The sequence below is a fragment of the Vibrio sp. A2-1 genome (assembly GCF_021728355.1).
GTDB lineage: Bacteria > Pseudomonadota > Gammaproteobacteria > Enterobacterales > Vibrionaceae > Vibrio > Vibrio splendidus_K.
In genome coordinates, this window is the sequence record NZ_JAKKCO010000007.1 from 1 (window position 1) to 57,671 (window position 57,671).

Genomic DNA, 57,671 nt, shown 5'->3' on the forward strand with positions numbered 1-57,671 from the left:
TTTGCTTGGCGACCATAGCATTGTGGACCCACCTGATTCCATGCCGAACTCAGAAGTGAAACACAATAGCGCCGATGGTAGTGTGGGGTTTCCCCATGTGAGAGTAGGACATCGCCAGGCTTTAAATTAAATCTTTAGGTTGACCGACCTGGAGATATGGACGCTCACTTAGTGAGTTGACCACTGCGGAGTGGTAGTTCAGTTGGTTAGAATACCGGCCTGTCACGCCGGGGGTCGCGGGTTCGAGTCCCGTCCACTCCGCCACTTATTAAAAAAGCCCTGCTAGAAATAGCAGGGCTTTTTTACATTTCAAGAAAAGTGTTTTGCCCTTCGGTCGAATGGGTCCCACAAAGGGGTTGCCTGAAGTCCGCAACCCCGTCCATTCCGCTACTTATTAGAAAGCCTAGTCTGACGACTAGGCTTTCGTCGTTTCTCGGGTATGAATTTTTGGATTTTGGTTACAGACCTTATCGCTATATATTGAGGTGTCTCTCTAGATAGAGGGAGGCTCGTGCTGTTTTACATTTAAACCTGACGAATTGAGATGGTTACTTCTAATTCTTTTTGCTACACCCTCTAAAGATAACGGAGCATCAAATTAGACCAGTATAAATACAAGTGAATATCAGGGGGCTGTCACGCTAGTTCTCGCTGTAAGGAGTGGCGATCAGGATATAGAAAGTAATTGTCGATTGAGTTGGTATCTTACGTGGTTGTTATTTGTATCTGATAGCCGCATCTTAATTATTAGGCTGACTAAGAAAGGTAGATACTTGGAGATTTAAGCGTTGGCACTAGTCTTGAGTAAATAGCGAAATTACAACAAACAAACTTATCTCACAGATACAAAAACGCCTAGCGTTTGCTAGGCGTTGATAAATAATGTTTCTAATAACATCGACTACAATATTTGTTTAAGGACTCTATCGGCTTTGACACGAGTGATCTTACGAATCAACTTCTGAACCTCCATCGGATAGCTCTCAATCTTGTCCAATTGCTTATAAGTGCAGATTAGCTGTGTGTGTTGAACAATATTATCAACCTCAGCTTGGAATTTATCCGTTAGATGATGATAGTTATCTTGGATGAATATGCCATTTTCTAAGTCCAACTTCCATGCGCGTGGGTTTAGGTTATTACCTGTGAGTAGCATGTAGCGTTTATCAACCCAAATGCCCTTCAAATGGAAGCTGTTGGAATCGTGTTGCCAAAGTCGGATAGACAGGTTACGACTTGCTATATTCGCTTCATTTGCCTTCGCAAATCGACGCAGGTTCAATTCGTATAAGTAAGGCAAGCCACCAATCGTTTTAAACTCTTCCTCTGGGGAGATAAAGAAGTCATTGGCTGTCTTATCGCCGACAACAATCGTGACCTTTACGCCACGTTTAAGTGCTCTCTTCACTTCCTTCGCTAGGCTAGGCGGAAAATTGAAATATGGCGTACAAATGAAAATTTCATCTTTAGCTTGAGCAACCAGTTGGTTAATTCCCTGATTTAGGCGGTTACGTCTCTTACCTATACCAACTAAAGGAGTTACGGCCACTTGTTCTGCGGAGACATCTTGAGAGTCGAACTTGTATTGAGAGCGTGCTAACGATGCTCTGAATTGGCGGATTGCTGGCTTTAACTCTTTAGTTAGCGGTTTGTTCTTATCAGCCAAATCATAAACAGCGATGTCTGAGATCATTTGTTCTTGGACATAGGAGAACATTGAGTCAGCAAGTGTTGCGTTGTTTAAAACATGGTAGCGATCGAAACGGTAACGATCATGATAACTTAAATAGATATTGTTAAGGCTTGCACCGCTGTATATAACGCTGTCATCGACGATAAAGCCTTTTAAGTGCAATACGCCAAAGACTTCTTTGCCGCGAACTGGAATGCCATAGACGGGTACAGAGTGCTGATATTTTTCCGCAAACTCTTTATACATGGCTGCATTGCCTTCAGAAGATTCCGCGCCAATCAACCCACGTTGAGCTCTGTGCCAATCGACACACACACTCACATCTAATTCTGGATTCTTTTGCTTTGCTTCATATAAGGCAGTTAGGATCTCACGGCCAGCCTCATCATCTTCAAGATACAAAGCGACTAAACTAATACGAGTTGTTGCGCGAGATATCTCATCAAGTAAGCGAGCTCTAAACTCTTGCGCTGATAGTAGTACTTCAAACTTGTCAGGATTCTGCGCTATGGTTGGCAACTGTATGAATGGATTCCTACTGGCAATCATATTGACTGTTTTACCTTAAAAATATGCAAAATTGCGAACCTTTAATTTTACCAAAGGGATAGCATCAAATACTAGATAATCGAGGCATTCTCTAACAATTTTGCTGATAATGCATAGGAATGAGATCTTTTCCGCTATTCGAATAGCGCTCGTACAAAACTCTTAGACCATTAGGAAGATCTTTTGGGTCTACTTGCATGAACTTGTGTCGAGAGTAAAAGTTGGTGAGATGAGCATAAGCAAAGCAATAATCGCTTTCTGTTAGCGTATGTTTCGCACAATAGTCCATAAGCAGAGAACCTAATTGCTTACCACGATGTTGTTTTGATATCGCCATACCAGTAAGTAAGCGATTATCTTCAATGGTGCGAAAACGCACGACACCACAAAGCTCGTTATCTAGTAATAACGAATAGATCAGTTCACTCTTGTTCGCTTTCCCTGTTGGATAATGTTCTTTATAGAAACGTTTAACTAGGGGAACCTTTACTGGGTCTAATTGAGTAATGATGACATTGTTCATTCAGTCACTGCGCCATTGGTTTATCTGCTGTAGAATGATGGCAGTGTAAGTTAATTGAATATCGCCATGCAATTCCATCTCAATGCTAGTTTAAAAAATGTTCATACTTTTTCTATCGATCAGACCTGTGATGCGTTGGTTGAAGTAACCACGATCGATGAACTGATTTCGGTTTATAGAAATCCTAAATGGTCAACTTCACCTAAGTTAATTCTGGGTAAGGGCAGCAATATGCTTTTTACCAAGCATTTCGCTGGTTTGATCATTGTGAATAAATTAGCTGGGATTGAGCTGACCGAGACGGACCATCATCACCTTTTGCATGTGAGTGGTGGTGAGGATTGGCCAAGCTTGGTTGAGTGGAGTGTTGATAAAGGTCTGGGTGGTCTAGAAAACCTCGCAATGATACCTGGTTGTTCAGGTTCAGCTCCGATTCAGAATATTGGTGCGTATGGTGTTGAACTGCAAGACGTATGCGAATATGTTGATATTCTGTATCTGGATACTTATACAGTTAAGCGATTGAGCAAAGATGAATGTCTTTTTGGTTATCGAGATTCTATTTTTAAGCACGCTCTCTACGGCAAAGCGATTGTTGTCGCAATTGGCTTAACACTAGCTAAAGAGTGGAAGCCATGTAACCACTACGGCCCGCTTAAAAGCTTACCTTTAGAGACACTTTCTCCTCGTTCTATATTTGATGAAGTGTGTGCTATACGCTCAAGCAAGCTACCAGACCCTTCCGTGCAGGGTAATGCGGGAAGTTTCTTCAAAAACCCTGTGATCACCAAAGATCATTTTGATCGGCTGTCTGCGTTATACCCAAACATTGTCGGTTATGAGAGTAACGACATGATCAAAGTCGCCGCTGGGTGGCTCATTGATCAATGCCAGTTTAAAGGTGTGATTGAAGGTGGTGCTCAAATTCATCCAAATCAAGCTTTGGTTATCATCAATTATGATGAAGCGTCTGCTACGGATATCCTCAGACTTGCAGCGCGAGTACGTCAAGCTGTCTTAGACAAGTTCGACATATTATTGGAACACGAAGTTCGCTTCATGGGTCAAGACAGTGAGACAAACTTAGACAAGGCTTTGGAGGCCATGGCATGAGAGAACACAGTACCAAGCTCACATTGCTAAAATGTCTTGCTGATGGTGAGTTTCACTCTGGTGAAGATCTGGGTGAAGTGATGGGTGTGTCGAGAGCCGCTATCAGCAAACATATTAAAGGTATTCAAGAGTGGGGTTTGGATATCTATCGAGTGCAAGGTAAGGGATATAAGTTAGCCAGTCGTTTGGATATGCTCGATCAGGAGAGATTGTCCGCTGTCAGTCGTGATGCTTCTCTTGAACTCATTCCAATCATAGGTTCAACAAACCAACACCTGTTAGAGCGTACTAATACCCTCGAATCGGGGTCGGTCTGTATTGCTGAATATCAAGCTGCAGGTCGTGGACGTCGTGGAAGAGAGTGGGTATCGCCATTTGGTGCAAATCTTTACCTTTCAATGTATTGGAGGCTTGATGCCGGTATGGCTGCGGCTATGGGGTTAAGCCTCGTGGTTGGCGTTGCTGTTGTTGAAGCCTTGGAAGAGATGGGTGTTGAAGGCGTTAAACTGAAATGGCCGAATGATCTTTACCATAATGACAAGAAACTCGCGGGTATTTTAGTCGAGTTGTCAGGACAGTCTGGTGGCGCTGCTCATATTGTTATTGGTTTGGGACTAAACCTGTCCATGGACCCGACAACATCAGGTATTGGTCAGCCGTGGACGTCTCTCAAAGAGGTCTGTGATGGAAAAGTGCCCGACCGTAACCAGTTAGCACAGGCTCTGATCAATGCTTGGGACAAGTCACTCGTCGACTATGAGTTGAAAGGGATGTCGAATTTTGTCGAACGCTGGAATCGTTTAGATAACTTCTTAGGTCGCAACGTTAGACTGATCATTGGACCTAGAGAAATAGAAGGTGTTGTACAGGGTATCGATGAACAAGGTGCCGTGCTGCTTAAAACTGAGAACGGTGTTGAGAGTTATATCGGTGGAGAGATATCCCTAAGAAAAGGGGACTAAGAGGTTACTACTTTCTTAGTAACACTTCCTCAACCATATGATCAGCGCCTTTGCGTAAAATCAGGTGAGCTCTTTCTCTGGTCGGAAGGATATTTTGCTCTAGGTTTAAACCATTGATTGATTGCCAAATACCTTCTGCTTTTTCCTTAGCGGCTAGATCTGATAATTTAGTGTAGTGCCCGAAGTATGACCCCGGTTTAGCGAAGGCACCTTCACGAAACTTCATAAAACGATTTACATACCATTGTTGAATTTGAGCGCTTTCAGCATCGACATATAACGAGAAGTCGAGGAAGTCTGAAATAAAGACTCTATGAGGCTCATGTGGGTAATTCATACCGCTTTGTAGAACGTTGAGTCCTTCAATAATAAGCACATCTGGTAAGTCGACCTCTTTTACTTCATTGGTAATGTTGTAGGTGAGGTGAGAGTACACAGGTGCTGTCACATTACGCTTGCATGCCTTCACGTCTGATACAAAATTGACTAGCGCTTTAATATCATAAGACTCAGGGAACCCTTTCTTACTCATTAGGCCTTTTTCTTGAAGCACTTCATTGGGATACAAAAAGCCATCTGTCGTAACCAGTTCAACTTTAGGGTGGTTGTCCCAACGAGATAACAGAGCTTTGAGTAGACGAGCGGTTGTACTTTTACCTACCGCCACACTGCCAGCGATACCAATGATAAATGGCGGCGCAGTCTCTTTCTTATCCAGAAATTGATGAAGTACTGAGTTTCTATTTTGTCGAGCGGCCACATAGAGATTCAACAGACGAGATAACGGTAGGTAAATTTCTACAGCTTCTTCCATTGTCAGCTTTTCATTGATACCTTGAAGCTCTTTCAAATCGCTCTCAGAAAGTGTCATTGGAACTAAATTCCTTAGTTCAGACCACTGCGCGCGGTCAAATGACATAAATGGGCTCATACAAAACTCTATAGTGGATAACAAAACAAGTGCATGGAAAATACATCAAGCGATAGATAAATTAAATATCTTCCTTTACTAGATGCGGATTAAAGGCAGAAACCTTGAGCTAAATAACCGTATATGGGAATTTGATAAGAGAATTTTACACTTTTTTGCAATTTACTATTGCAAGGTGGAAAATCATTCAATAAAATGCGCCCCACTTGTGCCGACTTAGCTCAGTAGGTAGAGCAACTGACTTGTAATCAGTAGGTCACCAGTTCGACTCCGGTAGTCGGCACCACTTTCTCCCTTCTATTTATAGAGAGCGAGAGAAAGATCAAAATTTGGAGGGGTTCCCGAGTGGCCAAAGGGAGCAGACTGTAAATCTGCCGGCACTGCCTTCGATGGTTCGAATCCGTCTCCCTCCACCATATTCTAAAGGTTAAATAGCTCAAAAGAGTTACGTGTTGCGTGCATCGTATAATGGCTATTACCTCAGCCTTCCAAGCTGATGATGCGGGTTCGATTCCCGCTGCACGCTCCAACTCATTTTTGTGTGCTGATATAGCTCAGTCGGTAGAGCGCACCCTTGGTAAGGGTGAGGCCCCCAGTTCGACTCTGGGTATTAGCACCAGTCTAAAGCTTCTTCTCCTTTAATAAAGAAAACCATTTTTTTTGGTTGCGTGGTCTTATTTTAAGCCACCTAATCCGTACCTAGAGGGACACCCCATGTCTAAAGAAAAATTTGAACGTACGAAACCGCACGTAAACGTTGGTACTATCGGCCACGTTGACCACGGTAAAACAACTCTAACTGCTGCTATCTGTACTACACTTGCAAAAGTGTACGGTGGTGTTGCTAAAGATTTCGCATCTATCGATAACGCTCCAGAAGAGCGCGAGCGCGGTATCACAATCGCAACTTCTCACGTTGAGTACGATACTCCTGAACGTCACTACGCACACGTAGACTGTCCTGGACACGCCGATTATGTTAAAAACATGATCACTGGTGCTGCTCAAATGGACGGCGGTATCCTAGTTGTTGCTGCTACAGATGGCCCTATGCCACAAACACGTGAGCACATCCTACTTGGTCGTCAAGTTGGTATCCCTTACATCATCGTATTCATGAACAAATGTGACATGGTTGATGACGAAGAGCTACTTGAGCTAGTAGAAATGGAAGTACGTGAACTTCTTTCTGAGTACGAGTACCCAGGAGACGACCTTCCAGTAATTCAAGGTTCTGCACTTGGCGCTCTAAACGGCGAAAAGCAGTGGGAAGACAAGATTGTTGAGCTTGCAGAAGCACTAGATTCTTACATTCCACTTCCAGAGCGTGCTGTTGACCTACCGTTCCTACTTCCTATTGAAGATGTATTCTCAATCCAAGGTCGTGGTACTGTAGTTACTGGTCGTATCGAGCGCGGTATCCTACGTGTAGGTGACGAAGTAGAAATCGTTGGTATCAAAGAAACTACTCTTACTACTTGTACTGGTGTTGAAATGTTCCGTAAGCTGCTTGACGAAGGTCGTGCAGGTGAGAACGTTGGTGCACTTCTACGTGGTACTAAGCGTGATGACGTTGAACGTGGCCAAGTACTTTCTGCTAAAGGTTCAATCAACCCACACACTAAGTTTGAGTCTGAAGTATACGTACTTTCTAAAGACGAAGGCGGCCGTCACACTCCTTTCTTCAAGGGTTACCGTCCACAGTTCTACTTCCGTACAACTGACGTAACAGGCGATATCACTCTACCAGAAGGCGTAGAAATGGTAATGCCAGGTGACAACGTTCAAATGACTGTTGAGCTAATCGCTCCAATCGCAATGGACGAAGGTCTACGTTTCGCAATCCGCGAAGGTGGCCGTACAGTTGGTGCTGGTGTTGTAGCTAAAATCTTTGCATAAGATTTGACGAACCACTAGTAAAAAGGGCATCATTTGATGCCCTTTTTCTTCGCTGAAAAAAGAGTTGGATGTTTTGGCATCAATTTTAGCTCTTAGCAAAGAATTAAACGGTCTTTTTGACTAAAATGACTGTTAGATGTGTTGTTTTGCAACGCAAAGGAATGTGCCCTGCAACAGCGGGGTTATTGTCGTCTATATTTAAGACTTATCACAGGTTGGTTTTATGAAAGCAAACGCTGAAACTCCTGATAGCTCAGGTGCAGCAGATACAATGAAGTGGGTAGTCGCTTTTGTACTGTTGGCTGCTGCTGTTGTGGGTAATTACCTGTATGGTGAATTGTCTGTTGTAATTCGCGCTGCAGGTGTAGTTGTGCTGATTGCTGCCGCACTAGGCGTTGCAGCAACAACAGTTAAAGGTAAAGCTGCGATCGATTTTGCAAAAGAATCTCGTATGGAGATTCGTAAAGTTGTTTGGCCTACTCGCCAAGAAACTATGCAAACTACATTGATCGTTTTAGCTGTATGTATTGTTATGTCTCTAGTGCTTTGGGGAATTGACGGCATTATGGTCCGTTTAGTTTCTCTAGCGACTGGGGTGTAGAGGGTTCTGATTCATGAGTGAAGCTCCAAAAAAACGTTGGTATGTAGTTCAAGCCTTTTCTGGCTATGAAGGTCGTGTATCTCAATCGCTACGCGAACATATTAAAATGCACGACATGGAAGAGTTCTTTGGTGACGTTTTAGTACCTACTGAAGAAGTAGTGGAAATGCGTGCAGGTCAACGCCGTAAAAGCGAACGTAAGTTCTTCCCTGGCTACGTATTAGTGCAAATGATCATGAATGATGAATCATGGCACTTAGTGCGCAGTATTCCTCGTGTTATGGGCTTCATTGGTGGTACCTCTGATCGTCCTGCACCAATCACTGACAAAGAAGCTGATGCTATCTTGAACCGTCTAGAGAAAGCGAGCGAGTCTCCACGTCCTAAGACAATGTTCGAAGCGGGTGAAGTGGTTCGTGTGAACGATGGTCCGTTTGCTGATTTCAACGGTACAGTTGAAGAAGTAGATTACGAGAAAAGCCGCATTAAGGTATCTGTATCGATCTTTGGTCGTGCAACACCGGTTGAGCTTGAATTTGGTCAGGTTGAAAAGCTAGACTAAAACTCTAACTTTTGAACAAGCTGTGGATAAATGCTTCATAAGTTGTTCAAAATAAAAGAGTATAAAAAACCACCTTTTTAGGGTTGTTAAAGGCGCGAATTATGATTATAATTTCGCGCCTTTTTGCTTCTATCGAAGTAAGAAAGAGTTAATTGAAATTAAGGGGAGCTTGCCTTAGGGCTAGCGCATGTACCCAAAAATTAGGAAATATCATGGCTAAGAAAGTTGAAGCTTATATCAAACTGCAAGTTGCAGCTGGTATGGCAAACCCAAGTCCACCGGTTGGTCCTGCTCTAGGTCAACACGGCGTGAACATCATGGAATTCTGTAAAGCGTTCAACGCAAAAACAGAATCTGTTGAGAAAGGTCTACCTACTCCAGTAGTTATTACTGTTTACAACGACCGTTCTTTCACGTTCGTAACTAAGACTCCACCTGCTGCTGTTCTTCTTAAGAAAGCTGCTGGCGTTAAGTCTGGTTCAGGTCGTCCAAACACTGAGAAAGTTGGTACTGTAACTGACGCTCAAGTTCAGGAAATCGCAGAAACTAAAGCTGCTGATATGACTGGTGCTGACATCGAAGCAATGAAGCGTTCTATTGCTGGTACTGCTCGTTCAATGGGCCTAGTGGTAGAGGGATAAGATCATGGCAAAACTTACTAAGCGTATGCGCGTAATCCGCGACAAAGTTGAAGTAACTAAAGAATACGAAATCAACGAAGCTGTTGCTCTTCTTAAAGAACTAGCGACTGCTAAATTCGTTGAGTCTGTAGATGTTGCTGTTAACCTAGGCATCGATGCTCGTAAATCTGACCAAAACGTACGTGGCGCAACTGTGCTACCTCACGGTACTGGCCGTGAAATCCGCGTTGCTGTGTTCACTCAAGGTGCAAACGCAGAAGCAGCTAAAGCAGCTGGCGCAGATATCGTTGGTATGGAAGATCTTGCTGAGCAAGTGAAAAAAGGTGTAATGGACTTTGACGTTGTTGTTGCTTCTCCTGATGCAATGCGCGTTGTTGGTCAACTAGGTACAATCCTAGGTCCACGCGGTCTAATGCCAAACCCTAAAGTTGGTACTGTAACTCCTAACGTTGCTGAAGCGGTTAAGAACGCTAAAGCTGGTCAGGTTCGTTACCGTAACGACAAGAACGGTATCATCCACACTACTATCGGCAAAGCGTCTTTCGAAGCTAACCAGCTTCAAGAGAACCTAGAAGCACTTCTAGTTGCTCTTAAGAAAGCTAAGCCTTCTTCAGCGAAAGGTACTTTCCTGAAGAAAGTAAGCATCTCTACTACGATGGGTGCTGGTGTTACTGTTGATCAAGCTAGTCTTGACACTCAAGCAAACTAATTTGCTTTGGCGCAGATTTAGTGTATACTTCTGCGCCTAATATTTGTGGTTGGGTGGTTTTTGAAGCAATTCATAACTGTCTATCCCAAGACCGTAGGCGCTGAACCTTTTAAGGTGAAGCTTAATAAAACCTACGTAGGCGATGTTGTCGTTTGAAATGAATTTATTCATTTTTGAATAACATCGTAAACGCTCAATGTATTTTATATTGAGTGCTGTAATCACAACCAGAGGTTAATCCAAATGGCTTTAAATCTTCAAGACAAAAAAGCAATTGTTGCTGAAGTCAACGAAGCAGCCAGTGGTGCACTTTCTGCAGTTGTAGCTGACTCTCGTGGCGTTACTGTTGGCGCGATGACTTCTCTACGTAAACAAGCTCGCGAAGCGGGTGTTTACATGAGAGTTGTTCGTAACACACTAGCACGCCGTGCAGTAGAAGGTACTGAGTATGAGTGTCTACAAGACACATTTACTGGTCCTAGCCTACTTGCGTTCTCTAACGAGCACCCTGGTGCTGCAGCGCGTCTTTTCAAAGACTTCGCTAAAGAGAACAAAACATTCGAGATCAAAGCTGCTGCATTTGAAGGCGCAGTTACTGATGCTGATGTACTAGCGACACTACCAACTTACGACGAAGCTATCGCACGCCTAATGATGTGCATGAAAGAAGCTTCTGCTGGCAAGCTGGTTCGTACTATCGCTGCTGTTCGCGACCAAAAAGAAGAAGCTGCGGCATAAGCCTTGCTTTTCACTGGTTGCTATTTAAACTTATTGTTGACTTAAAAGAGAATTGTTATGTCTATTACTAACGAGCAAATCCTAGACGCAGTTGCAGAAATGTCTGTAATGCAAGTTGTTGAGCTTATCGAAGCTATGGAAGAAAAATTCGGTGTTACTGCTGCTGCTGCAGTTGTAGCTGGTGGTGCTTCTGCTGAAGCTGCTGCTGAGCAAACTGAATTCGACGTTATCCTTACTGCTGCTGGCGCTAACAAAGTACAAGTTATCAAAGCTGTACGTGGCGCAACTGGCCTAGGTCTTAAAGAAGCTAAAGGTCTTGTAGACTCAGCTCCTGCAGCGCTTAAAGAAGGCGTTGACAAAGCTGAAGCTGAAGCTCTTAAAGCACAGCTAGAAGAAGTTGGCGCTTCTGTTGAAATCAAGTAATTATTACTTAATTTCCTAGCCGCAAGGCTATTGGCTGGTGGTTTATTAACCACCGGCCTTTTTGCGCTGTAGGGCTATGACGAATTTCCCGCTGTTTAACCGTCATAATCCGAGCAAAAAAACAGTCATTTTTTCGAAATGATTGTTCAACTACAGTAAACAGCTGTTTGTCACCGCCCCCTCTGAAGAGTGTTTTGGGTGGTTTGGGTCACTTATCAGCGAGCTGAGGAACCCCATGGTTTACTCTTATACCGAGAAAAAGCGCATCCGTAAGGATTTTGGTACTCGTCCACAAGTTTTGGACATTCCATACCTGTTATCGATCCAGCTTGATTCTTTCGATAAATTCATCGAACAGGATCCAGAAGGTCAATACGGTCTTGAAGCTGCTTTCCGTTCTGTATTTCCAATTCAGAGCTACAACGGCAATTCTGAGCTGCAATACGTTAGCTACCGTCTTGGTGAGCCAGTTTTTGACGTTAAAGAATGTCAAATCCGCGGTGTAACTTACTCAAAGCCACTACGCGTAAAACTACGTCTAGTTATCTTTGATCGAGACGCACCAGCAGGCACTGTAAAAGACATTAAAGAGCAAGAAGTCTACATGGGCGAAATTCCGCTTATGACAGACAATGGTACTTTCGTAATTAATGGTACCGAGAGGGTTATCGTATCCCAGCTGCACCGAAGCCCAGGCGTGTTCTTCGACAGTGATAAGGGTAAGACCCACTCATCAGGTAAAGTTCTTTATAACGCACGTGTAATTCCTTACCGTGGCTCATGGTTAGACTTTGAGTTCGATCCTAAGGATAACTTATTCGTACGTATCGACCGTCGTCGTAAGCTACCTGCATCGATTATTCTTCGTGCACTTGGTAAATCGACTGAAGAGATCCTAGATCTGTTCTTCGACAAGGTGAACTTCGAAGTTAAAGACCAAACTCTACTTATGGAGTTGGTTCCTGATCGTCTACGTGGTGAAACTGCGTCATTCGACATCGAATCAAACGGTAAAACTTACGTTGAGACTGGTCGTCGTGTTACTGCTCGCCATATCCGTCAACTTGAAAAAGATGGCGTTGAGCACATCGAAGTACCAGTAGAGTACATCGTTGAAAAGATTGCTGCGAAAGATTACATCAACGAAGCAACTGGCGAGATCATCGTTGGCGCAAACCAAGAGATTAGCCTAGAAGCACTTGCTAACCTGTCTCAAGCAGGTCACAAGACTCTAGAAGTGCTGTTCACGAATGACCTAGACCATGGTCCATTCATGTCAGACACTCTACGTGCGGATAGCACAGTAGATCGCATCTCTGCATTGGTAGAAATCTACCGCATGATGCGCCCTGGCGAGCCACCAACGAAAGAAGCTGCAGAATCATTGTTCGAAAGCCTATTCTTCTCTGAAGATCGTTACGACCTATCAACTGTAGGCCGTATGAAATTCAACAGCTCTATCGAGCGTGAAGAAGAAGAAGAGCGCGGTACTCTGGATGAATCAGACATCATCGAAGTGATGAAGAAACTGATCGGCATCCGTAACGGTATTGGTGAAGTGGACGATATCGACCACCTTGGCAACCGTCGTATCCGTTCTGTAGGTGAAATGGCAGAAAACCAATTCCGTGTTGGTCTAGTTCGTGTAGAACGTGCCGTTAAAGAGCGCCTAAGCCTTGGTGACCTTGATGCAATCATGCCTCAAGATCTTATCAACGCTAAGCCGATCTCTGCTGCAGTTAAAGAATTCTTTGGCTCTTCACAGCTTTCACAGTTTATGGACCAAAACAACCCATTGTCAGAAGTTACGCACAAACGTCGTATCTCTGCTTTAGGTCCTGGTGGTCTTACTCGTGAGCGCGCAGGCTTCGAAGTACGTGACGTTCACGTAACTCACTACGGTCGTCTATGTCCGATCGAAACGCCTGAAGGTCCAAACATCGGTCTAATTAACTCGCTATCTGCGTTTGCACGTTGTAACGATTACGGTTTCCTAGAAACTCCGTACCGTCGTGTAGTAGATGGTGTAGTAACAGAAGAAGTTGATTACCTGTCTGCAATCCAGGAAGGTCAATTCGTAATCGCGCAAGCAAACACTATTCTTACAGAAGAAGGTACGTTTGCAGATGAGCTAATCACAGCTCGTCAGAAAGGTGAATCTGGTCTTCACCCACGCGAGCACGTTGACTACATGGACGTTGCGACAAACCAAGTAGTATCTATCGCTGCTTCGCTTATCCCGTTCCTAGAACACGATGATGCGAACCGTGCATTGATGGGTGCCAACATGCAACGTCAAGCGGTACCAACACTTAGAGCTGATAAGCCTCTAGTAGGTACTGGTATTGAACGTAACATCGCAGTTGACTCTGGTGTTACAGCGGTTGCTAAACGTGGTGGTCAGGTTCAGTCTGTAGACGCTTCTCGTATCGTAGTTAAGGTTAACGAAGATGAATTGGTACCTGGCGAAGCTGGTATCGATATCTACAACCTAACTAAGTACACGCGTTCGAACCAAAACACATGTATTAACCAACGTCCAACTGTACTTCCTGGTGAACCAGTTGCACGCGGTGATGTTCTTGCTGATGGTCCTTCAACTGACCTTGGTGAACTTGCTCTTGGCCAAAACATGCGTATCGCATTCATGCCTTGGAACGGTTACAACTTCGAAGACTCGATCTTAGTATCTGAGCGCGTAGTTCAAGAAGACCGTTTCACGACAATCCACATTCAAGAACTATCTTGTGTGGCTCGTGATACTAAGCTGGGTTCTGAAGAGATCACAGCTGATATTCCAAACGTAGGTGAGTCTGCTCTGTCTAAACTAGACGAGTCAGGTATCGTTTACATTGGTGCTGAAGTTAAGGGTGGCGACATCCTAGTTGGTAAAGTAACCCCTAAAGGTGAAACTCAACTGACTCCTGAAGAGAAGCTACTACGTGCTATCTTCGGTGAGAAAGCGTCTGATGTTAAAGATACTTCTCTACGTGTACCAAACTCTGTTTCGGGTACTATCATCGATGTACAAGTCTTCACTCGCGATGGCGTAGAGAAAGACAAACGTGCACTTGAAATCGAACAGATGCAGCTTAAAGAAGCTAAGAAAGACCTAACTGAAGAGTTCCAAATTCTTGAGGGTGGCCTTCTTAACCGTGTTAAAGCTGTACTTCTGTCTGGTGGTTACTCTGAAGCTAAGCTTGATACTATCGGTCGTAAGCAATGGCTAGAGCAAGTTCTAGAAGACGATGCGCTACAAACACAGCTTGAGCAACTTGCTGAGCAGTGGGATGAGCTAAAAGCAGACTTCGATAAGAAGTTTGAAACTAAGCGTCGTAAAATCACTCAAGGTGATGATCTAGCGCCTGGCGTTCTTAAGATTGTTAAAGTTTACCTAGCGGTTAAACGTCGTATCCAGCCTGGTGATAAGATGGCCGGTCGTCACGGTAACAAAGGTGTAATCTCTAAGATTAACCCTGTTGAAGACATGCCATACGATGAGAAAGGTCAGCCTGTAGACATCGTACTTAACCCGCTGGGTGTACCATCGCGTATGAACATCGGTCAGATCCTAGAAGTTCACTTAGGTTTGGCTGCGAAAGGTATCGGTGACAAGATCAACCAAATGGTTAAGGAACAACAAGAACTGCATAAGTTCCGTGAGTTCCTACAGAAGGTTTATGATCTTGGTGATACTCGTCAGAAAGTTGATATTGCTGAACTGTCTGATGATCAAGTTCGTACACTGATTAAGAACCTACGTGGCGGTCTACCGATTGCTACTCCTGTGTTCGACGGTGCTTCTGAGTCTCTAATCAAAGAACTACTTAAACTGGGTGATCTGCCAGAATCTGGTCAGCTTAAACTGTTTGATGGTCGTACTGGTGATTCGTTTGAGCGTCCTGTAACTGTTGGTTACATGTACATGCTGAAACTGAACCACTTGGTTGATGACAAGATGCATGCTCGTTCAACTGGTTCTTACAGCCTAGTAACTCAGCAACCACTTGGTGGTAAAGCTCAGTTCGGTGGTCAGCGTTTCGGTGAGATGGAAGTATGGGCACTAGAAGCATACGGTGCTGCATATACTCTACAAGAAATGCTAACAGTTAAGTCGGATGACGTTAACGGCCGTACTAAGATGTATAAGAACATCGTAGATGGCAACCATAGCATGGAACCTGGCATGCCAGAGTCGTTCAACGTACTGTTGAAAGAGATTCGCTCGCTAGGTATCAACATCGAGCTAGAAGACGAAGAGTAATCCCTCTTTTTTATAAAGAAGATTGGATTACTTGGTAAAGGGGGCTCACTTTAGTCGGTGAGCTCCTTTAACTCCTTACAGGAGCTGAACGTGAAAGACTTATTAAACTTTCTAAAAGCACAGCATAAGACCGAAGAATTTGATGCAATCAAAATCGGTCTATCTTCACCAGACACGATCCGTTCGTGGTCTTTTGGTGAAGTTAAAAAGCCAGAAACAATTAACTATCGTACGTTCAAACCTGAACGTGATGGTCTGTTCTGTGCACGTATTTTTGGTCCAGTTAAAGACTACGAATGTCTTTGTGGCAAATACAAGCGCCTGAAGCACCGTGGTGTTATCTGTGAGAAGTGTGGCGTTGAAGTTACACAAACTAAAGTTCGTCGTGACCGTATGGGCCACATCGAGCTTGCTTCACCAGTTGCTCACATCTGGTTCCTAAAATCACTACCGTCTCGTATCGGTCTACTAATGGATATCCCTCTGCGTGATATCGAACGTGTTCTTTACTTCGAAATGTACGTAGTAACTGAACCGGGTATGACTGATCTAGAAAAATCTCAGATGCTTACTGAAGAAGAGTACCTGGATCGTCTAGAAGAGTGGGGTGACGAATTCACTGCTAAGATGGGTGCTGAAGCGATCAAAGATCTGCTTTCAACAATGGACCTTCATCAAGAAGTGGAAGAAATGCGCGAAGAGTTGGAAACAACTAACTCTGAAACTAAGCGTAAGAAAGTTACTAAGCGTTTGAAGCTAGTTGAAGCGTTCATCTCGTCAGGCAACAAGCCTGAGTGGATGATCCTAACTGTACTTCCAGTGCTACCGCCAGATCTTCGTCCTCTAGTACCTCTAGATGGCGGTCGTTTTGCGACTTCAGATCTGAACGACCTTTACCGTCGTGTGATCAACCGTAACAACCGTTTGAAGCGTCTTCTAGAGCTAGCGGCTCCAGACATCATCGTACGTAACGAAAAGCGTATGTTGCAAGAGTCTGTTGATGCCCTTCTAGATAACGGTCGTCGCGGTCGTGCGATCACGGGTTCTAACAAGCGTCCTCTGAAATCTCTTGCTGATATGATCAAGGGTAAACAAGGTCGTTTCCGTCAGAACCTTCTAGGTAAACGTGTAGACTACTCTGGCCGTTCTGTAATCACAGTAGGTCCATACCTTCGTCTACATCAGTGTGGTCTTCCTAAGAAGATGGCACTTGAGCTATTTAAGCCGTTCATCTACAGCAAGCTAGAGACTCGTGGCATGGCTACGACAATCAAAGCTGCTAAGAAAATGGTAGAGCGCGAAGAAGCGATCGTTTGGGATATCCTAGACGAAGTTATCCGTGAACACCCAGTACTGCTTAACCGTGCACCTACACTTCACCGTCTAGGTATCCAAGCGTTTGAACCAGTACTAATCGAAGGTAAAGCGATTCAGCTTCACCCACTAGTGTGTGCGGCATACAACGCCGACTTCGATGGTGACCAAATGGCTGTACACGTGCCTCTAACTTTAGAAGCACAGCTTGAAGCTCGTACCCTAATGATGTCGACGAATAACATTCTGTCGCCAGCATCAGGTGATCCGATCATCGTACCTTCTCAGGACGTTGTATTGGGTCTTTACTACATGACACGTGACAAGATCAACGTGAAAGGTGAAGGTATGTACCTTGCTGGCCCTGCTGAGGCTGAAAAGGCATACCGTACTAAGACTGCTGAGCTACATGCTCGCGTTAAAGTACGTATCACTGAAACAGTAGTAGACGAAGACGGCAATAGCACAACGAATACTGGCCTAGTAGATACGACTGTAGGTCGTGCAATGCTATGGCAGATCGTTCCTAAAGGCCTTCCGTACAGCATCGTTAACCAAAAGTTAGGTAAGAAGCAGATCTCTACTCTTCTTAACGAGTGTTACCGTAAGCTTGGTCTAAAAGATACAGTAGTATTTGCTGACCAAATCATGTACGCAGGTTTCGCATACGCGGCTCTTTCTGGTGTTTCTGTAGGTATCAACGATATGGTTGTTCCTCAAGCGAAATACGACGAGATTGAATCTGCTGAAGAAGAAGTTCGCGAAATCCAAGAACAATTCCAATCTGGTCTTGTTACTGCGGGTGAGCGTTACAACAAAGTTATCGATATCTGGGCATCTACGAATGACCGCGTTGCGAAAGCAATGATGGATAACCTATCTTCTGAAACAGTTATTAACCGTGACGGCGAAGAAGAACAGCAAGAATCGTTCAACAGCATCTACATGATGGCCGACTCGGGCGCACGTGGTTCTGCAGCTCAGATTCGTCAGCTAGCAGGTATGCGTGGTCTGATGGCGCGTCCAGATGGTTCAATCATCGAAACGCCGATCACTGCGAACTTTAAAGAAGGTCTAAACGTCCTTCAGTACTTTATCTCAACGCACGGTGCTCGTAAGGGTCTTGCGGATACAGCACTGAAAACAGCAAACTCGGGTTACCTAACTCGTCGTCTAGTAGACGTTGCTCAAGACGTTGTAGTACACGAACATGACTGTGGCACGCATGAAGGTATCGACATGATGCCTCACATCGAAGGTGGTGACGTTAAAGTTGCACTTTCTGAGCTTGCTCTTGGTCGTGTTGTTGCTGAAGATGTTCTTAAGCCTGGTACTGAAGATGTACTGATTCCACGTAATACTCTGATTGATGAGAAGTGGTGTCAAATCATGGAAGACAACTCAGTAGATAGCATGAAAGTGCGCTCTGTTGTTACCTGTGATGCAGACTTCGGTTGTTGTGCACAGTGTTACGGTCGTGACCTAGCACGTGGTCACCTAGTAAACCAAGGTGAAGCAGTTGGTGTTATCGCTGCACAATCTATCGGTGAACCGGGTACACAGCTAACGATGCGTACGTTCCACATCGGTGGTGCGGCATCTACTGCAGCAGCAGAGAACAGCATCCAAGCTAAGACAACTGGTACTGTGAAGCTTCACAATGCTAAGTTCGTAATTAACAAAGATAAGAAACTGGTTATCACTTCTCGTGCATCTGAGATGACGATTATTGATGAATTCGGCCGTACGAAAGAGAAGCACAAACTTCCTTACGGTTCGATGCTAACCAAAGGCGACAACGCAGCAGTTACTGCTGGTGAAGTTGTAGCTAACTGGGAAGCGCATACCATGCCAATCATCACTGAAGTGGCAGGTCGTATCCAATTCGTAGATATGATCGATGGTATTACAGTTTCTCGTAACACTGACGATCTAACGGGTCTTTCTTCAAGTGAAGTTACAGACGCAGAAGCTCGCCCAGCAGCAGGTAAAGATATGCGTCCAGCTATCAAACTTGTTGATGAGCAAGGTAACGACGTAATGATCCCTGGTACTGATATGCCAGCTCACTACTTCCTACCTGGCAAAGCGATTGTAAACATCGAAGATGGCGCTGAAGTTGGCATTGGTGACACACTATCTCGTATCCCTCAAAAATCGAGCGGAAACAAAGATATCACCGGTGGTCTACCTCGCGTAGCTGACCTATTCGAAGCTCGTAAGCCTAAAGAGCCTGCGATCCTTGCTGAGCACACAGGTACTGTGTCTTTCGGTAAAGAAACGAAAGGTAAGCGTCGTCTAGTAATCACTCGTGAAGGCGGTGACGCTTACGAAGAGATGATTCCTAAGCATCGTCAATTGAACGTGTTCGAAGGTGAGAAGATTGAACGTGGTGATGTAATCGCCGACGGTCCTGAAACTCCACACGATATCCTGCGTCTACGTGGTATCCACGCAGTAACTCAGTACATCGCGAACGAAGTTCAAGAAGTTTACCGCTTACAAGGCGTAAAGATTAACGATAAGCACATTGAGACTATCGTTCGTCAAATGCTACGTAAGTGTACAATCACTCATTCTGGTGACTCTCCGTTCCTACCTGGCGAACAAGTTGAGTACCACAATGTTAAGATTGCTAACCGTAAGCTAGAAGCTGAAGGTAAAGAACTAGTACGTTTCGAACGTGATCTACTAGGTATTACTAAAGCATCTCTTGCAACTGAGTCATTCATCTCAGCTGCATCGTTCCAAGAAACGACTCGCGTACTAACAGAAGCTGCGGTTTCTGGTAAGCGTGATGACCTTCGCGGTCTGAAAGAGAACGTAATTGTTGGTCGTCTGATCCCAGCTGGTACTGGTTTCGCATACCACCAAGAGCGTCAAAAGCAACGTGAAGAAGAGCAAGAAGGTCCTTCAGCTGAACAAGCTACTGACAATCTAGCAGCACTTCTAAACGCTGGTTTCTCTTCAGAAGAGTAGGCTCTACGAGTAGTCTCTAAGAGATAAGAAAAGGCACCTTCGGGTGCCTTTTTTGTATCTGGCGTATAAGTGTTTAACGAGAGGCTTATCGATTCGAAGTTGATAGGTATGCTTGCTTGTCGATTGCTTGGCTGGTGGACTTAGTCGATAGTACTTTCTCTAAGGCAGCTTGCGTGTTTACAGGGAGGGCTGAGGATGAAACTGGTGGAAGTGTTACGTCGGGTTATCGCAAAACATCAGAGTAGGGACGAACCAATAGGCTCTGGAAAAAGAGTTGGATGTGTTAGGTAACGCTACAGACAAAACAAAAAGCTTGCACAGAGGCAAGCTTAGAAGGTGTCAAGCCATTAAGCTCCTGGTGGAACCGCTAGGCTGTCGGCAATTTGTTGTATCAGCTGGTCTTCAACCGCAAACCTAGCCTCAAGAATCTCACCTATAAGTGACAGCTCACTATCAAAGCTTTCTAATGTATCACTAGCTTCAATGGCGGCGTACTTATCGGTGAAGTTGAGCAAAGGGTCCGTGGTAAGGACGATATGACCATAAGACTGGTTGATTTCGTCTGTTGCTTTGAAGCCAGTAGACTGCCATTTGTCCATCACCATGTCATAGATTTTGAAATGACCTTCGGAGATGTAATCAACAAGGTGTTGGCTGAATTTTTGGAGTTCTTCTGGAGAAGGCAGTTCGGTGATTGCCGTTGCTTTCGACGATGAAGGCTGTAGAGCGGCAAGCTTACAATACTCAACGATTAGAGACTGTCGAGTTTCGAGCCAATGATCGATGACCTCATTAGAGCCACCCCATTGTTCTTGTATTTGTTTGAATTTATTTAGCATGACCATGTCCTCATGATCTGATCACAACCTTGTGATCATGGTAATTGCCTAAGCAAGGTCCGTTTATTGGTAACTACTAAAAGTAATAGCTTGAAATATTCTCTGCTACAACTCTAGTATGAAATTAGATTGCCAGTAAAATGAACGAACTGCAAGCAATGAGGCATAGGGATGTTAAAAAAAAGTGATAACAAAATGACAGAGCAAGCTTATTGGTGCGTCGTTTCAGGTAGTGATATTTGGGTTAATAATGATCAGTTTCCTTATGGCGCAGCAGAGGAGCTAGGGCTGAGTGTCGAGCATGCAATCTGTATTGGTCAGCATCAAGGTCGTAAGGTGTATTGGCTCAACGACTGTGATGTTGAGAGTGAGTTGACCATGATAAACCTACGTGAGTTATTACACTGGCCTGAATCGAGTTTTCTGACAGCAAGCAAAGCTATCCAGTATGGGCACATGACGCAAAGTATGCGTTTTTGTCCTCAGTGTGGCGGTCGTAATCACCTCAATCATAATCAGGTGGCGATGCAATGCGGAGATTGCCGAACGCTTCATTACCCTCGTATCTTCCCGTGCATCATTGTCGCTGTACGAAACGACAACAAGATATTGCTTGCACAGCACCCAAGACATAAAACAGGTATGTATACCGTGATAGCGGGCTTCCTAGAGGTTGGAGAGACCTTAGAGCAGTGTGTGGCAAGAGAAGTCAAAGAAGAGACAGGCATCGATGTCAGTAATATCCGTTACTTTGGCAGCCAGCCATGGGCTTTTCCGTCGAGTATGATGATGGCCTTTCTGGCTGACTATGCTGGTGGAACGCTTAAACCAGATTACAGTGAACTGTCGGATGCCCAATGGTTTGATGTAACAAGCCTGCCTGATGTAGCTCCAGTAGGAACGATTGCGAGACAATTGATTGAGAAAACTGTGGGTGACGTGGCGAAAGATGATGTGACGAAGCAGACGATAGAGTACTAATTTACCTATGATAGTATTTGGCCTATAGGTGGTCAAAAGCTAAAAAAAACCCTCCACAAGTGGAGGGGGTAAGTAAGATGTCGTTATGAGATGCTGAGTAGTGACTACTCAGATGTTATAATTGTAATTTTCGCTAGCGAACAAATTTTTAACATGCTCCTGCAATTGGGTGCAAATTAAGCATTGATTTAAAAGTTAATAACTTGATCTAGGTTGCAAAGCACACAGCTTTTACCCTTCAATCAGTGTTAGAATACTTGCCATCAAAACTAGACAAGATTGAATTGGAATTTAACGGAATGACCGAATTAAAAAACGATCGCTATTTACGCGCACTTTTAAAACAGCCTGTTGATTACACACCAGTATGGATGATGCGCCAAGCTGGCCGCTATCTTCCAGAGTACAAAGCAACGCGCGCTGAAGCGGGCGATTTCATGTCTTTGTGCAAAAACGCTGAACTGGCATCAGAAGTAACACTTCAACCTTTACGTCGTTTCCCGCTTGATGCGGCAATCTTGTTCTCTGACATCCTAACTATCCCTGATGCAATGGGCTTAGGCTTGTACTTTGAAACTGGTGAAGGTCCTAAGTTTGAACGTCCTATCACATGTAAAGCTGACGTAGAGAAGATTGGCCTACCTGATCCAGAAGGAGAGCTTCAATACGTAATGAATGCCGTTCGTCAGATCCGTAAAGATCTGAAAGGCGAAGTGCCATTGATTGGTTTCTCTGGTAGCCCTTGGACACTGGCAACTTACATGGTTGAAGGCAGCAGCTCGAAGGCGTTTACTAAGATCAAGAAGATGATGTACGCAGAGCCACAAACACTGCATTTACTTCTAGATAAGCTGGCTGACACCGTTATTGAATACCTGAACGCGCAAATTAAAGCGGGTGCACAATCGGTAATGGTATTCGACACATGGGGTGGTGTACTTACTCCGCGTGACTACAACCTGTTCTCACTACAGTACATGCATAAAATTGTAGATGGCCTAATCCGTGAAAACGAAGGTCGCCGTGTACCGGTTACTCTGTTCACTAAGAACGGTGGCATGTGGCTAGAATCTATCGCAGCGACTGGCTGTGATGCGGTGGGTCTAGACTGGACAATCAATATTGCGGATGCAAAAGCGCGTATTGGCGATAAAGTGGCTCTACAAGGCAACATGGACCCATCAGTGCTTTACGCACAACCTGAGCGTATTCGTGAAGAAGTCGGCACTATCCTTGAAGGTTTTGGTGACGGCGGTACTGGTCACGTATTTAACCTTGGCCATGGTATTCACCTAGATGTGCCACCAGAGAATGCTGGTGTATTTGTGGACGCAGTTCACGACCTATCTAAGCCATACCATAAGTAATTCAGTATGTGTTTTTAGAAAAAGCGCTGTCGAGAAATCGGCAGCGCTTTTTTATTATCTGTTTATCTACATCCAATATCGGCTTAATCATCGTGGATGTGCAGCTAATTAGGTATTTGGATCATAGTAGGCCAAATGCTCCGAGATGTGCTTTTGGATGTAAGGAATAACGTCACTCTCAAACCAAGGGTTCTTCTTGAGCCAGATATTATTGCGTGGCGAAGGGTGAGGTAGCGGCAAAAACTCAGGCGCCCATCTTTGCCAATTACGCACGGTTTCGGTTAGTGTGCTGGTGGTTTTATTTGTTAGGTAATAGTTTTGCGCGTATTGGCCAATCAGCAGTGTCATTTGAATGTTGGGTAGCGATTGCAGCACTTTGTTATGCCAAAGCTCCGCACACTCTTTACGTGGTGGGAGATCGCCACTCTTTCCCTTTCCCGGATAACAAAACCCCATAGGAACAATCGCAACTTTTTGTTCGTCATAAAACGTATCGCTATTTATCCCTAACCATTCTCTTAATCGTTCGCCACTGGCATCATTCCAAGGGATCGATGACTCATGAACCTTGATGCCGGGTGCCTGCCCAATGATAAGCAAGCGCGCGTTTGGATGCGCTTGAATCACCGGGTTAGCACCGTGTGATAGGTGAGGCTCACAAGCTCGGCACTGTCGAATCTCTTTGAGTAACGATGAGGGCATCAGTAGCCTTTATCAAAATCGATGACATGGTTAAGTTTAAAGCCATCTCGCCACTGTTGGTAATTCTCGGCGAAGATCTCTACCACCTGCCTTGGCTCACTCAGCGCTGCAATGTGCGGGGTGATGGTCACTTGCGGCAATGTCCAGAAAGGGTGCTCCTGCGAGAGGGGTTCACTTTCAAACACATCCAAGAAAGCATGCTCAACCCACTTATTCTTAATCGCAAGCAGCAAGGCTTTGTTATCTAAGCTCTCTCCTCTGCCAACATTAAAGAGCAGCACATTCGAGCAGTAACTTAAGGTCGTTTGATTGAGTAATTGATAGGTTTCATCTGTTGATGGCAAGGTGTTGACCACGATATCCGCTTGCTTAAGGGCAGCCTCTATCTCATTGATGTGGAAAGTGTCTTTAAAGGTCTCTTGCTTTGATGGAATGCCGGTACGGTTGACTCCAATGGTATGAATACCAAAAGCAGCTGCGGTTTTCGCTAAATGACTGCCGATTGAACCTGTCCCTAAAATCACCATGGTTTTGTCAGTTAGGCTAGTATATAGCTGTGGTTGCCAGCTTCGTTGTGCTTGTTGCTGGTGGTAGTGAGGGAAGTGTCTACAGTGGCTGATCGTGTAACCTAACACGTATTCAGCAATCGCAGGGCCGAAGATGCCTTTGACGTTGGTCAGCGTATAATCTTGACGCAGATCCGGCTGAGTGAGTTTATTGATTCCTGCGTAGGTACTCTGCACCCAGTCTAGATGTTTAAACTCATTAAGTCGCTCCGCGATTAAAGGAGGAGAAGCCAGCACGATCTCAGCTAATTCGGGGTTTTGAGTGATTTCGAGGTCAGGTAACCCTTGGTTTAGAATCAGTTGCGTATAAGTATCGTCATGCTCAGTAAGAATATAGAGCTTATTCGTAAAATTGTTCATCGGCCTACCTTTTCCATCCTAGGTTTATCAAGTACACTTTCGCTGTCTTTTTCTGCAATTATTGAGTGACTATGCTTCAGAATCCACTGCAGGTTCGTCTAGAAAAGTTAGAACCTTGGCAACAAATTACCTTTATGGCGTGTCTATGTGAGCGTATGTACCCTAACTATGCCATGTTTTGTGAGAATACAGAATTTGCGGAAGCTCGAATCTATCGTGATGTTTTGGATAGCATTTGGGAAATCCTAACCGTTAAAACGGCAAAGGTGAATTTTGAGCGTCAACTTGAGAAAGTCGAAGAGCTATTCCCAAGTGGAGATGATTTTGATTTTTACGGTGTTTACCCTGCGATGGACGCGTGCCAAGGCTTGGCAACGTTAATTCATGGCTTACTTGATCGTGAACATCTGCTTGAAACTGTAATTAAAGTGAGTCAACAATCGGTGAAGACGGTTGCTGAGCTTGAGTTTGCTCAAGGCGCTGAAGAAGTGACAAACGAAAACCAGAAAGAAAACGAAGCGGTGTGTGAAGAGTGGGACGTTCAGTGGGCCATCTTCCGACCTCTACGTGAAACGACTGAGCGTGACCTAGATCTGATCAAAGATCTACGCCACGAACTGCGTGAAGACCCAGTAAGTAACATTGGTGTAGCGTTATAATTCGCTATCGCATCAAAGTACGAATAAAAACAAAGGCTCCTTAGGGAGCCTTTGTTGTATCTGACGGTATCAAATTGAGATTAAGCGTCTTTTTTGTCTTCTTTTTGAACCTTGTCTTCATCCACTGACTTTGAGTCTGAGGTGTCGTTGTCTGTTAGAGTTTTTTCCTCTAGCTCGTCCTCTTCATCGCGGTTTTCGATAACACCGTGTGTTTCTTTCCACTGTTCCCAACGCTGAAATGCCAGTTCTTGCATGTCAGTCGTCTTATCTGCCTCGTCGACGATCTCTTCGCCCACTAGGTGCTCAAAGATATCTTCTAGGGTGATGATGCCCTGAATCGTACCGTACTCGTCAACTACTAAGGAAAGCTGCAGGCGGTTTGCCATCATTTGGTCAAAGGCTTTAGCCAAGCCCATGTTGTTCAGCAACACGTGGATAGGGCGCATTACTTCACCCAGAGCTTTCTCGCCACAACCCGCTTGTTGCAATCTAAACAGTTCCAGACGGTGCACAAAACCAATGATGTTGTCAGTTTGCTCGCTGTAAACTAATGGGCGCGAGAATGGTGTGTCTTTGTGTTGCTCTAGGAACGTATCCACGCTCATTTCGGCATCGACGCGGAATACAACAGGGCGCGGCGTCATTACTTGAGTCACGGGCACATCTTGAATGCCTAATAGGTTGTTCAGAATTTTTGATTCGCCTTCAGCAAACTCACCACTCTCTTTTGCCAAAATAGCCATTGCAGACAGCTCATCACGCATTTTTGGTGCTTGGTGGCCACGAGCAAGACGTTTGGTGATCTGTTCTGAGAACCAGACAAACGGTGTTAGAAAGAAAACCATCCAGCGAAGTACGTTTGATGATGCTGGAGCAAGTTGGCGCCAGTAGGTTGCACCAATGGTTTTTGGAACAATCTCAGACAAAACCAAAATACCCAAAGTCAGTACGGCAGAGAATACACCTAACCATTGGCTACCAAAAACCACAGCCGCTTGTGCACCTGCCGTCGCAGCACCGATTGTGTGTGCGATGGTGTTGAGCGTTAAAATTGACGCGAGCGGGCGGTCAATGTCTGTTTTCAGTTTGTCTAAAGACTCTGCTGCAGGGTGCCCATTTTGTTTTAGTTGAGCAATATAGCTCGGACTAATACTCAAAAGTACAGCTTCTAAAACAGAACAAATGAAAGAAACTCCAATAGCAATGGAGACGTAAATAGTTAGCAGCAGCATGTTTGCCCTTAAATTAAATTGTACGCTTTAGCAGCGATTCAGCGTGGATTATAGAGATAAAGTAGTGGCTAGGTCATCATTAATTTGCCTCTCAGCCCCTTTTAAACAAGGGCTTGCTCAATAAAATCAGTAACAAATTGTGAGTTATTACTCATATTATGGCTAAAACTACGGCATTAGAGCTAAAGATCGACGACAAACCTTTGCCAGATGGGGCATTTATGTTTTAGAGTAAATTGAATTCAAAAATACAAAGAAGGGAAACCTAAAATGAACAAGACTCAATTAATCGACTTTATTGCTGAAAAAGCGGACCTTTCTAAAGCACAAGCTAAAGCTGCTCTAGAAGCGACTCTTGGCGGTGTTACAGATGCTCTTAAAGATGGCGATCAAGTTCAGCTAATTGGTTTTGGTACTTTTAAAGTAAACCACCGTGCAGCTCGCACTGGTCGTAACCCAAAAACTGGTGATGAGATCCAAATCGCTGCTGCAAATGTTCCAGCATTTGTTGCAGGTAAAGCGCTGAAAGATTCAGTGAAATAATCTAAACTGTACCGAGGTAGTCGTATTCCACCTCGGTACAGGTTTTTATGAAAAAAGTATTTCTTCTCGTTTCACTATTATCTACATTCCTCATTGGCTGTTCATCAACCAGCCCCAGCAAAAACCTAGAGCAATTTGAAACTCACACCGGCGGCCAAGTCATGGGCGACGCGACAAGTTTCTACTGGGTCACCAACAAGCTAACACAACCTCATACTTCTGCTGACTATGTCACCATGGGCGATTACGGCTGGTACAAAACTGACTATGTTTGGTCGGAAGATGTGCTTCGTGAATTTGTACGTGAAGGTGAACTACGCGATGATTCACTGGCGTTGGTTCCATATCGTGTACATGTGCGCTTTAATCAGTCTGGTGAGGCTGTGTATCAACAGTATCGTATTGGTAAAAAAGTATTACCGTTACAGTCGGTTCAACTCGACAGATATAAACAGGAAGCGACATCCGTTCTCGATGTTACCGAGAAGCAAAATGATGAAGGATTAGAGCTTTTGCAGGGCTATTGGAATGGCAAAACGTTTCAGACTTGTTCTGGTAAGCAGTTTGATGACTTTGAGTTCAACCAAACATTGCCTAATTTTGTGATTAACCGTTTATCGTCTGTAGAGAGCTATGGTGCTTTTGTCGGTAAAGCGTCTTTGAGAAAATTGTCGGTTGCTGAGTTTTTGATATTGGCAGATGAAAATCATGAGTGTGTATCAAGGCCCTCATTGCTGAAAGAATAGAGATCGCTTGAACAGTATCAGAGTATTTGGCCTACTATAGGCCAAGTGCTGATTAGTCAGTACAAGTACCACTAATCGATAAAAAAGGCGCCTGTTGAGGCGCCTTTTCTTTTATTCAATTGCAGTCATTCATTTGCTGATATTCGAATCTAGCCGAATGATGATACTGATTACTGATTACTGATTACTGATTACTGATTACTGATTACTGATTACTGCTCTTGCTCGCGCGCAATCGCACGGTAACCAATGTCATTGCGGTGGAACATACCATTCCAGCTAACTTGCTTAGTTAACGCGTAAGCGCGCTCCTGAGCCTCAGAAACCGTATTGCCCAGTGCTGTTGCACAAAGTACACGACCGCCGTTTGTCACTACGTCGCCAGCTTCATTATTTGTCGTACCTGCATGGAAAACCTTTTGGCCTTCAACTTCGCTTGTTGGTAGTGAAATAACGTCACCTTTTGCGTAGTCAGCAGGGTAACCACCAGCCGCAAGAACAACACCGATAGAAGCGCGTGGATCCCACTTAGATTCTGCTTCGTCGAGTTTCTCGTCGATAGCCATTAGGCAAAGCTCAACAAGGTCTGACTCCATACGCATCATGATAGGTTGCGTTTCTGGATCGCCGAAGCGGCAGTTGTATTCGATAACTTTAGGTGTGCCGTCAGCATCGATCATTAGGCCAGCGTAAAGGAAACCTGTGTAAGGTGCGCCTTCCGCGTCCATGCCACGTACCGTTGGGTAGATAACTTCTTCAAGGATACGGTTGTGGATTTCTGGAGTTACAACCGGCGCAGGAGAGTAAGCACCCATGCCACCCGTGTTAGGCCCTGTGTCTTTGTCGCCAACACGTTTGTGATCTTGGCTGGTGGCCATAGGAAGTACGCTAGAACCGTCAACCATTACGATGAAGCTTGCTTCTTCGCCTTCAAGGAACTCTTCGATAACCACGCGGCTGCCAGCTTCGCCAAAGGCGTTGCCCGCTAGCATGTCTTTGATTGCGTCTTCTGCTTCTTCAAGGGTCATCGCAACGATAACGCCTTTACCCGCGGCAAGACCGTCAGCTTTCACTACGATTGGAGCACCTTGCTCGCGAACGTAAGCGATAGCTGGCTCAATCTCAGTGAAGTTTGAGTAGTAACCTGTTGGGATCTCATGACGAGCTAGGAAGTCTTTAGTGAATGCTTTAGAGCCTTCAAGCTGTGCTGCGGCTTGAGTAGGGCCAAAGATTGGCAAACCTACTTCGCGGAATGCATCAACCACACCGATAACCAATGGTGCTTCAGGGCCCACGATAGTCAGTTCGATTTTCTTCTCTTGAGCAAACGCGACTAAACCAGCGATGTCTTCAACGCCAATCTTTACGTTTTCAAGTTTAGGCTCTAGCGCAGTACCTGCGTTGCCTGGAGCAATGAATACTGTTTCAACGTTTGTGTTTTGTGCTGCTTTCCAACCCAAAGCATGTTCTCTACCGCCAGCACCGATGATTAATACGTTCATGTTTCAATCCTTAAGTCTTTAATTCTTAAAAGCCCCTCAAAATTGAGAGGCTCGATAGCTACTAATTGTTTAGGTGAACTAAATATTAGTGGCGGAAGTGACGCATGCCTGTGAATATCATCGCCATGCCGTGTTCGTCTGCTGCTGCGATAACTTCGTCATCACGCATAGAGCCGCCCGGTTGGATAACACACTTGATGCCAGCTTCTGCTGCCGCGTCGATACCGTCACGGAATGGGAAGAATGCATCTGATGCCATCACACAACCTTCAACCTGTAGACCTTCGTCAGCAGCTTTGATGCCTGCGATTTTCGCAGAGTAAACGCGGCTCATTTGGCCAGCGCCGACACCAATCGTCATGTCGCCTTTCGAATAAACGATAGCGTTAGACTTAACGTACTTCGCTACTTTCCAGCAGAATAGAGCATCTTTTAGCTCTTCAGCCGTTGGTTGACGCTTAGAAACTACTTTCAGGTCGTCTTCAGAAACCATGCCTTGGTCGCGGTCTTGAACTAGCAAACCACCGTTAACACGCTTCACGTCAAAGCCAGTCGTCTTCGTTGTCCACTCACCACACTCAAGTAGGCGAAGGTTTTTCTTAGCCGCTACGATTTCTACTGCTTCAGCAGAAACAGACGGTGCAATGATAACTTCAACGAATTGACGCTCAGTGATAGCCGTTGCTGTTGCCGCGTCTAGTTCACGGTTGAATGCGATGATGCCGCCAAATGCAGATGTAGGGTCTGTTTTGAATGCGCGGTCGTAAGCTTCTAGGATGTCTTCACCTAGTGCAACACCACATGGGTTAGCGTGCTTAACAATCACACATGCTGGCTCGTTGAACTCTTTCACACACTCAAGTGCTGCGTCAGTGTCAGCGATGTTGTTGTAAGAAAGTGCTTTACCTTGGATTTGATGAGCTGTAGATACAGACGCTTCTTCAGGGTTCGCTTCAACGTAGAAAGCGGCTGCTTGGTGGCTGTTCTCACCGTAGCGCATGTCTTGCTTCTTCTCGAACTGTTGGTTGAACGTACGAGGGAATTTGCTCTCTTTATCGCCTTCCTTGTTCGCGCCGTAGCTAGGAACCATAGTGCCGAAGTAGTTAGCGATCATGCCGTCGTAAGAAGCGGTGTGCTCAAATGCCGCGATAGCGAGGTCGAAGCGAGTCTCTAGGGTTAGAGATTTCTCGTTCGCGTCCATTTCAGCCACAACACGCTCGTAGTCGTGTGCGTTTACAACGATCGTTACGTCTTTGTGGTTTTTAGCCGCAGAGCGAACCATTGTTGGGCCACCGATGTCGATGTTCTCAACAGCGTCAGCAAGGGTACAACCTTCCTTAGCAACGGTTTCTGCGAATGGGTATAGGTTTACAACAACCATATCGATAGGGTTGATACCGTGAGTTTCCATCACGTCATCATCTTGGCCACGACGGCCTAGAACACCACCATGAACTTTCGGGTGCAGAGTCTTAACACGGCCATCCATCATTTCTGGGAAGCCAGTGTAGTCAGATACTTCTGTTACAGAGATGCCTTTTTCAGCAAGCAGGCGAGCAGTGCCACCAGTAGATAAGATATCTACACCACGGTTAGCAAGAGCTTGTGCAAATTCAACGATACCAGTTTTGTCTGATACGCTGATGAGAGCGCGGCGAATTGGACGAGCGTTATTCATGCTTCCATTTCCTCAAATTCATGGGGTTAAAATAAAGATATTTGCCAAAAAAGAACTTGTTTCTATCTTCTTAGCGTGGAGTATCTTAGATACCAGTAAGAGATAAAATATTGGCCAGTTTTGGTAAAGACCTTTTGGGTGTTCTTATAATCAAGCTATAAGATAACCAACTCCAAATTTGATGGCGCAGATTCTAACTAATTTATTACAAAAAAGCTCGCGCAATCGTTTGGCATCTCAAAATTAATTATGAAAAGTGCCATTTCAGCCTGAAAAGTAACAACAAGGTTAATAGTGGAATGGATGAAAGAATAGGAAAAAACATGTTTCAGATTGGCGAGTTGGCGAAACGATGCGGTGTGACAGCCGATACCTTGCGTTTTTATGAGAAGAATAACCTGATTGCACCAGCCAGTCGCAGTGAGTCGGGTTATCGCCTGTATGATGAAAATAACCAAAAGCAGGTGACGTTTATTCTCAAATCTAAAGAGTTAGGGCTGAGTTTAGATGAAATCAAAGAATTGTTAGAGATTCGCCTTGAAGCGACTCAACACAGTTGCGCTGAAGTGAAGTCGATTACTTCTTCTAAGTTAGAAATGATTGATGAAAAGATAACGGAGCTTACTAAGATTCGAACGGCACTCAAGAAGATCAATGATGCCTGCTGTGGCCACATAGATGACGATGCGAGCCATTGTTCTATTCTGGCAGCCTTGGATTCAGCAAACGTTGATAAAGAGCGCTGCTGTCGCACTGGAGAGTAATCAGCCACCTATTACAGTTCTACAAGCAAAAAAAAAGCCAAACTCAAAAATGAGCTTGGCTTTCCATTCAATAAATTACGAAAGAACGATTAGTTCATGCCGTATTTTTTAAGTTTCTTGCGAAGAGTACCGCGGTTAATACCCATCATGGTTGCTGCGCGAGTTTGGTTACCGCGAGTGTACTGCATGATAGTGTCTAGTAGTGGCTGTTCAACTTCAGCTAATACTAATTCGTATAACTCGCTGACTTCTTGACCGTTTAATTGAGCAAGGTAATTTTTCAATGATGCTTTAACTGAGTCACGTAGTGGTTTCTGCGTGATTTGGTCTTGTGATGTAACTGTAGTTACTGTCAATGCTTCTGAAGTCAGATTTTGTTCGAACATATTCGGTCTAGCTCTTCTCGTAATTATGGTGCAACGTTATCAAAAAAACCTTCTAGCGCTTCAAGCTGCAGATCACCTGCTTCGAATGCGTTGAAGGTACGGCGAAACTCACTCGCTTGTTCATGTTCTTTTAGGTACCAACCCACATGCTTACGAGCAATTCGGGGGCCTAAAAACTCGCCATAAAACTTATGTAGAGCGTTCACATGACCAAGCATGATGTCTTTCACTTCCGAAATCGGGAGCGGGTCCATCGTGGTGCCGTTTTCCAAATAGTGTAGGATTTCGTTAAAAATCCAAGGACGTCCTTGGGCAGGTCGACCTATCATTAAAGCATCAGCACCGGTGTACTCCAGCACAAACTTCGCTTTTTCCGGACTATCGATATCACCGTTAGCGATAACCGGAATAGATACTGCTTGTTTCGCTGCTTTAATGTGTTTGTATTCTGCCTCACCTTTGTACATACAAGCGCGAGTTCTCCCATGAAGGGCAAGAGCTTGTATGCCGCAGTCTTCGGCTATTTTCGCGATTTGGACACAGTTTCTGTTGTCTGTGTCCCAGCCTGTGCGCGTTTTCAACGTTACTGGAACGTCGACAGCATTTACCACCGCTTTCAGAATATCTTCAATGAGTTCTGGATGCTGCAGTAGGGCTGAGCCCGCAAGCTTCTTATTCACTTTTTTGGCTGGACACCCCATGTTGATATCGATGATTTGCGCACCGTTATCGACATTAAATTGAGCAGCCTCGGCCATAAGCTGTGGATCTGCACCAGCGATTTGTACTGAACGAATGCCCGATTCGCCTTCATGTACCATACGCTGCTGAGACTTTGACGTTTTCCAAACTTTAGGATTGGAGGACATCATTTCACTGACTGCCATCCCCGCACCGTAACGAAGACACAACTCACGGAATGGTCTATCCGTTACGCCAGCCATAGGAGCGACGATTAGATTGTTCTTAAGTTGATAATTTCCGATTTTCAAAAATGTCATCACAGTTCTGTACCAGCAAGGGCGCGCATTTTACGCATTTTTTCGCTGCGTGAAAAGACTAATATTTGAGCATTTACAATTTGTTTTTGTAATTTGTTTAAATTTCAGTCAATTAGCGCTCAAAGTCTTACCTAGCCTTGCTTCTGACCTGAGATTCGACACCATTCTTGTTGTTCAATGATCGGATCAATGTGAAGCTCATCACGATAATAAGTCGCAACATCTTCCGCTTGTGTATCTAAAACACCCGACATCGCAAGTACACCATTTGGCTTAATTAGGCCTTTGATGATGCCTGAAAGGTCGCGTAATGGACCTGCAAGGATGTTGGCAACAACAACGTCAGCTAGCAAACCTTCCGGTTGATCTTGTGGTAGGAACACCTCTAGCTGCTCAGCAACACCATTGCGTTGTGCGTTGTCTTTTGAAGCAAGCAGAGCTTGAGGATCAATGTCGATCCCGATAACTTTTTCCGCGCCTAGTTTGATCGCAGCGATAGCTAAGATGCCTGAGCCACAACCGAAGTCGATCACGGTTTTGCCTGTCAGGTCTAAGCCTTCAAGCCACTCAAGACACAATGCTGTTGTTGGGTGAGTACCTGTACCAAATGCAAGACCAGGGTCTAGCATTACGTTTACAGCGTCAGGTTCAGGGATATCGCGCCAGCTCGGGCAGATCCATAAACGCTCACCAAACTTCATTGGGTGGAAGTTGTCCATCCATTCACGTTCCCAATCCTTGTCTTCAATTTGCTCTACTTTATGAGCAAAGTCTGCAGGGAACATGTTGCTTGCTTTAATCTGCGCTAGAACGACACCAGTATCAGTCTCAGCGTCGTAAAGCGCGAGAATGTCAGTATCACCCCAAAGGCGAGTTTCACCCGGCAGAGGCTCAAATACAGGGGTATCTTGTGCATCCAGGAAAGTTACGGAAAGAGCACCAGTCTCTTCCATTAACATGTCGCCGATTTGTTCGGCATTTTCATTGGTCGCATTAAGCTTGATTTGAATCCAAGGCATGGCTGCATCTTCTATATGAGAAAAATTGGATGGGGAGTCTAGCAGAAAATATGAGCAAATTCATCAAAACCCCACGCATTATCATGGGGATTTTAGCTTGCCTTTTCCGGAGCACTAAAAACAAAAATGCTCACCGAAGTGAGCATTTTTTAGTGTTCTATAGCGAACTCATTACGGAAGGCTAGCTTCTATTGTAGACCAAGCTTCTTCTCAAGATAGTGGATGTTTGCACCACCGTGTTGGAAGTTTTCGTCGTTCATAATAGCCAATTGAAGTTCAGTATTAACGTTAATACCTTCAACAATCATCTCACCCAATGCGTTCTTCATACGAGCGATAGCGACATCACGGTTTTCACCGTAAGTGATCAGCTTACCAATCATTGAATCGTAGTGTGGTGGTACTGTGTAGCCAGTATAGATGTGAGATTCCCAACGAACACCCATACCACCTGGAGCATGGAAGCGCGTGATCTTACCTGGAGATGGTAGGAAACGAACTGGATCTTCCGCGTTGATACGACATTCGATTGAGTGGCCGCGCAGCTTAATATCATCCTGTGTGAATGATAGAGGCTGACCAGCAGCAATGCGAAGTTGCTCTTTCACTAGGTCGATACCCGTTACCATTTCAGTAATCGTGTGCTCAACCTGGATACGAGTGTTCATTTCGATGAAGTAGAACTCACCGTTCTCGTATAGGAATTCAAATGTACCTGCGCCGCGGTAACCAATCTCAAGACATGCACGAGTACAACGGTCACCGATGTACTTACGCATCTCTTCAGTGATACCTGGTGCTGGCGCTTCTTCCACAACTTTCTGGTGACGACGCTGCATTGAACAGTCACGCTCACCTAGGTGGATAGCATTGCCTTGGCCATCTGCAAGCACTTGTACTTCAATGTGACGTGGGTTTTCTAGGAATTTTTCCATGTAAACCATGTCGTTATTGAAACATGCTTTTGCTTCAGCACGAGTCATTGCGATAGCTTCTGTTAGTTCTTTTTCAGTACGAACAACACGCATACCACGACCGCCGCCGCCGCCAGATGCCTTGATGATTACAGGGAAACCAATGCGCTTAGCGTGCGCTTTGTTTTTCACTTCATCATCATCAAGAGGGCCGTCAGAGCCCGGTACACAAGGTACGCCAGCTTTCTTCATTGACGTGATAGCTGACACTTTGTCACCCATCATGCGAATGGTTTCAGCTTTAGGGCCAACGAAGATAAAACCACTGCGCTCTACCTGTTCTGCAAAATCTGCATTTTCAGATAGGAAGCCGTAGCCAGGGTGGATAGCGACTGCACCCGTTACTTCAGCAGCGCTGATGATACGAGGGATGTTTAGGTAGCTATCGATACCACGAGCTGGACCGATACAAATGGTTTCGTCTGCAAGCAGTACGTGCTTAAGATCGCGGTCAGCGGTTGAGTGAACAGCTACTGTTTTGATGCCAAGCTCTTTACATGCTCGCAGAATACGCAGTGCAATTTCACCACGGTTCGCGATTACTAATTTATCTAACATAATGAGTGCTCTCTATTATTCGATAATTACTAGAGCTTGGTCGAATTCTACTGGTTGACCGTCTTCAACTAGGATAGCCGTTACAACACCAGATTTATCAGCTTCGATTTGGTTCATCATTTTCATTGCTTCAACGATACATAGCGTTTCGCCAGCAGTTACAGATTGACCAACCTTAACGAATGGTTTTGCATCTGGGCTTGGAGCGCCGTAGAAAGTACCAACCATTGGAGAAAGAACTTGGTGACCAGCTGGAACTGCAGGAGCTGCTGCTTCTGCTGCTACAGGTGCCGCCGCAGGTGCTGCCGCTACAGGAGCTGGAGCCGCTGCATATTGAATCGGTGCTGCAGATACAGGGCTGTTACGACTGATTCGTACTGACTCTTCACCTTCAGAGATTTCTAGCTCAGAAATACCAGACTCTTCAACCAATTCGATTAGCTTTTTGATTTTGCGAATATCCATTGTTTCTTTCTCTTTATCTGTTGATTGAACTTACTCTTTGACTGAGTAGGTTAGTAATAGTTCGTTGTTTTTATTTACTTTGCGTTGAGCTTGTTGAGCGCAGCCGTCAAAGCAAATTGATAACCTTGGGCACCTAAGCCACAAATCACACCTTCTGCTTTATCAGATAGGTAAGAGTGGTGACGGAATGGTTCACGTGCGTGAACATTCGATAGGTGAACCTCAATAAATGGGATAGCAACACCAAGTAGTGCATCACGCAACGCCACACTGGTGTGTGTAAAGGCCGCTGGGTTGATAATAATGAAATCAACATTTTGATAAGCACTATGGATAGCTTCAATCAGTTCATACTCACGATTTGACTGTAAGTGAGACAGCTCAACATCTTGTGTTTTCGCTTGCTCGGTCAATGAGCTAATAATCTGGTCAAGTGTTTGAGAACCGTAGTGTGCAGGCTCTCTAAGGCCTAACAGGTTAAGGTTTGGGCCATTTAAAACTAGAATGCGAAACTTTGTAGACATTGTGGGGCTATCTTCCTTTATCGTGTTTACGAATGTGAATGTTGCCATTTTATTGAAAATTTGGGGTTAATTTCCAGTAAGAAAAACCCAAATTTAAAAATTAGAACCAGATTATAGCTAATTCAGCGCAAATCGCAGCAATTTACTGGTCTAATCTCCTATAAGTACAGCATGGAATTGTTATCAACTTAACAAAAAACCACGATTGCTTTAATTTTATCGAAGATATTTGAGATCAAGATCGGCCATAAAAAAACCGCCACATAGGTGACGGTTTCATTATGGTCTGTTTTAAACAGTGATTAGCTAATGTGATGGGTTGCTTATGCCAGTTCAGCTTTCTCTGCAATCAGTTTATCAACCACACTTGGGTCGGCCAGCGTCGAGGTATCACCTAGGTTTCCAGTATCGCCGGTGGCAATTTTACGCAGGATACGACGCATGATCTTACCCGAACGAGTTTTTGGCAGAGAGTCTGTCCAATGCAGGACATCTGGCGTTGCGATAGGACCAATCTCTTTACGTACCCAGTCTTTCACTTCTTTATGAAGCTCTGCAGTTGGGAACTCACCATCATTCAACGTGATGTAAGCGTAAATGGCTTGGCCTTTAATATCATGAGGAATACCGACAATAGCGGCCTCAGCAATCTTATCAAACGCCACTAGAGCGGATTCAATCTCAGCGGTACCCATACGGTGACCTGATACGTTAAGCACGTCATCCACACGGCCCGTAATCCAGTAATAACCGTCTTCATCACGACGAGCACCATCACTCGTAAAGTACATGCCTTTAAAGGTTGAGAAGTAAGTCTGTTCAAAACGGTCATGATCGCCATGTACGGTACGCATTTGGCCTGGCCAAGAGTCAAGAATCACAAGGTTGCCGTCTGTTGCACCCTCAATGATGTTACCCATGTTATCAACCAGCGCGGGCTGTACACCGAAGAATGGGCGAGTCGCTGACCCCGGTTTTAGGTCTGTTGCGCCCGGCAGTGGTGAGATTAAGATACCGCCCGTTTCTGTTTGCCACCATGTATCGACAATCGGAGACTGCTCATTACCAATTGTTTTGTAATACCACTCCCACGCTTCAGGGTTGATAGGCTCACCTACTGACCCCATGACTCTTAGGCTGTCACGAGAAGTACCTTCAACCGCTTCATTGCCTTTTGCCATTAGGGCACGAATCGCCGTTGGTGCAGTATAAAGAATATTAACTTGATGCTTATCGACCACTTCACTCATGCGGCTTGTGTTCGGGTAATTCGGCACGCCTTCAAACAGAATGGTTTTTGCACCATTGGCAAGTGGACCGTAGACAAGGTAAGTGTGACCAGTAATCCAGCCCACATCTGCTGTACACCAGAAGGTTTCGCCTTCTTGGTAGTCGAATACGTATTTGAAGGTCATGGCTGCATAAACAAGGTAGCCACCTGTGGTGTGCATAACACCTTTCGGTTTACCTGTAGAGCCTGACGTATAAAGGATGAATAGTGGGTCTTCTGCGTTCATCTCTTCTGGTGGGCAATCTGCCGATACATTTGCGATAGCATCATGCCACCACACATCGCGGTGTTCGTGCCAAGCAACATCACCGCCGGTGCGTTTGAATACAACAACCTTCTCGATGTTCTTCACTTCAGGGTTAGTCAGTGCTTCATCGACGTTTTTCTTCAGTGGAACAGCACGGCCGCCACGCACGCCTTCATCGGCAGTGATAACGACTTTAGAATTTGAATCGATAATACGACCAGACAGAGCTTCTGGTGAGAAACCACCAAATACGACTGTGTGAACCGCACCGATACGGGTACATGCCAGCATGGCTACTGCAGCTTCTGGTACCATTGGCATGTATAAACAAACCACATCACCTTTGCGTACACCTTGCTCTTTTAGAGCATTTGAAAACAGGCACACTTCTTTGTGTAGTTCATTAAAAGTTAGCGTTTTGTCATCAGCCGGGTCATCGCCTTCCCAGATAATCGCGACTTCATCACCGCGCTCAGCAAGGTGGCGGTCGATACAGTTGGCTGAAACGTTAAGCGTGCCATCTTCAAACCAGCGAATGTCAATGTGGCCAGGGTCGAAAGAGGTGTTTTTTACCTGTGTGAAAGGCTTAATCCAATCAACGATTTTTCCGTGTTCACCCCAAAAGCCTTCAGGGTCAGAAACAGATTGCTGGTACATGGCTAGGTAAGTGTCATTATCCGCGTGTGTGGTTGATTTAATATTTTCTTTTACCGGATAAACGTGGGCTTCACTCATTGCATCTCTCCTTGTGCCTACATTCCTAATGAACTGGCAACTTCCTTTGTGTTCAGTTTCTAGGTCTATTACAGAACCGTCGTTGTGCTATCACTCTCGGCTAGGACGGCGATTTCCACAATTAGACTTTAGGATGAGACGCCGCTTTTCACTTAAAAAATAGCGAGTTAAGTTCATTTTTGAGAGATTGCTCTCTATGTGGAAAGGCAGTAGTTGAATTAGGTATACGAAGAGTTGAAGCGCGGTAAGTCGCCGTGCTTTAGGCGAACAAAAATCAGCGCAGCGGAGATAGCATCTTGTAATGCATCATGTTTATTGACCGGGATAGGTAAATCGAGCTGACGACAGATGGCATCGATACTGAGGTCAAAATAGGCATTGGGTAGCTGCCTTTCGAGTTTGTCTTGGTAGAGCTGGCTCACTTCGACTAATCGGTTAGGCAGTGGAAATCCCAGCTGTTTTAAACAGGCACGGTCGAGAATCTTTTTATCATAGCGGATGTGATAGCCGACTAAAGGACGATTTCCGATGAAGTTCAGTAGCTCAATTAGAGCTTGTTTCTCTTCTATACCGTGCTTTAGATCTTGATGGCGAATGCGGTGGATTTTGATGGAATTACAATCGAGTGACTGAGGGGCTCTGAGTCGAACTTCAAAAGGTTGGCTGGTAATGATTCGGTTACCGATGATCTTTGTCGCGGCAATAGTGACTAATTCCGCCTGATTAGGGTCGAGGCTGGTGGTTTCACAATCGAGCGATACATATTCATTATGCGTAGGCGTAGCAAACAGAGGCTGATAATGAGAGCCTTTGAGCTTGTGATGCCAGTAATAACGAACCAATCTATTCATCGTTCAGCCGCCTAATCTCTTATCTGATAGTGGTAACCTAGCCATTGCTTGAATTTCTTCACCACATGTAGGCTATGACGAAGCAGATCTCTGTCTGCTCGCTCCATCAGTTTGACGTTGATCTTGTTGCTGCTGTGCTGCTGAGAAAGCCTTTGGGCTAAGCGCCACTTAAAGAATTGTTTGAGAGCTTCACTGAGATTGTCTGCGGTGCTTTGCTCTAATACCTTCTTGCTGACCAGCTGCTCAATGCGTTCGAAGGTGTTGTTGACCGTGACACCATGCTCAAGACAGAGCGCTCTCACACCATGCACAATAGGGAAAATGCCGCCTTGTTTGATATCGAGCCCTGATTTGGATTTTTTTACATTACCAAACAGGGTGAGGGGAACCGAGAAGTTCAGAGCAGGGCGGCAGAATTCAGTCAGAATCAATTCCTGTCCGAGCATCAAATCACTGAGGTGTTGTTTTACTGGTTTTAATAACTCTCTGTTACCCGCAACGGCGTGTGCATCCGCCATGATAGCAATATCCATCACGGTGTCTGGCGTGGCTTTTTTTACCCAACGGGTGAGCGTTTGTTTCCACTCTTTTTCTGAATGTACCCATTTCGGGTTGTTGACCATCACATTGCCCGGGCACAGTGGATAGCCCAATTGCTGCAGTGTGTGGGTGAGATCGTTCATGGCACTTTGGCATTGATGCCACTCCAAGCCATCTTGAATTATTAGCGCGTTGTCTTGATCGGTTTTGAGAATTTGTTCTCCACGGCCTTCGGAACCCAATACGATTAGGCAGCAATGATTATGCAGTGCTGGTGGGATCACCAACTCAAAAGCTTTTTCTATGATCTGTTCATTAACCGCAGAAATTAGCTCCATGATAAAGCGCGTACGAATCCCGTTACTGAGCAAACTCTCGACCAGTTGACGCTGTTTGTTGGATGCCATTGCCAACTCTTCAACGCTGGTGGCTCGCGCAATACGTAAAGTGAGAACGTGTGAATGAGTGGAAAACGCACTGAGAATTTGCGTCATGTCCACCATACCAACTGCATTAAGACCATCACAAACCATCAGTCTTTTTACACGATTTCTAGTCATGGTAATCATGGCATTAAACAAAAAATCGCCTTGATTGACATGCATTACCGGAAAGGTCGCAATATCACCGACAGGGGTATCTAGTGGGAAATTATCCAGCATTACAGCATGTAATAAATTGGTCCGTGTGACGATTCCATACGGTAAGGTACATGATGTTCCAAAAGCTTTTGGAACATCATGATCCAAATGAACCAAAGCTGAGTCTAAACCTTGTTCTTTAAGGGTTTGAGTGACTTGGTTGATGGGTTGATTCGGCTTTAGTATCAGTGGTGGGTGATAAATAGATTCATCCACTTTGGTCAAGATAAATTCGGCCAAGTTTTGTTGTTGCTGTGCTGCTTCAATCAATGCTTTTCGTGTCGATAAGTTACTATCAAAGTAAGCCGCGAATTGCCCGTTGGCGTGGTAAAGATTGAGAAAAATATCAGTGGGCAGCAGATAACTTAATGTATCTTCGAGCGCGATATATTGGTGTTTGGTATGAGCCTCGAATTGGCTGCGGACGTCAAAAATATCGTCATTGGCATAGTGTGCATATATTTCACCATCACTACTTGCCCGCTCTTCTACGGCGCCTTTAATCAGAATATGCAGATGACGACTTGGTCGGTCAGCTTCCAATATCACCTCGAGCGCTCGGTAGTAAACCACATCCAATGATGAGCGCAGGGTTAACTGTTCGGCATCGGACAAACTATCGAAGGGTGGGTGCTGCATATTAAATTTATCAGGCATAAGCATCGAAACAAGTGGGAGTCTTTACTCAGTCTGACAAATTACCAGAGAAGCTCCAGACGACTTTAGTCTAAATGCGAATGTGGTTCTGGCTGAAGCATGATCTTGATTGAAGTGTGAAATGACGATTGGGTTCAATATGGGAATGTTATCTTAGTAATTATTCCCTTTTTCATCTTATGCGAGATAGGCATAATTGACGCTGCCTTTTTCTACACATTTTATAGGTCACCTATGTTTAACCCTTCCCCCTATGGTTGGATTTCCCAGTATTTCCTTGGTTTCTTTTTTGCATATGGCGTCTATTTGCCATTTTGGGCGTTGTGGTTTGAAGACCAAGGCGTTTCTGCAGGGGACATTGGCGTATTAATTGGTGTGGGTTTGGCTACGCGTTGTGTTGCCAACTTTGTGATAACACCGCGTATCCATAAAGTTGAGCATTTAATACCAGCATTGCGTTGCCTCAGTTTTGTCGCGCTATTATTTGTTGGTTTCCATTTCTTTACTGGTGGTAGCTTTGTATTGATGCTGCTAGCAACGGTAATGTTCAACCTCTGCTATGGACCGATTATTCCGCTTTCTGACGCAATGGCGAACCATTACAGCCGTCTCAAGATGCTCGATTACGGACGTACACGTTTGTGGGGTTCGGTTGCATTTATTGCAGGTTCAACGGTGGTTGGTTATCTGGTGGCTGAATTTGGCACGGATATGATTTTGTATACTGCGCTGGCAGGAGTTTTGGTTTCTCTGTTGTTCGCGATGAGAAACCCGAACGTAATGCCGGTGACAGAATCAGAGCAAGTCGCTGAAAGACCTAAACTTGGTCAACTATTACGTGAATCGTCGGTAGTGAAGTTTCTTGCATTGATGGCACTGCTTCAAGGAAGCCACGCCGCGTATTACAGCTTTAGTGCGATTTACTGGAAAGAGGCGGGGCACTCTGAGGCGATCATCGGTTATCTGTGGAGCTTGGCTGTGGTTGCTGAGGTGGCTGTATTTGCTCTGAGCAAGCGATTGTTTGCTGGATTATCATTGCGCACTCTGTTTGTGATAGCTGGTATCGGGGTAATGGCTCGTTGGGGTATCACAGCATCAACGATTGCGATTCCAGTATTGTTAGTGGCTCAGTTGCTGCACGGGGTGACATTCGCCATGGCACACATCGCGGCGATTCAATACATCCAATCTGAAGAACAGAACAAGATGGTTGCCCTGCAAGCTCTGTACAACGCGATCCCACTGGGTGCTTTTATCGCGCTAATGACGACCTTAAGTGGTTGGGGTTATGAGCTTTGGGGTGCGAATATTTTCTGGGGCATGGCTGCGATGGGCGGATTGGCCTTGTTCATTAAACTGGATGAAAGAAGCTCAGTCGTTGAGGTCAATCAAACAGCCTCAGCTCAATCTGATGCTCAGAATTAAAGCCCAAAGCACAGAATTTAAGCGATGCGATTGAGTTAAACGCACTTCCCTAGTTAAATTGAAACCTCTCCCTTATGGAGAGGTTTTTTTATGGATGAAGAAAGGGTTTTCAATGCAAGGATGGGTAGTAATTCCAGTCTCTTTAGCTTACTTGGGCGTGTTATTTCTGATCGCGTGGTATGGAGACAGGCAAGTTCGTTGGCTATCACGCTGGCGTCCATGGATATATAGCCTTTCTATTGCGGTGTATTGTACCTCTTGGACCTTTTATGGAACGGTCGGGCAGGCGAGCAATAACCCATGGTCCTTCTTGCCCATCTACCTTGCCCCTATTTTAGTTTTCACGTTGGGATGGCGGATCTTAGCTCGGCTGATCCTCATCGCCAAGCGTGAACACATCACCTCTATTGCCGACTTTATCGCGGCTCGTTATGGAAAATCTCAAGGCTTAGCGGTGGCGGTGACCATTATCGCTGTGGTTGGCATTCTTCCTTATATCGCCCTGCAATTGCGCGGTATTACCATGGGCTTAGATATTGTTGCGCCAAACCTAGCCACTGATTTTGGTTATCAGGACTATCACGTCTCTTGGTTTGTGGTAGGTGCATTGGCCATTTTTACGATGTTGTTTGGCACGCGACACATCGATAACACTGAACACCACCGTGGCATGATGATGGCTGTAGCGTTTGAATCCATCGTTAAGCTCGCGGCATTTTTGATTGTTGGCTTGTTCATCATGTACCTTGCGGTGAGCAGTGACAAAATTGACTTACTTGATGTGGCGGCTTCCACCTACGAATCGCCGAATATTCCGACCTTAATTATTCATACCGTTTTAACCATGTTGGCGATTGTCTGTCTGCCGCGCCAATTCCACACCATGGTGGTTGAGAACGAACGTCCTCAAGATCTGCATACTGCTCGCTGGCTGTTTCCGCTTTACCTGATTTTGATGGGACTGTTCGTGCTGCCAATTGCTTGGGCAGGACAAGGGTTGCTCACTGACATGCCGGCTGATACTTACGTTATCAGTGTGCCAATGGCAGAAGGTGCTAATCACATTGCTTTGTTAGCATTCCTCGGAGGTACTTCGGCGGCGAGTGGCATGGTGATTGTATCGACCATCGCATTAGCGATCATGGTTTCGAATGATTTAGTGATGCCATTGCTGCTGCGCCGTATGCGTCTAACCCAAAGAACACATCGACATTTTTCTGGCCTGTTACTGGTGATTCGACGCGGGTTAATTTTGCTGCTGTTACTTGGTGCTTGGTTGTTTTATCAGGCCCTCGATACTATCCATTCATTGTCGGCTATTGGCTTTCTTTCTTTTGCTGCGATTGCTCAGTTCGCTCCTGCATTAATTGGTGGATTGTACTGGCGTCCCGGAAACCGTAAGGGTGTTTATGTCGGTTTGCTTGTCGGTTCGGTGATCTGGCTGATTACCCTGATGAGTCAAACCAGCATGCTAGCGGGCGATAGCGAAAGTAACTTACTGCTGTGGATTATCACGCCGCCAGAACTGCTGAGAAGTTGGGATGTTAGCAGCTCAAATTGGGGCATAGTGCTGAGTATTTTACTCAATACCTTGTGCTATGCCGTGGTCTCGATGACGACCAGACCAAGCCTAAGTGAGCGCTTACAATCGGCAGCATTTGTTGGTACACCACTGCCTGAAAATGAGAACATCAGCCTCTATCAGAACCGTGTGACAGTCGCAGAATTAGAGATGTTGGCATCGCGTTTTGTGGGTCGCAAGCGAGCGAAAAGCGCCTTACACAGCTATTGGCAGCAACACGGTCAGCCGTTACTTCCCAATCAACAAGCACCTGCGAGTCTGATTCGACACGCAGAGCGCGTGCTTGCTGGGGTGTTTGGTGCTTCGTCTGCTAAGTTAGTACTCACTTCTGCTTTACAAGGCAGAAACATGCAGCTTGAAGAGGTTGCAACTATCGTTGATGAAGCCTCTGAGCTGTACGACTTCAGTCGTGGTTTACTGCAAGGTGCGATTGAACATATTGGCCAAGGTATTGCAGTAATCGACAAACAAATGAGGCTGGTGGCGTGGAATCAACGTTACTTAGAACTGTTTGAGTTCCCTGCTGGCTTGATTCAGGTTGGTCGACCGATTTCAGATGTGATTCGTCATAATGCTGAGCAAGGTTTGTGTGGTCCTGGCGACCCGGAAGATCACGTTCGCCGCCGTGTTTATCACCTTGAACAAGGCACCCGACATACTTCTTCTCGTATTCGTCCTGATGGTCGAGTGATTGAAGTGCAAGGTAACCCGATGCCAAGTGGTGGCTTTGTGATGAGCTTTACCGACATCACGGTATTCCGACAAGCTGAGCAAGCGCTAAAAGATGCTAACGAAAGCTTGGAATCGAGAGTGCATGAACGAACTCAAGAACTCGAGAAGCTTAACCATCGCTTGGTAAAAGCAACTCAGATTTCGGATCAAGAATCACAATCCAAGAGTCGTTTTCTTGCGGCTGTGAGTCACGATTTGATGCAGCCATTAAATGCTGCTCGTTTGTTTGCTTCTTCGCTATCTGAGGTCGCCAAAGAACAAGAGGTCAAACAGCTTTCATCTCACATCGAGAGTGCCCTTGGTGCGGCTGAAGATCTGATTGGTGATTTGTTGGATATCTCGCGCTTGGAATCCGGCAAGTTAGAAACCAACATTCATGCGATTGCCGTGCATGATGTACTAACCAATTTGAATGCGGAATTTAGCGCTTTAGCGATACAACAAAAAATCCAGTTTCAAATGATCCCATCGTCATTGTTCATTCATTCTGACCCTAAATTATTAAGACGAGTGATTCAGAACTTTTTGACTAATGCGTTCCGCTATAACCCTGAGGGCAAAGTGGTCCTCGGTGTGAGACGAGTGAATGGTCAGGTGCGAATCGATGTGTGGGATAACGGAACCGGTATCGATGAAGACAAGCAACAAGAGATCTTCGAAGAATTTACTCGTGGTAGCCAAGTGCGTGCTGATCAGGGGTTAGGGCTAGGATTAGCCATCTCCAAAGGTATTGCCCATGTGCTTGGTCATCAAATATCGATGCGTTCATGGCCGGGTCAAGGCAGTGTCTTTTCCATCACCTTAGCGAGAGCTGAAAAGGTGGCTCCGGTTGTACAAGCTTCGACGCCAATGGCGACCAGTGATATCGAGCACTTGAAAATATTGTGTGTCGATAATGAACGAGAGATTTTAGTCGGAATGGAGAACTTGATTGGTCGTTGGGGTTGTGAGGTTAAGACAGCCGTTGATCTAGTTGAAAGCTTGAAGTGCCTAGATGATGGTTGGCAGCCTGATGTGATTTTCTCTGATTATCGTTTGGATAATGGTCGAACCGGACTCGAAGTCCTGCAGCAGTGTCGTTTACGTCTTGGGGATTCTTTTGAAGGGGTCATCATCAGTGCTGATAGAACCGATGACATGCTGGCAGCGATAAAAGCCAATAGCTTCAGCTTTATCGCTAAACCCGTCAAGCCGCTAAAACTCAGAGCGGTCTTAAATCGGGTGAGCTAATTAATGAACGGATGTAGAAAAGGCCTCGGATGAGGCCTTTTTTGTTTCAGTAAGGATTGTTAATGCCTATTCGCTTTTTAACTAGATAAATAGATAAATAGATAACCAGCAATACCACCCTGTGTCAGTGTGGTTGGATCAAGAAGCTTGCTGAGTTCTTCTCGACTAAGGTCGGTTTCTCTTTCCGCAACATCAAGAATCGGTAAGCCTTCTTTGTAGGCCTTCTTGGCAATATCCGCCGCTTTGAGGTAACCAATTACAGGGTTTAGGGCTGTCACGAGAATTGGATTCTTTGACAGCGCTAAATCGAGATTGTCTTGGCGCACGGTGAAGGTAGCTATCGCTTTATCAGCCAGTGCGACTGAGCTGTTGGCTAACAACTCTATGCTTTCTAGAACGTTATGAGCAATAACTGGCAGCATCACATTCAATTGGAAGTTACCCGATTGGCCAGCAATCGTAATGGTGGTGTCATTACCAATCACTTGCGCCGCCGCCATGGCTGCAGCCTCTGGAATCACAGGGTTGACCTTTCCTGGCATGATAGACGAGCCCGGTTGCAGTGCTTGTAACTCAATCTCCCCTAAGCCAGCCAGCGGTCCGGAGTTCATCCAGCGAAGATCGTTTGAGATCTTGAGGATCGCAACTGCTGCAGTTTTAAGCTGACCAGAAAACGCAACGATCGCGTCTTGACTGCTGAGGTTAAAAAAGAAGTTTTCACTCGAGGTAAAACTGATCTTTGTCGATTGAGACAGGTTACTCGCAAACTTATCGGCAAAGCGTGGGTCGGCATTGATGCCCGTACCTACCGCTGTGCCACCTTGAGCAAGCGCCTTGATTGCTGGCAAACTGCTTTCAATGGCTTGCTTGGCGTGTTCAATCTGGAACTTCCAACCACCAAGCTCTTGAGCAAAGGTAATCGGCATCGCATCCATTAGGTGAGTACGACCTGTTTTTACTACCTCAGCAAGCTCTTGCTGTTTAACTGTAAGTGCTGCAGAAAGGTGAGTTAATGCAGGCAACAATTTGTTTTCTGTCATCAAAGCAACGCTCACTTGGATCGCCGTTGGCACGACATCGTTACTGCTTTGACCCATGTTGACGTGATCATTGGGGTTCACGTCGCCTTGTAAGCTTCTTGAAGCGAGCGTGGCAATGACTTCGTTGGCGTTCATGTTGGAGCTAGTACCTGAGCCCGTTTGGTAAACATCAATAGGGAATTGCTCGAGGTGTTTACCCTCAATGATCTCTTGGCTTGCTTCGGCAATTGCGTTCGCAATATCACCTTCTAATAAGCCTAATTGAGCGTTGGTATCGGCGGCGGCTTGCTTAATTAACGCCAGTGCTTGAATAAAGCTGGTTGGCATCTTGTGCGAACTAAACGCAAAGTTATCCGCGGCACGTTGAGTTTGTGCCTGGTATAGCGCATCGGCAGGAACTTTAACTTCGCCCATGCTGTCTTTCTCAATCCGAAATTCTTGGGTCATGTTCTATCCTTGTTAGCCAAGTGGAGCTTGGACTTGTTGTAGTGTCTGGCTGATATTCAAAAAACGCGCTTGGCCGTGCGGTTGCTGGCGGTAGTGGCGTTTTAAATAAAATAGTGGAGAGTGAATAGAGTCTAGGCAGATATGGCGAAAGGTGAAACTGTGGTTAGGAGACTCAATCGCTTCAATTAAATGAAAGAAAACTTGGCGTAGGTACAGTTCACACAACAGGATATTTTCTTGAGCGGCATGCTTTTCATAGTAAGCCGAAAGCGTGAGTGCGCATTCGATATAGTCTCGAATCACAAACGGTTCGTTACCTTGAACTTGCTCTAATGAAGTAAAGCGATCCTGTGCTTTGTAAAATCTCGAATAGAGAACCTGCTGCTCTTTCATCATCATTTGCATCTCTTTAATGGATGTTAATGATAATTATTATCAAATGAGAATTTAAAAACAACCCTTTCTTTAGTCTTTTTATAAAATGGCAGGAAAAAAGAAAAGCCGATACATAAAGTATCGGCTTTCTTGAGTCAGTACCTAATCCCTACAATGTAAGTACTGATTCATTTTCTAAGTACTTCTTATCCTAGTCACTAAGTCGCGAGCTTCTTAGTGGTCGTGAGCTTCACCAGCACCTTTAGGATAACGGATAGACTCAACCATCTCTTGTACATCTTCAGGAACTTCAGCGGTCACTTTGTTCACTGCAATTGATACTACAAAGTTTAGACACATACCTAGCGTACCGATGCCTTCTGGGCTGATACCAAACCACCAATTTTCCGGTGTGCTTGCTGCTGGGTTAATGAACTTGAAGTAGATGATGTAGCTTGCTGTGAAGGCAATACCTGACAACATACCTGCAATAGCGCCTTCCTTGTTCATCTTCTTGTAGAAGATACCTAGGATGATGGCAGGGAAGAAGGATGCTGCGGCTAAGCCGAAGGCAAACGCTACTACCTGAGCTACGAAACCTGGTGGATTAATACCTAAGTAACCAGCACCGACAATCGCGACCATGGCGGCCAAACGAGCGGCTAACAGCTCCTGCTTGTCGGTCATGTTTGGTCTAAAGCCTTTCTTCAACAAGTCATGTGAAATCGACGTTGAGATTACCAATAGTAGACCTGCGGCTGTTGATAGTGCGGCTGCTAGGCCACCGGCTGCGAGTAGTGCTACAACCCAGTTAGGTAGTTTTGCTAGCTCTGGAGAAGCCAGTACGATGATGTCACGGTTAATCTTCATCTCGTTGCGTTCATCGCCCGAGTAGAACATTTTGCCATCGCCGTTCTTATCTTCCCAACCTACTAGGCCAGTGCTTTCCCAGTTTTTGTACCAGCTTGGTGCGTCTGCTGCTGCGACACCTTGCATGTCTGGGCCGTTAATCGTTTCGATCATGTTTACACGAGCGAAAGCTGCAACGCCAGGTGCTGTTGTGTATAGCAATGAGATGAACAGTAGTGCCCAACCCGCTGAGATACGAGCATCACGTACTTTTGGTACTGTGAAGAAACGAATGATTACATGTGGAAGACCCGCAGTACCGACCATTAGAGCTGCACAGATGAAGAATACATCCACCATGCTCTTGTTACCTTCGGTATAGGCGGTAAATCCGAGCTCTTCGGTTAGGCCATCCAGTTTATCAAGAAGATAAACATCCGTGCCAGATAGCGTTGAACCCATACCAACTTGTGGTAGTGGGTTACCCGTCATCATGATTGAGGTAAAGATTGCTGGAACAAGAAAGGCGAAAATGAGGACACAGAATTGAGCTACCTGCGTATAAGTGATGCCTTTCATGCCACCCAGTACTGCGTAGAAGAACACAATACCCATACCAATGATGATGCCTAGGTTAATATCAACTTCTAGGAAACGAGAGAATACAACGCCAACACCACGCATCTGGCCTGCAACGTACGTAAATGATACGAAGATTGCACAGAATACCGCTACCATACGTGCTGTTTTCGAGTAGTAACGTTCACCGATGAAATCAGGAACCGTAAACTGACCGAACTTACGTAGGTAAGGTGCTAAACATAGCGCAAGTAGTACGTAACCACCTGTCCAACCCATTAGGTAAACCGCACCGTCGTAACCAACGAATGAGATGATACCTGCCATTGAGATGAACGATGCTGCCGACATCCAGTCAGCGGCTGTTGCCATGCCGTTTGCTACTGGGTGTACGCCGCCGCCAGCAACGTAGAATTCACTAGTTGTTCCAGCACGAGCCCAGATTGCGATGCCGATATATACTGCGAAAGTAATACCGACGAGAATAAACGTCCAAGTTTGAATATCCATGTTCTAGCCTCTAGTCTTCCTGTACGTTGTATTTTTTGTCCAGCTTATTCATGCGAACAACGTAAATAAATATCAACGCCACGAAGGTATAAATTGAACCTTGTTGAGCGAACCAAAAACCTAGCTTAAATCCGCCAAATTGAATGGTATTGAGGACATCCACAAATAAGATGCCAGCGCCGTAAGACACCACAAACCATATTGCGAGTAGTGTTCCCATTATTCCCAAGTTTTCCTTCCAGTAGGCTTGAGCATGTTCCGTAGATTCGAACGCCATTGCCTTCTCCTTTATTCCGTTTTCGTAGAAACCGTTTTTGTGAAACCGTTTTGTAAAATAGCGTGTTAACGTAATGTTACGATTTAGAATGTAGCAAGGATAAGTCAAGGGATCTGTGCAACTTTAGTCGGGATGGTATTAGCGCTAATGTACTGAAATATGGGAGCTAGGAGACATAACCATAGAAAAATGTGATGTTACAGTATTGTTAAATTAGCCAAAGGTCTAACAAAAAGGGATGAATTAGACTGCGAGTCATAAAATTTAACAACTAAATGACCGAGAAACGGTATTTAGCTCTGCTTATGACACGAAGCGAAACATAAGTTTGTTATAGTAACTAAGGCACTTTCACCGACCGTGCCTTGCTAAACGGCAGAAGATCAACAGGCTTAAAGCTCGGATTTTATTCTTTGGGGGAACGAATTGGACGCAATAACCATTAACCACTTATTCTTGACTGGTGCCGTACTCATCGCCATCAGCGTACTTTTCTCACAAGTGTCCTCTCGATTGGGCGTTCCTATTCTTTTGATCTTTTTGTTCGTTGGTATGTTAGCGGGTGAAGATGGACCCGGTAATATTCATTTCGATGATTACTCACTGACCTACTTGGTGAGTAACCTTGCGCTTGCTGTGATTCTGTTGGATGGCGGTATGCGAACCAAGGTAGCGAGCTTCAAGGTCGCTTTCTGGCCTTCGCTCTCGCTGGCGACGATAGGTGTCGCATGTACAGCAACCTTAACCGGATTAATGGCGGCTTGGCTGTTTGACTTGTCATTAATGCAGGGCATCTTGGTCGGGGCGATTGTTGGCTCAACCGATGCGGCAGCGGTATTCTCTTTGCTGAAAGGGCAGAGTCTCAATGAGCGTGTGGGTTCAACTCTAGAGATCGAATCAGGCACTAACGACCCAATGGCAGTCTTTCTGACGGTGACCTTAATTGCGCTGTTAGGTAACCCTGACGCTGAGATGGGAATGAACTTCCTACTGCAAAGTTTTGCGATGCAGTTTGGTATCGGTACTCTTGTTGGTATTGGCGGCGGCTGGGTTCTATGGAGCTTAATCAATCGAGTACAGCTGGCTGATGGCCTTTATTCCATTCTGGTACTCAGTGGGGGCGTGGCTCTGTTTGCGTTCTCTAACATGCTTGGTGGTAGTGGCATCTTATCGATTTACCTAGTCGGTCTGTTCATTGGTAATCGTCCAACTCGCTCTCGACACTCTATTCTTAATGTACTTGATGGCATGACGTGGCTAAGCCAGATCGTGATGTTCTTGGTGCTGGGGCTATTGGTTACGCCATCGACCTTAATGGACATTGCACTTCCTGCGTTAGCACTGGCTTTCGGTATGATTTTGTTTGCTCGTCCAGTGTCGGTTTGGTTGGGTTTGCTGCCGTTCAGAAGCTTTACCACCAAGGAGCGCTGGTTTGTCTCTTGGGTCGGTTTACGTGGTGCAGTGCCGATCATTTTGGCGGTTTTCCCGATGATGGCTGGCCTGCCAAATGCTCAGCTGTATTTCAATATCGCCTTCTTCGTGGTTATGGTTTCGCTGATTGTTCAGGGCGGCAGTTTAATGAAAGTCGCGAGACTCGCTAAAGTGACCTTACCACCAACGCCGACACCGATTTCTCGTACCGGCATGGAGATTTACCCGACCAGTGAGTGGGAGATGTTTGTCTACAAGCTGAAAGAGGAAAAGTGGTGTGTCGGTGAACCGCTCAAGCGTTTATCGATGCCTGAAGGGACGCGCATAACCGCACTGTTTCGACAAGATGCCTTGCTTCACCCATCGGGCAGTACCATATTAGAGGCGAACGATATTCTCTGTGTACTTGGTCAAGATAAAGATCTAAATAGCCTAAGTGAGCTGTTCAGTGAGGCACCTTTGGCAGAAGAAGCCGCTCGATTCTTTGGTGACTTCTTCTTAGATGTTGGGTTATCGGTCGCTGCGGTAAGCGATTGTTATGGTATTGAACTTGGCTCGGAAGAAGAGCGAGAAATGACGCTAAAACAATTGGTTGATCAAGAGCTTGGGGCACACCCGGTATTAGGCGATAGCTTTGAGTGGCATGACATCACTTGGGTGGTGGCAGATATAGATGATCATAAAGTCGTCAAGCTGGGTTTATGTTTGCCTAAGACGACTTTAGAAGAGGATGTGAGTGAAGCTTAATTGTGGACTTCTTGTAGCAAGATAACCGCTTGAGTTCTGTTTTTCACATCCAGTTTACGGAAGATGGCTGTCATATGCGCTTTGATGGTCGCTTCCGAAACATTCAATTCATACGCGATTTGCTTATTAAGTAGGCCGTCAGAAAGCATTCCCAAGACCTTATATTGCTGAGGTGTCAGTGAGGAAAGTTTTTCTGCAAGGTCGTTGCAGGCAGCATTATTGGTGATCAGTCCTTCAGGAAAGAACGGGTCGCCATTCAGCACTTGATTGAGCGCGCTCACCAATTCACGCATATCACTCGATTTAGGAATAAAGCCAAAAGCACCATGACTTTTAACTTGGCTGACAACGCTAGCATCCTCGCTGGCTGATATAACCACAATCGGTAAATCTGGATATTCAGCGCGTAGCTGAATCAAGCCTGACATACCATTCGCGCCCGGCATTTTTAGGTCGAGAAGCAATAGATCGGGTTCGTCTTCTTTTTTCAGTAGGGTCAGTAAGGCATCGAGAGAATCGGCCTCAAGCAGATTCGCACCGCTGATCGCCATGTGTACTGACTGAAACAGAGCGTTACGAAAGAGAGGGTGGTCATCGGCAATGATGATGGTATAGGTCGAGTCCATGACGTTCATACTTTTAACAATTTAGTTAATATTTATTATCATCCTGATTGAGTATGTGGACAATATTTATGCATTAAAAGTCTGAACCATATCGACTTTTATTCCCAGAATAAGAAACCGTTGCTTTCAATAACACAAAAGCCGCGTAATCATCTCACTTAGGGAGAAGATTACGCGGCTTTCAGATTTACTCTATATAACTGAATAGCTTAGAAACTGTCAGTTACTGTTGTCGCTGCTGTTATAACAAGCTTATAGCTGGTGGTCTTGCATGTGTTTTAAGAATAAATCAGCTGGCATAAAACCGGTTACACGAGCATTTGGAACATGGTTACCCTCACCGTCCCAGAACTCAATGGTAGGTAAACCTAACACTTGTAATTGTTTAAGCAGTTCAATGTCTTGAGGCATGTTCTTGGTTACGTCTGCTTGAAGAAGCACAAAATCTGAAAGTTTATTCTCGACATCGGCTTGATGGAAGGTGTACTTCTCGAACTCTTTACATGCCACACACCAATCTGCGTAGAAATCGAGCATCACAGGTTTCCCCAGTTTTCTTGCTTCGATCAGCTGTATCTCTAGCTCTTCAACGGTGTTGATGCGTGCAAATTGGATCGGTTGCTCAACCACGATGTTATTTTCTGCAAACCAGTAATTCAATGCAGGTTGTGCTGAGGCAAACAACCCAAGCATCGCGATGATGCCAACAGCGCTCTGTTTCCAGCCACCAAATGGTAAGGCATTCTTGCTGTGGTAAAGCCAGCCAAACGCAATGAAGCCCAATCCAGACCAAAGCACCGTTGCCCACAACTCAGGGATGATGCGTTCCAGCAGGAAGATAGGAGCAGCGAGCAAGATAAAGCCGAATACGATTTTCACTTTATCCATCCAGTTACCCGCTTTCGGTAGTAACTTATTACCGAATACTGCAACCAAAATTAACGGTATTCCCATTCCCATCGCAAGGGCGTATAAGGCAATCGCACCTGTAAACAAGTCACCACTTTGAGCGACATACAGTAGCGCGCCTGACAGCGGTGCTGTCGTACAAGGCGAGCATACTAAACCAGAGATAGCACCCATAGCGAACACTCCTAAGGTATTGCCACCTTGTTGCTTGTTACTTTGGTTGTTGAGCCAGGTTTGGATACTGCTTGGTAGTTGCAGGTTATAAACACCGAACATCGACATGGCCAGAGCCACGAACAGAACGCTCAGCGCAATTAGCACGTAAGGATGTTGCATGGCTGCTTGGAACTGCATGCCCGCAGAGGCAACCACTAAACCCAATAAGGTGTAAGTTAACGCCATGCCTTGCACATAGATGAAGGACAGCATCAGCGCACGACCTTGGCTGAGCTTACCACCACCTAATACGATACCCGTTAGAATCGGGTACATCGGTAGAACACACGGAGTAAAGGCTAAGCCAACACCGAGTGCTAAGAATAATAATGGAGTCCACCAACTGTCACCGAGCTTATCGGCTAAGCCTGCTTCTTTTGAAACGGGAGCATTGGTTTGTTGAGCGGTATTGCTTGCTGTGTCAGCTGTAGGAGAAGAGGGTTGTACTGAATTGTCAGCTTGAACCGCGACATCAGAAGAACCTTGCGAGGCACCGCTTTTTTGCACATCACCACTGTTTTGTACATCACTGCTTTTTATATCCCCAGGAATCGTCGCAGTAAACGGTTCAATGTCGATTACTCGAGTTTCTGGTGGGTAGCAGAATCCAGCGTCAGCACACCCCTGATATTTCACGATCAGCTGTGAACCATTTTGATAGTTCTGTAGAGGAACTTGCACGAATAACGGCTGAGTATAAATACTCACCTCACCAAAAAATTCATCTTGGTGTGGTTGGCCATCTTCCATTTCAACATCACCGATAGCGAGATTTTGGCCAGTGAACGAGAGGCTATGTTGATAGAGGTAGTAGCCTTCTTTTACTTGCCAGTCGAGAAGAACTTTGCCGTCTTGCTGGTAGTAATTGAAAGGGAAAGCTTGGTCTACAGGAACAAAGCCATTGTTATTGGCTCCGAAGCTTGGCTCGGCGTTGTTGTTTCCAAAAGCCGCGAAGGCTGGCTGAGTGAATAAGGAAACACAAACAAAAAGTAATGTGGCAAGTCGTCGCATACTGTCAGTCATCAAAATGGAGTTAAAGGTATCTTAACTCAATCAGACCGTAATAGTTGGCTATTAGTTTCATCGACAAATAAATATCCCCTAAGGTGGGTGAGCCAATTTATTGAATAACAAACAGGTGGTGAGCTGCGCCACTGAAGTTATCAGCCCTTGTCGTTGAAACATTTAGGCAACGCCCAAGCGTGCTCTTACTACTTGTTCGCAAGCATCAATATTACTCGTGTCTTTTGGAATAATTAAAACCGTATCGTTACCACCAACGGTTCCGATAATTTCTGTATGTGGATCGATATCAACTAACCTTGCCACCAGTTGTGCGCAGCCTGGGTTTGTTTTTACGATGACCATTGCTTGGTTGTGAGTAATCAATTCGATTTGTGATGAGATTGACGCATCGACACGCACAGGTGCGCTTTCAACGGTTATACAGTAGACTTTTTTACCACAAGCATTCTGAATTTTTACGACGCCAAGCTGTGACAAAATGCGTGATACGGTCGATTGGCTAATACCTGTGTAGCCAATATCGACGAGTTTCTCTCGCAGTTGATTTTGGGTTGAGAAGCTCTGTTGTTGTAGTAAGCGTTTGCACGCTGCAGTCAGTGTTTTATCTTCAGCTGAATACAAGCAACCGTGCTCAGTAATTTCGTTCATGAACAACTCCTTAGAGTCAACGTGTGGGTATCGCTTGTCCATAGCGCCGAGCGCACTCCCAAAGCCGTAGAGTACGATTTTAAAACAGGGCTTACCGGTGAATCCCTAAGTCTAAGGGGAAGGTATGCGTGATGTATGATCTTCTATGCAGGCAGTCTACCACTAAAGGATAGTTATCTTTTTGAGGGGGATCACCAAATAAAACTCTAGTTAACTGCTTTTAATTTGGAGTTTTATTCTATTGTGAAATGGATATTTATTCCGGGTTTGGCATAAATATCCATTAAGATTAATGTGCTTTTGAGTCCGTGATAATGGTGCTAAGGGTTAGCGAATTTCACTCATGATCTCGCGAGAGAATACTTTTTCACAATAGTGGCACTTGAGTTGTACTTTTTCGTGTTTTAGCTGCACTTTAAAGCTACTTTCAACCGGTTCGCCGTGCGAAATGCAGTTGCTATTTGGGCAAGCGAAGACACTATTGATTTTATCTGGTAACACGAGCGTTAGTTTGTTGACTACTTTGTACTCTTCAATCTGATTCACAGTCGCTTGCGGAGCATACAGAGCCAATTGGTTTCCTTGTTCCTTGGTCAGAAAGATGTTCTCAATCTTGATTAGGTCTTTATTGCCGAGCGCTGATGATGGCAGGTTTAACCCCATCGTGATGCGTTGCTCTGTTTTATGTAGCTTGAACAGTTTGAGAATTTTAATCCCAAGATGAGCAGGGATGTGGTCAATGACACTGCCGTTACGGATCGCTTCTACTTGTAGCTGAGTTTGTTTAACCATGACTGTTTCTCCTGCTTATAAAGTGTCGTTAAGAACTAGGGCTAATAGGGCTTCGCGAGCGTATACACCGTTTTCAGCTTGTTCGAAGTAGTAAGCGTGTGGCGTTTTATCGACGTCGGTTGTGATTTCGTCGACACGTGGTAATGGGTGAAGCACCTTCATGTTTTGGCGTGCGTCTTTCAATGTATCGGCGGTTAGGATGTAAGCCGATTTCATGTGCGCGTATTCAGATGCATCAAAGCGTTCTTTCTGTACGCGAGTCATGTAAAGAACATCCAGTTCAGGCACGACTTCTTCAATGCTGGTGTGTGTGCTGTATTGGATTCCCATCTCTTCCAATTCTTCACAGATATAATCTGGCATCTCTAAGACTTCTGGCGCGATAAAGAAAAAACGCACGTTATTGAATTTGGATAGCGCTTGCGTCAATGAGTGCACAGTGCGGCCATACTTTAGGTCGCCGACAAACGCCACATTGAGGTTGTCGAGCGTGCCTTGAGT

The 57,671-nt window shown here is 45.2% G+C and carries 47 protein-coding genes, 5 tRNA genes and 1 rRNA gene (1 of these 53 running past the window's edge); 26 read left to right on the forward strand and 27 right to left on the reverse strand.

What is annotated here, in order from left to right; genetic code table 11:
- Positions 1-4 precede the first annotated feature (4 nt).
- Together rrf and L3V33_RS18380 are read left to right on the forward strand one after the other, a co-directional pair.
- Positions 5-120 (forward strand): 5S ribosomal RNA (gene rrf, locus L3V33_RS18375).
- Positions 121-187: 67 nt separating this feature from the next.
- A tRNA-Asp gene (locus L3V33_RS18380) sits at positions 188-264 on the forward strand.
- A 637-nt stretch (positions 265-901) separates the two neighbouring features.
- On the opposite strand, the gene pssA is transcribed toward L3V33_RS18380, so the two are convergent.
- On the reverse strand, positions 902-2,242 hold the full coding sequence (gene pssA / locus L3V33_RS18385) for a CDP-diacylglycerol--serine O-phosphatidyltransferase (protein ID WP_237291009.1): 1,341 nt from the start codon (positions 2,240-2,242) through the stop codon (positions 902-904).
- A 91-nt stretch (positions 2,243-2,333) separates the two neighbouring features.
- Positions 2,334-2,765: a GNAT family N-acetyltransferase gene (locus tag L3V33_RS18390; protein ID WP_102536819.1), complete on the reverse strand. Its 432-nt coding sequence runs from the start codon at positions 2,763-2,765 to the stop codon at positions 2,334-2,336.
- 66 nt (positions 2,766-2,831) lie between these two features.
- Here L3V33_RS18390 and murB point away from each other — a divergent pair, with 66 nt between their 5' ends.
- Together murB and birA are read left to right on the forward strand one after the other, a co-directional pair.
- Positions 2,832-3,878, forward strand: coding sequence for a UDP-N-acetylmuramate dehydrogenase (murB, locus tag L3V33_RS18395; protein ID WP_171313575.1), 1,047 nt, complete (start codon positions 2,832-2,834; stop codon positions 3,876-3,878).
- The gene (gene birA / locus L3V33_RS18400; protein WP_171313577.1) at positions 3,875-4,840 is read left to right on the forward strand and encodes a bifunctional biotin--[acetyl-CoA-carboxylase] ligase/biotin operon repressor BirA; all 966 of its coding nucleotides are present in this window, start codon (positions 3,875-3,877) and stop codon (positions 4,838-4,840) included. Before murB ends, birA begins: the two co-directional genes overlap by 4 nt.
- 7 nt (positions 4,841-4,847) lie before the next feature.
- Here the strand turns inward: birA and coaA are convergent, their stop codons facing one another.
- Positions 4,848-5,771, reverse strand: coding sequence for a type I pantothenate kinase (gene coaA / locus L3V33_RS18405; protein ID WP_171313578.1), 924 nt, complete (start codon positions 5,769-5,771; stop codon positions 4,848-4,850).
- Between the two features lie 210 nt (positions 5,772-5,981).
- Between coaA and L3V33_RS18410 the strand changes: the two genes are divergently transcribed.
- From L3V33_RS18410 to rpoC, 13 genes are all read left to right on the forward strand, one after another.
- Positions 5,982-6,057: transfer RNA gene (locus tag L3V33_RS18410), tRNA-Thr, on the forward strand.
- Positions 6,058-6,102: 45 nt separating this feature from the next.
- Positions 6,103-6,187: transfer RNA gene (locus L3V33_RS18415), tRNA-Tyr, on the forward strand.
- A gap of 38 nt (positions 6,188-6,225) precedes the next feature.
- Positions 6,226-6,300, forward strand: a tRNA-Gly gene (locus L3V33_RS18420).
- Between the two features lie 14 nt (positions 6,301-6,314).
- Positions 6,315-6,390, forward strand: a tRNA-Thr gene (locus L3V33_RS18425).
- A 95-nt stretch (positions 6,391-6,485) separates the two neighbouring features.
- Positions 6,486-7,670, forward strand: a complete 1,185-nt coding sequence (tuf, locus tag L3V33_RS18430; RefSeq protein ID WP_012604914.1) for an elongation factor Tu — start codon at positions 6,486-6,488, stop codon at positions 7,668-7,670.
- Positions 7,671-7,893: 223 nt separating this feature from the next.
- Complete coding sequence (gene secE / locus L3V33_RS18435) at positions 7,894-8,271, forward strand: preprotein translocase subunit SecE (RefSeq protein WP_017073785.1); 378 nt, start codon at positions 7,894-7,896, stop codon at positions 8,269-8,271.
- A gap of 13 nt (positions 8,272-8,284) precedes the next feature.
- Positions 8,285-8,833, forward strand: a complete 549-nt coding sequence (gene nusG, locus L3V33_RS18440) for a transcription termination/antitermination protein NusG (protein WP_012605006.1) — start codon at positions 8,285-8,287, stop codon at positions 8,831-8,833.
- Positions 8,834-9,045: 212 nt separating this feature from the next.
- Positions 9,046-9,474: a 50S ribosomal protein L11 gene (rplK, locus tag L3V33_RS18445; protein WP_010435555.1), complete on the forward strand. Its 429-nt coding sequence runs from the start codon at positions 9,046-9,048 to the stop codon at positions 9,472-9,474.
- 4 nt (positions 9,475-9,478) lie between these two features.
- Positions 9,479-10,183, forward strand: a complete 705-nt coding sequence (gene rplA, locus L3V33_RS18450) for a 50S ribosomal protein L1 (RefSeq protein ID WP_017077557.1) — start codon at positions 9,479-9,481, stop codon at positions 10,181-10,183.
- A 243-nt stretch (positions 10,184-10,426) separates the two neighbouring features.
- Positions 10,427-10,921, forward strand: a complete 495-nt coding sequence (gene rplJ, locus L3V33_RS18455) for a 50S ribosomal protein L10 (protein WP_017077558.1) — start codon at positions 10,427-10,429, stop codon at positions 10,919-10,921.
- A gap of 57 nt (positions 10,922-10,978) precedes the next feature.
- Entirely contained in the window at positions 10,979-11,344 is a 366-nt protein-coding gene (rplL, locus tag L3V33_RS18460) for a 50S ribosomal protein L7/L12 (protein ID WP_054548256.1), read from the forward strand.
- Between the two features lie 235 nt (positions 11,345-11,579).
- Positions 11,580-15,608, forward strand: coding sequence for a DNA-directed RNA polymerase subunit beta (gene rpoB / locus L3V33_RS18465; RefSeq protein ID WP_029222057.1), 4,029 nt, complete (start codon positions 11,580-11,582; stop codon positions 15,606-15,608).
- A gap of 90 nt (positions 15,609-15,698) precedes the next feature.
- Positions 15,699-19,901 (forward strand): DNA-directed RNA polymerase subunit beta', encoded by a 4,203-nt coding sequence (rpoC, locus tag L3V33_RS18470; protein ID WP_237291010.1) that lies wholly within the window; start codon positions 15,699-15,701, stop codon positions 19,899-19,901.
- A gap of 347 nt (positions 19,902-20,248) precedes the next feature.
- On the opposite strand, the gene L3V33_RS18475 is transcribed toward rpoC, so the two are convergent.
- The gene (locus L3V33_RS18475) at positions 20,249-20,746 is read right to left on the reverse strand and encodes an Rsd/AlgQ family anti-sigma factor (RefSeq protein ID WP_054548255.1); all 498 of its coding nucleotides are present in this window, start codon (positions 20,744-20,746) and stop codon (positions 20,249-20,251) included.
- A gap of 165 nt (positions 20,747-20,911) precedes the next feature.
- Here L3V33_RS18475 and nudC point away from each other — a divergent pair, with 165 nt between their 5' ends.
- Together nudC and hemE are read left to right on the forward strand one after the other, a co-directional pair.
- Positions 20,912-21,721, forward strand: a complete 810-nt coding sequence (nudC, locus tag L3V33_RS18480; protein ID WP_237291011.1) for an NAD(+) diphosphatase — start codon at positions 20,912-20,914, stop codon at positions 21,719-21,721.
- 299 nt (positions 21,722-22,020) lie between these two features.
- A complete protein-coding gene (gene hemE / locus L3V33_RS18485; RefSeq protein WP_004729761.1) occupies positions 22,021-23,088 on the forward strand; it encodes a uroporphyrinogen decarboxylase in 1,068 nt (355 codons plus the stop codon).
- A 108-nt stretch (positions 23,089-23,196) separates the two neighbouring features.
- Here hemE and L3V33_RS18490 read toward each other — a convergent pair whose 3' ends face one another.
- Both L3V33_RS18490 and L3V33_RS18495 read right to left on the reverse strand, forming a co-directional pair.
- A complete protein-coding gene (locus L3V33_RS18490) occupies positions 23,197-23,790 on the reverse strand; it encodes a uracil-DNA glycosylase family protein (RefSeq protein ID WP_237291012.1) in 594 nt (197 codons plus the stop codon).
- The gene (locus L3V33_RS18495; protein ID WP_065207437.1) at positions 23,790-24,716 is read right to left on the reverse strand and encodes a D-2-hydroxyacid dehydrogenase; all 927 of its coding nucleotides are present in this window, start codon (positions 24,714-24,716) and stop codon (positions 23,790-23,792) included. Before L3V33_RS18495 ends, L3V33_RS18490 begins: the two co-directional genes overlap by 1 nt.
- Positions 24,717-24,787: 71 nt before the next feature.
- Here L3V33_RS18495 and L3V33_RS18500 point away from each other — a divergent pair, with 71 nt between their 5' ends.
- Positions 24,788-25,375 (forward strand): DUF416 family protein, encoded by a 588-nt coding sequence (locus L3V33_RS18500; protein ID WP_054548251.1) that lies wholly within the window; start codon positions 24,788-24,790, stop codon positions 25,373-25,375.
- Positions 25,376-25,455: 80 nt separating this feature from the next.
- Here L3V33_RS18500 and L3V33_RS18505 read toward each other — a convergent pair whose 3' ends face one another.
- Positions 25,456-26,607 (reverse strand): hemolysin family protein, encoded by a 1,152-nt coding sequence (locus L3V33_RS18505; RefSeq protein ID WP_237291013.1) that lies wholly within the window; start codon positions 26,605-26,607, stop codon positions 25,456-25,458.
- 270 nt (positions 26,608-26,877) lie between these two features.
- On the opposite strand from L3V33_RS18505, the gene hupA reads away from it, so the two are divergent.
- Together hupA and L3V33_RS18515 are read left to right on the forward strand one after the other, a co-directional pair.
- Positions 26,878-27,150, forward strand: coding sequence for a nucleoid-associated protein HU-alpha (gene hupA / locus L3V33_RS18510; protein ID WP_004729753.1), 273 nt, complete (start codon positions 26,878-26,880; stop codon positions 27,148-27,150).
- Between the two features lie 47 nt (positions 27,151-27,197).
- Positions 27,198-27,896: a DUF1481 domain-containing protein gene (locus tag L3V33_RS18515; RefSeq protein ID WP_237291014.1), complete on the forward strand. Its 699-nt coding sequence runs from the start codon at positions 27,198-27,200 to the stop codon at positions 27,894-27,896.
- Between the two features lie 212 nt (positions 27,897-28,108).
- Here L3V33_RS18515 and purD read toward each other — a convergent pair whose 3' ends face one another.
- Together purD and purH are read right to left on the reverse strand one after the other, a co-directional pair.
- Complete coding sequence (gene purD / locus L3V33_RS18520; RefSeq protein ID WP_237291015.1) at positions 28,109-29,398, reverse strand: phosphoribosylamine--glycine ligase; 1,290 nt, start codon at positions 29,396-29,398, stop codon at positions 28,109-28,111.
- An 85-nt stretch (positions 29,399-29,483) separates the two neighbouring features.
- On the reverse strand, positions 29,484-31,076 hold the full coding sequence (gene purH, locus L3V33_RS18525; RefSeq protein ID WP_237291016.1) for a bifunctional phosphoribosylaminoimidazolecarboxamide formyltransferase/IMP cyclohydrolase: 1,593 nt from the start codon (positions 31,074-31,076) through the stop codon (positions 29,484-29,486).
- A gap of 323 nt (positions 31,077-31,399) precedes the next feature.
- On the opposite strand from purH, the gene zntR reads away from it, so the two are divergent.
- Positions 31,400-31,840 carry a Zn(2+)-responsive transcriptional regulator gene (gene zntR / locus L3V33_RS18530; protein WP_237291018.1) on the forward strand — a complete coding sequence of 147 codons (441 nt, stop codon included), beginning with the start codon at positions 31,400-31,402 and terminating at the stop codon, positions 31,838-31,840.
- A gap of 89 nt (positions 31,841-31,929) precedes the next feature.
- On the opposite strand, the gene fis is transcribed toward zntR, so the two are convergent.
- The 9 genes from fis to L3V33_RS18575 form a co-directional block, all read right to left on the reverse strand.
- Positions 31,930-32,226, reverse strand: coding sequence for a DNA-binding transcriptional regulator Fis (gene fis / locus L3V33_RS18535; protein ID WP_004729744.1), 297 nt, complete (start codon positions 32,224-32,226; stop codon positions 31,930-31,932).
- A 23-nt stretch (positions 32,227-32,249) separates the two neighbouring features.
- Complete coding sequence (gene dusB, locus L3V33_RS18540; protein WP_237291044.1) at positions 32,250-33,218, reverse strand: tRNA dihydrouridine synthase DusB; 969 nt, start codon at positions 33,216-33,218, stop codon at positions 32,250-32,252.
- A gap of 140 nt (positions 33,219-33,358) precedes the next feature.
- On the reverse strand, positions 33,359-34,246 hold the full coding sequence (prmA, locus tag L3V33_RS18545; RefSeq protein WP_114634090.1) for a 50S ribosomal protein L11 methyltransferase: 888 nt from the start codon (positions 34,244-34,246) through the stop codon (positions 33,359-33,361).
- A 188-nt stretch (positions 34,247-34,434) separates the two neighbouring features.
- The gene (gene accC / locus L3V33_RS18550; RefSeq protein WP_065207430.1) at positions 34,435-35,778 is read right to left on the reverse strand and encodes an acetyl-CoA carboxylase biotin carboxylase subunit; all 1,344 of its coding nucleotides are present in this window, start codon (positions 35,776-35,778) and stop codon (positions 34,435-34,437) included.
- Positions 35,779-35,793: 15 nt separating this feature from the next.
- Positions 35,794-36,243, reverse strand: a complete 450-nt coding sequence (gene accB, locus L3V33_RS18555; protein WP_017083823.1) for an acetyl-CoA carboxylase biotin carboxyl carrier protein — start codon at positions 36,241-36,243, stop codon at positions 35,794-35,796.
- 74 nt (positions 36,244-36,317) lie between these two features.
- On the reverse strand, positions 36,318-36,767 hold the full coding sequence (gene aroQ / locus L3V33_RS18560; RefSeq protein WP_004729735.1) for a type II 3-dehydroquinate dehydratase: 450 nt from the start codon (positions 36,765-36,767) through the stop codon (positions 36,318-36,320).
- Between the two features lie 323 nt (positions 36,768-37,090).
- A complete protein-coding gene (gene acs, locus L3V33_RS18565; protein WP_004729734.1) occupies positions 37,091-39,040 on the reverse strand; it encodes an acetate--CoA ligase in 1,950 nt (649 codons plus the stop codon).
- Positions 39,041-39,258: 218 nt separating this feature from the next.
- On the reverse strand, positions 39,259-39,891 hold the full coding sequence (locus L3V33_RS18570) for a 3'-5' exonuclease (protein WP_237291019.1): 633 nt from the start codon (positions 39,889-39,891) through the stop codon (positions 39,259-39,261).
- Positions 39,892-39,902: 11 nt separating this feature from the next.
- Complete coding sequence (locus tag L3V33_RS18575) at positions 39,903-41,735, reverse strand: DUF294 nucleotidyltransferase-like domain-containing protein (protein ID WP_237291020.1); 1,833 nt, start codon at positions 41,733-41,735, stop codon at positions 39,903-39,905.
- Between the two features lie 228 nt (positions 41,736-41,963).
- Between L3V33_RS18575 and L3V33_RS18580 the strand changes: the two genes are divergently transcribed.
- Positions 41,964-43,154 carry a 3-phenylpropionate MFS transporter gene (locus L3V33_RS18580; RefSeq protein WP_237291021.1) on the forward strand — a complete coding sequence of 397 codons (1,191 nt, stop codon included), beginning with the start codon at positions 41,964-41,966 and terminating at the stop codon, positions 43,152-43,154.
- A 112-nt stretch (positions 43,155-43,266) separates the two neighbouring features.
- On the forward strand, positions 43,267-46,698 hold the full coding sequence (locus tag L3V33_RS18585) for a PAS domain-containing hybrid sensor histidine kinase/response regulator (RefSeq protein WP_237291022.1): 3,432 nt from the start codon (positions 43,267-43,269) through the stop codon (positions 46,696-46,698).
- A 77-nt stretch (positions 46,699-46,775) separates the two neighbouring features.
- Here L3V33_RS18585 and L3V33_RS18590 read toward each other — a convergent pair whose 3' ends face one another.
- From L3V33_RS18590 to L3V33_RS18605, 4 genes are all read right to left on the reverse strand, one after another.
- Positions 46,776-48,185, reverse strand: a complete 1,410-nt coding sequence (locus L3V33_RS18590; RefSeq protein ID WP_237291023.1) for a class II fumarate hydratase — start codon at positions 48,183-48,185, stop codon at positions 46,776-46,778.
- 12 nt (positions 48,186-48,197) lie between these two features.
- On the reverse strand, positions 48,198-48,584 hold the full coding sequence (locus tag L3V33_RS18595; protein ID WP_081009021.1) for a hypothetical protein: 387 nt from the start codon (positions 48,582-48,584) through the stop codon (positions 48,198-48,200).
- Between the two features lie 210 nt (positions 48,585-48,794).
- Positions 48,795-50,498 carry a sodium:solute symporter family protein gene (locus L3V33_RS18600; protein WP_054548240.1) on the reverse strand — a complete coding sequence of 568 codons (1,704 nt, stop codon included), beginning with the start codon at positions 50,496-50,498 and terminating at the stop codon, positions 48,795-48,797.
- 10 nt (positions 50,499-50,508) lie between these two features.
- Complete coding sequence (locus L3V33_RS18605; RefSeq protein ID WP_004729726.1) at positions 50,509-50,775, reverse strand: DUF4212 domain-containing protein; 267 nt, start codon at positions 50,773-50,775, stop codon at positions 50,509-50,511.
- 426 nt (positions 50,776-51,201) lie between these two features.
- On the opposite strand from L3V33_RS18605, the gene L3V33_RS18610 reads away from it, so the two are divergent.
- Positions 51,202-52,953 carry a potassium/proton antiporter gene (locus L3V33_RS18610; RefSeq protein WP_237291024.1) on the forward strand — a complete coding sequence of 584 codons (1,752 nt, stop codon included), beginning with the start codon at positions 51,202-51,204 and terminating at the stop codon, positions 52,951-52,953.
- On the opposite strand, the gene L3V33_RS18615 is transcribed toward L3V33_RS18610, so the two are convergent.
- From L3V33_RS18615 to pyrB, 5 genes are all read right to left on the reverse strand, one after another.
- Entirely contained in the window at positions 52,950-53,579 is a 630-nt protein-coding gene (locus tag L3V33_RS18615) for a response regulator transcription factor (protein WP_017073756.1), read from the reverse strand. The genes L3V33_RS18610 and L3V33_RS18615 overlap by 4 nt on opposite strands.
- Before the next feature lie 252 nt (positions 53,580-53,831).
- The gene (locus L3V33_RS18620; RefSeq protein WP_237291025.1) at positions 53,832-55,715 is read right to left on the reverse strand and encodes a protein-disulfide reductase DsbD; all 1,884 of its coding nucleotides are present in this window, start codon (positions 55,713-55,715) and stop codon (positions 53,832-53,834) included.
- 174 nt (positions 55,716-55,889) lie between these two features.
- On the reverse strand, positions 55,890-56,378 hold the full coding sequence (locus L3V33_RS18625) for an arginine repressor (protein WP_029224885.1): 489 nt from the start codon (positions 56,376-56,378) through the stop codon (positions 55,890-55,892).
- 327 nt (positions 56,379-56,705) lie between these two features.
- Positions 56,706-57,170 carry an aspartate carbamoyltransferase regulatory subunit gene (gene pyrI / locus L3V33_RS18630; protein WP_017073752.1) on the reverse strand — a complete coding sequence of 155 codons (465 nt, stop codon included), beginning with the start codon at positions 57,168-57,170 and terminating at the stop codon, positions 56,706-56,708.
- A gap of 15 nt (positions 57,171-57,185) precedes the next feature.
- A protein-coding gene (gene pyrB / locus L3V33_RS18635) for an aspartate carbamoyltransferase (RefSeq protein ID WP_017073751.1) crosses the window boundary here: on the reverse strand, positions 57,186-57,671 show its 3' portion. 444 nt of this gene lie beyond the right edge of the window; only the last 486 of its 930 coding nucleotides appear in the window; its start codon lies off the right edge, out of view; it ends in the stop codon at positions 57,186-57,188.

Excerpts from the sequence above, each read along its gene's own strand:
- pssA (WP_237291009.1), bottom strand. The coding sequence starts at position 2,242 with ATGATTGCCAGTAGGAATCCATTCATACAGTTGCCAACCATAGCGCAG.
- L3V33_RS18390 (WP_102536819.1), bottom strand. The coding sequence starts at position 2,765 with ATGAACAATGTCATCATTACTCAATTAGACCCAGTAAAGGTTCCCCTA.
- murB (WP_171313575.1), top strand. The coding sequence starts at position 2,832 with ATGCAATTCCATCTCAATGCTAGTTTAAAAAATGTTCATACTTTTTCT.
- birA (WP_171313577.1), top strand. The coding sequence starts at position 3,875 with ATGAGAGAACACAGTACCAAGCTCACATTGCTAAAATGTCTTGCTGAT.
- coaA (WP_171313578.1), bottom strand. The coding sequence starts at position 5,771 with ATGAGCCCATTTATGTCATTTGACCGCGCGCAGTGGTCTGAACTAAGG.
- tuf (WP_012604914.1), top strand. The coding sequence starts at position 6,486 with ATGTCTAAAGAAAAATTTGAACGTACGAAACCGCACGTAAACGTTGGT.
- secE (WP_017073785.1), top strand. The coding sequence starts at position 7,894 with ATGAAAGCAAACGCTGAAACTCCTGATAGCTCAGGTGCAGCAGATACA.
- nusG (WP_012605006.1), top strand. The coding sequence starts at position 8,285 with ATGAGTGAAGCTCCAAAAAAACGTTGGTATGTAGTTCAAGCCTTTTCT.
- rplK (WP_010435555.1), top strand. The coding sequence starts at position 9,046 with ATGGCTAAGAAAGTTGAAGCTTATATCAAACTGCAAGTTGCAGCTGGT.
- rplA (WP_017077557.1), top strand. The coding sequence starts at position 9,479 with ATGGCAAAACTTACTAAGCGTATGCGCGTAATCCGCGACAAAGTTGAA.
- rplJ (WP_017077558.1), top strand. The coding sequence starts at position 10,427 with ATGGCTTTAAATCTTCAAGACAAAAAAGCAATTGTTGCTGAAGTCAAC.
- rplL (WP_054548256.1), top strand. The coding sequence starts at position 10,979 with ATGTCTATTACTAACGAGCAAATCCTAGACGCAGTTGCAGAAATGTCT.
- rpoB (WP_029222057.1), top strand. The coding sequence starts at position 11,580 with ATGGTTTACTCTTATACCGAGAAAAAGCGCATCCGTAAGGATTTTGGT.
- L3V33_RS18475 (WP_054548255.1), bottom strand. The coding sequence starts at position 20,746 with ATGGTCATGCTAAATAAATTCAAACAAATACAAGAACAATGGGGTGGC.
- nudC (WP_237291011.1), top strand. The coding sequence starts at position 20,912 with ATGTTAAAAAAAAGTGATAACAAAATGACAGAGCAAGCTTATTGGTGC.
- hemE (WP_004729761.1), top strand. The coding sequence starts at position 22,021 with ATGACCGAATTAAAAAACGATCGCTATTTACGCGCACTTTTAAAACAG.
- L3V33_RS18490 (WP_237291012.1), bottom strand. The coding sequence starts at position 23,790 with ATGCCCTCATCGTTACTCAAAGAGATTCGACAGTGCCGAGCTTGTGAG.
- L3V33_RS18495 (WP_065207437.1), bottom strand. The coding sequence starts at position 24,716 with ATGAACAATTTTACGAATAAGCTCTATATTCTTACTGAGCATGACGAT.
- L3V33_RS18500 (WP_054548251.1), top strand. The coding sequence starts at position 24,788 with ATGCTTCAGAATCCACTGCAGGTTCGTCTAGAAAAGTTAGAACCTTGG.
- L3V33_RS18505 (WP_237291013.1), bottom strand. The coding sequence starts at position 26,607 with ATGCTGCTGCTAACTATTTACGTCTCCATTGCTATTGGAGTTTCTTTC.
- hupA (WP_004729753.1), top strand. The coding sequence starts at position 26,878 with ATGAACAAGACTCAATTAATCGACTTTATTGCTGAAAAAGCGGACCTT.
- L3V33_RS18515 (WP_237291014.1), top strand. The coding sequence starts at position 27,198 with ATGAAAAAAGTATTTCTTCTCGTTTCACTATTATCTACATTCCTCATT.
- purD (WP_237291015.1), bottom strand. The coding sequence starts at position 29,398 with ATGAACGTATTAATCATCGGTGCTGGCGGTAGAGAACATGCTTTGGGT.
- purH (WP_237291016.1), bottom strand. The coding sequence starts at position 31,076 with ATGAATAACGCTCGTCCAATTCGCCGCGCTCTCATCAGCGTATCAGAC.
- zntR (WP_237291018.1), top strand. The coding sequence starts at position 31,400 with ATGTTTCAGATTGGCGAGTTGGCGAAACGATGCGGTGTGACAGCCGAT.
- fis (WP_004729744.1), bottom strand. The coding sequence starts at position 32,226 with ATGTTCGAACAAAATCTGACTTCAGAAGCATTGACAGTAACTACAGTT.
- prmA (WP_114634090.1), bottom strand. The coding sequence starts at position 34,246 with ATGCCTTGGATTCAAATCAAGCTTAATGCGACCAATGAAAATGCCGAA.
- accC (WP_065207430.1), bottom strand. The coding sequence starts at position 35,778 with ATGTTAGATAAATTAGTAATCGCGAACCGTGGTGAAATTGCACTGCGT.
- accB (WP_017083823.1), bottom strand. The coding sequence starts at position 36,243 with ATGGATATTCGCAAAATCAAAAAGCTAATCGAATTGGTTGAAGAGTCT.
- aroQ (WP_004729735.1), bottom strand. The coding sequence starts at position 36,767 with ATGTCTACAAAGTTTCGCATTCTAGTTTTAAATGGCCCAAACCTTAAC.
- acs (WP_004729734.1), bottom strand. The coding sequence starts at position 39,040 with ATGAGTGAAGCCCACGTTTATCCGGTAAAAGAAAATATTAAATCAACC.
- L3V33_RS18570 (WP_237291019.1), bottom strand. The coding sequence starts at position 39,891 with ATGAATAGATTGGTTCGTTATTACTGGCATCACAAGCTCAAAGGCTCT.
- L3V33_RS18575 (WP_237291020.1), bottom strand. The coding sequence starts at position 41,735 with ATGCTTATGCCTGATAAATTTAATATGCAGCACCCACCCTTCGATAGT.
- L3V33_RS18580 (WP_237291021.1), top strand. The coding sequence starts at position 41,964 with ATGTTTAACCCTTCCCCCTATGGTTGGATTTCCCAGTATTTCCTTGGT.
- L3V33_RS18585 (WP_237291022.1), top strand. The coding sequence starts at position 43,267 with ATGCAAGGATGGGTAGTAATTCCAGTCTCTTTAGCTTACTTGGGCGTG.
- L3V33_RS18590 (WP_237291023.1), bottom strand. The coding sequence starts at position 48,185 with ATGACCCAAGAATTTCGGATTGAGAAAGACAGCATGGGCGAAGTTAAA.
- L3V33_RS18595 (WP_081009021.1), bottom strand. The coding sequence starts at position 48,584 with ATGATGATGAAAGAGCAGCAGGTTCTCTATTCGAGATTTTACAAAGCA.
- L3V33_RS18600 (WP_054548240.1), bottom strand. The coding sequence starts at position 50,498 with ATGGATATTCAAACTTGGACGTTTATTCTCGTCGGTATTACTTTCGCA.
- L3V33_RS18605 (WP_004729726.1), bottom strand. The coding sequence starts at position 50,775 with ATGGCGTTCGAATCTACGGAACATGCTCAAGCCTACTGGAAGGAAAAC.
- L3V33_RS18615 (WP_017073756.1), bottom strand. The coding sequence starts at position 53,579 with ATGGACTCGACCTATACCATCATCATTGCCGATGACCACCCTCTCTTT.
- L3V33_RS18620 (WP_237291025.1), bottom strand. The coding sequence starts at position 55,715 with ATGCGACGACTTGCCACATTACTTTTTGTTTGTGTTTCCTTATTCACT.
- L3V33_RS18625 (WP_029224885.1), bottom strand. The coding sequence starts at position 56,378 with ATGAACGAAATTACTGAGCACGGTTGCTTGTATTCAGCTGAAGATAAA.
- pyrI (WP_017073752.1), bottom strand. The coding sequence starts at position 57,170 with ATGGTTAAACAAACTCAGCTACAAGTAGAAGCGATCCGTAACGGCAGT.